Below are 54382 nucleotides of genomic sequence, written 5' to 3' on the forward strand. Positions count from 1 at the left end.
ATCGGACCTCCGAATCCCCTCGGCATCTTCATCCCTCCAGGTAGAGCCAACCAACAACGCTTTCGCCGCAGTCCAGCGTCACCTTTATCCCAAACGGGGTCTGGTAGGCGCTCCCTATGGAGAGCTTCTCCAGGGGGCAGCCGCCAACGACCTTTCCGATGTAGTTCCCGTACTCATCAACGAGCTTGAAAACAGTCCCGCGCGACGTGCCGTACCTCTCAACTGTCACGCGCCCAAGAAGTTTCAGCGCGTCGTCCATAACCTCATCAACATCGATTTCCTCGACAGGAAACTCCCCAAACTCGACGAAGTGCCAGGCTTGAGCTTCCATAATCACCCCTCCTCTTCGTGAAGAGAAAAAGAAAGGCTTCAGATAGGCATCCCAATCCTCTGGGCAAGCCCGTTCATCCACGCCCAAGCGTGCCTGAATGTGTTGGTTATGCCCGCCATGATGCCGCCTTCCTGCATTCCGCCGGCCTGTCCGCGGGCGGCTGCCATACCGCGACCGCCGTGCCCGTGGCTGGCTGCGGTGCCGATAACGCTCTGGTAGTAGTCATCACCTACGACCTGGGGCTCGTAGGTTACGCCGTAGGCCTCAAGCTGGCTCGTAAAGGCCCTGAGGTGGTTCTCACTGCCGGCCATGAGGTTCTCGTAAACCTGTCTGATGTCATCGTTGTCGGTCTGAGCTATCCTCTCCTGGAGGTCAACGATGTCCGTCTCCTCTATCAGCGCGCCGACCTTGAGGGCATCGACGACGCTTCCGCTTCCCATCTCAATCAGCTGGTCGTAGAGGGCCTGCAGGTCGGGGTTGGTGAAGACCCCTATCTCATCGCTGGCCGGGTCGGTGAGGTTGTACTTCTCTATCAAGGCGAGCACTGTGTCGGTGTGCGTCTGCTCGCTCTGGGCTATGTTGTAGAATATCTGAAGGCCGTACATCTCGTAGAACGTTAGGTAGACGTCCCGTGCGAGCTTCTCCTCCTCGCGCATGTAGAGCAGTCCATCTATCTCCTCCTGGGTCAGGTCCGAGTAGTAAGTATCAAGGGTGCTGTTCGCCATCGGGGCGGTCGTCTGGGATGCGTATGGGTTCGGCCCGGGGGTTCCCATGTACGCCGAAACCGCTCCCAGAGACATTCCAATCAACAGGGCCATCAGCCCAATTCCAAACCACATCTTTCTCATGGTTTCAACCTCCTGCATGTGTAAGTTCAATATTACATATGTGCAAGACTTTATAAAGTTTTCGGTTCCAAGAAAAGGGTATGAATGCAAGGGGTGGGAAGAACGGGAACGGAGGAAAATAGAGAAGGTTCACGGCCCGGAGTGGCCGCCGTGCCCGGGAGGGTTCATTCTCTCCTTGATATGAAGCCTTCCGTGAAGGTACTCATTCATCAAGCGCTCCCTGATCTGTTCCATCAAGGTCTGGATGGCGTCCTGGTCTCCATCCCTGATGGCCGCCTTGAGCCTCTCAAGCATGGCCCGGAGTTCGGTCGTGTTAAGCCCTGCCCTCTCCATCACCCAGAGCTGCCTCTCGACGCGGTGGACGTACATCTCCGCCCTCATCAGGGTGTTCTTTTTCATCTCGGCGCTCCACTCCTCAGACGCGATCCGAATCACAAACTCCGCGTGAGCTTTTGCTGCCATCGCCTGACCGTAGGCCCTTCCGTAGTCTCCCCTGTTGTAGGCATCCTCGGCGTTCTCCAGCTCCATCTCGGACATCATTAAAAATCTGCTCACTACGGTGAATCTTCCACCGACGAGGTCTCCCGTGCTTGGAGTGATATTGGATGCCATCTCCTCGGCCAGACTAAGCTTTTTCTCCGCAGTCTTTATCGCTTCAAGCGCGGTTTCGGCGGTGATGTTGACCTCCGTTGAGGTACAGTTGCACTCCCGGAGCTGTTCCCTGATACGAAGCATCGTCCCATTCATGAGTGGCGTTTCCACAAGGGTCAGGTTGGCGCCCCTCACCTGGAGCTTCAGCATGAGCCGGCTGACGTTGGAGGTGTCGTTTACGAAGGCTATCATGGCCTTTCTGCGAACGGCTATCCTGAGCGCGGCCCTTATTGCGGCCCTGTCGTTGCCAGGAACCATTATGACGCTGTTGTTGAATTTGAGTTTGAGTTTGACTTTGGCCTGTTCCATGACCATGAGGTTGGTCTCGTACCTGTTCTGGCCGCCCCAGCGTTCGACCTCGATTCCCAGATCTTGGAGGTCATCAGCGTACTGCTCGACCACCGCGTCAGGGCCGCCGATTATTATCACCTCGTCCGGGGCGTAGCTCATAACCTCGGCAGTAACATTCGAATTATAAACGCCCCATGGGGTGGTCACAACAATGGCCCCCGTCACGTTCGCCAGGTACTCGGCAAGGGCACAGTCTGCCTCATTGTCGCTGACCAGGACCACGGTTACCTGAGTACCATCTGCAGCTACCCTCTCAAAGGACAGGGTGGTCGTCAGGAGCATAAAACCAAAGAGCAATGCAATGCCTTTTTTCCACACCATGGCACTTCACCCCGACATTCTCTATGAGAAAAGCAATATTTAAGCTTTTTTCACGAAATCGTCTGCTTAAATTCATGTTTGTTTATTGAAACGGCATCTTCTGCCTTTTTTCCACTTTTATCGTTAAACAACGTTACCCAACGTTTATCTGCGTTTAAGCTACCAGCTAAGAAAAGATTGGAAAAAACGGGGGCCTGTCCTTAGGATGCTGTGCCAGGAGGGGATGTATCCCCTTTAAACCTCTTCTAGAATCTTCTCCACCTCGCCCGTCTCCTCCATGAGTTCAACCGCCGAGGCGTTTATCCCCTGCATCTCCGTGAGTATCCCGTTTAGGGTTTTGCTGAGCCGGTACATGGAAATGGCCACCACTGCCAGGAGAACGACCCACAGTGCGATGCTTACATTTTTCTCCCGAAAGCCTCGCTCTTTAGAGCGGGGATGTAATAAACCACCCAACGGCCATTAAACCAGCGAAACCCTTAAATGTCCTCCCGTCTAATAAGGGCCTCGGAGAGGCCACTGTAAAACAATCCCATAAGATAAGGGGTTTCACGTTACCCTCCGGCATTGGAGGGTTGACGCTGTTAAGCGTCCTTTCAAAAACCGCCTTTGAGTGGTTAGAAAATCTAAAGGTGGCCTCTAAGACAATAACCCCAATCCGCTCTGCGGTAGGGGTAACGGGCCGGAGACCCGGCCTGCGGGCTGAACCGAAACCGGCAACGGGAGTAAGTAATGGGCCCGCAAACCGAACCGCCCAATGGCGAGGGGTTAACTCGCCGGAACCCTCACCCTTCACGGCGGGGAAGAGGTCAGATACTCAACGTAGCCTGGAGCTTCCGCGTAGATATATTGGGGGAAGTATGGGCCCATCAGCCTTCGCCCCCATCCGATGTCTCCGACGTTGTGTTGGTCGCAGCCTCTTTTGCTCCGAGGAGCCTTTCAATTGCTGCCGCTAGTTCTTCCTTAAACACTTCCCTGTCCAGGCCGTTGCTGGCCTCTATGGCTTCGAGGAGATCGCCTGGCTCTGCATTGATGCCGTAATCTTCCTTCAACACCCTCACCAAGTCTTCTGCGGAGACACCGTAGATTTCCGCCACCTGCTGGAGTGTGTACGTCTTCATCATTGAGCCCGTTATCTCCACGTAGGTGTAGGTAGTGTTGGTGTCGGCGGCTACGTAAACCTCATAATCGGTGCTCCCGCTTGAGTCCTCCGTAAAGTACGACTCGTAAGCCTGGAATCCTCCGGCGATCAGTCCTGCGGCAATCAGAAACGCCACCGCGGGCTTCCATCTGCCCTGTTTGAAGCCCACTTTAAGCATGGTTAGCATGCTTCTGAAGCCTATTATCAGGTGCACCGCTATGAGGCCGATCATGGCAAAGCCCATGTACGTGTGTACGTTCGTCCAGGTGTCCTTATCCAGGCCAAGGAACGTCCATCCTATCGTGTCGGCTATTCTCCCTGAGGGGGCGAGGTAGAGGGCTATTCCCGAGACGGCGAGTATTGTGAACACTGCCGTAAGAACCAGGTCAACTACTCCTCTAAACCATGCCGGAGCCGTCCATCTTGCCATCACCGGCACCTCCCGCGACATTTTATCGCTTGGAGCCTTCCAGAGATTGCGTCAAACCAAATCATACAATCACCCACATATGTATGCTCTAACTTACATATGCTAGTCCAGTTTAAAAAGGTTTCGGATTGAACATACTCCAAAACAGAATTGAGAATGCAACAAGAAGGGCTAGAAAAACGCAAAAGAGGGTGCGGGGGGGATGTCTCATGCCGAGACGTAGTAGTACTCGCCCCTCTCCTTCTGCTCCCTGTCCTTGACGCTTCCCTCTTTGTTGGCCCTCGGTCTTCCGGTGTCCGGGTCGCGCCTGAAGGTTATCCCGACCGAGGCCAGGAAGCGGTTCATGCCCTCCCTCATTCCCATGGGCTGGAGCGCCCTTCCGCTCCTTCCGGGCTCGCCCTCGAAGACTATGAGCCTGTCGCTGAGGTAGTCCACCATCATGACGTCGTGCTCGACTATGAGGGCAGTCTTTTCGTTCTTGGCCATGAGGGAGCGTACCGCCTTTGAGACCGCCAGCCTCTGTTCGACGTCGAGGTGAGCGGAGGGTTCGTCGAGGAGGTACAGGTCAGCATCGCGGATCAGGCAGGCGGTTATCGCGACCCTCTGCAGTTCTCCACCGCTCAGCTCGTTCACCTTCTTGTCGTAGAGATCCGGGATGCCGAGCGGGTTCAGGAGTTCGGTCTTGTAGAAGCTGTTCATCAGCTTTCCCGCGTTTATCTTGCTGAGGAGATCATAAACCGTTCCATCGTAATCCACCTTGATGTACTGCGGCTTGTAGCTGACCGTGAGCGTCCAGTCCACCTCGCCCTCGGTTGGTTTCTCAACGCCGGCGAGCATCTTGACGAATGTGGTCTTACCTATTCCGTTGGGGCCCACTATACCGACCACCTCGCCGACGTAGAGCGTTCCGGGTTCGGCCTCAAGCCTGAAACTTCCGTAGTCCTTCACCAGCCCTGGGTACTCGACAAGTATCTCTCCCTCCCCGCTCTTCCTCTCGCTCTTCTTGGTGAAGCTGACCTCGTAGGGCCTAAACCTGACGTTCTCGTCGCGGAGGTAGCCGCGCAGGAACTCGTTTATGCCGTTGCGCGTTGACTTCGGCTGGGAGAATATACCGTACGCTCCGGGCTTGCCGTAGACGACGTGGATTATGTCGCTCATGTAGTCGAGTATCGCCAGGTCGTGCTCGACGGTCAGGACGGCCTTTCCGGAGTCGGCAAGCTTGCGGATGATCCTGGCAACCCTGAGACGCTGTCTTATGTCCAGGTAGCTCGAAGGCTCGTCGAAGAAGTAGAAGTGGGCCTCCCGGAGCATGGCAGCGGCTATGGCCACGCGCTGAAGCTCACCGCCGGAGAGGTGTTTTATCTCCCTGTCGAGGATGTTCTCCAGTTCAAGCTCCCTGACAACCTCATCGAACTTACCCGCCTCGTCGGCCCTCTTCAGCAGATCCCTGACTTTGCCCCTGACCGCCTTGGGTATCAGGTCAACGTACTGCGGCTTGACGACGGGCCTTATCTCGCCTTTCTTCAGTCTTTCGAAGTAGTTCTGGAGCTCGTTGCCGCGGAATGCCCTTATGACGTTGTCCCAGTCCTCGTTGTCGCCGCAGAGGTTCGGAACGATTTGGCCGGATAAGGCCTTAACGGCCGTCGTCTTACCGGTTCCGTTCGGTCCGAGGATGCCGACCACCATGCCGTCCTTGACAACCGGAAGCCTGTAGAGCACGAAGGCGTTTACCCCATAGCGGTGGACGCAGCCCTCCTCAAGCTCCTCCGGAAGGTTCACTATGGTTATCGCGTTGAACGGGCACTTGTGGACACAGATTCCGCAGCCGGTACAGCTCGCCTCCTGAATCACCGGGCGGTAGCTCTCCTCGTCTATGATTATCGCCTCTCCGCCCATTCGATTGACCGGGCAGACGCGCTCGCACAGGAAGTTGCCGCACTTGTCCGGATTACACCTGTCGTAATCGATGACCGCTATCCTCATCACTCACCACCGGGTTAGGCTGAGGGAGAGGGTTTTAAAGGGTTGCGGGTTGGTTCCACGCCTCCGACACTCCAAGCCGTCCCTCCCGCTATCGCTCAACTTCTTTAAGCCGCATGTTTCGACGGCAGGTACCCGCTACTTTTTTAGCCATCCCATCAAACTTATCCCCATGTCACTCTTCGAGACCCTCAAGCCCCTCAAGTCCGAGATAGCGAGGGTTCACGTTTTTCCTCCCGCGGAGGGCGAGTTCGGTAACTTCCGCTTCAAAAATCCCGAAATAAACTCCCTCCTCGAAGAACTCGGCTTTACCCTCTACCGCCATCAGGTTGAGGCCCTCGAAAGGCTGTACTCCGGGGAGAACATCGTCGTCACGACGCCGACGGCCAGCGGCAAGAGCGAGATATTCCGACTGGCCATCTTCGACTCCTACCTCTCCAACCCCCGCTCAACTTACCTGCTCATATACCCCACGAGGGCCCTCATAAACAACCAGCTCGAAAAGTTCTCCATCCAGAACCTCGTCTTCTACCGCCTCACCGGAAAGCACATGAGCGCGAGAATCCTGACGGGCGATGTCCCGTGGGAGGAGAGGCGGCAACTCCTCCATGAGAAGCCGAGGATTATCTTCACGACCCCGGACATGCTCCACTACAACATCCTGCGCCGCTGGAGGGACTACGAGTGGCTCCTCAGAAACCTCCGCTACCTGGTCGTTGACGAGCTTCACGTTTACAGGGGCGTCTTCGGGAGCAACGCGGCCTACCTCTTCCGCCGCCTCGACTTCAGGCTGAGGCGCCTTGGGGCGAAGCCCCAGATCATAGCGCTCTCGGCAACGCTCAGGAACCCGAGGGAGTTCGCGGAGAAGCTCTTCAGGAGGAGATTCGAGGCGATAAGCCACGCCACCAACCCCTTTCCGAGGAGATATCTCGTCCTCTTCGAGCCGAAGAACCTCGATGAGAGGCAGCTCCTCCGGGCGGCCGTTGAGAGGCTCGCCGGGGAGAATGTTAAGACGCTGGTCTTCTTCGACAGCCGCAGGGGGACTGAAAAGCTCCTTCGCTTCCTCCTCGGTTCAAAGGTTTTCTCGAAGGTGACCACCTATAAGGGAACCCTGCCCAAGAACGTCCGCTGGGAGATAGAGCGGGACTTCAAGGAGGGCAAGCTGCTCGTCCTCCTAACGACCAACGCCCTTGAGCTCGGCATAGACATCGGCGACCTCGATGCCGTCATCAACTACGGTATCCCTCCGGACGGGCTCTTTTCGCTGATTCAGCGCTTCGGCCGGGCCGGGAGAAAGACGGAAAGGGAAGCCCTGAACGCAATAGTCCTCAGGAAGAACGGTCTCGATTACTACTACGGGGAACACTTCGACGAGCTCGTCGGGAGGCTGGAGAAGGGTATAATCGAATACATGCCGGTCAATCTGGAGAACGAGCGCATAGCCGAGAAGCACCTCTACTACCTCCTCACCGAGCTGGGGATAGTCGACTGGGACGAGCTTGACGAGTTTGAGAGGAAGATAGCCGAAAGGCTCGTCATCGAACGGAAGGCAGACCTGAAGAAAAATCCGCTCACGGGAAGGCTTGAAGTCCGCCTGAGAAAGCCGGCCTTCAGCTACTCGTCGCTGAGAACGGCGAGCGACGAGACGTTCTTCCTCGTCAAGGATGAGCCGTGGATAAGGGGCAAGCTGATGGAGAAGTCCTCGCTCAGGGAGTTGCTCAACTTCATCAACTGGCTCAAGCTCAGGGGCTACATCATCGAGGAGGTCGATTCCGACGAGTACCACCGCTCGCTGCTGCCGGGAATGGCATACTTCTCAAGGGGAGAACTCTACATGATAAGGGACGGACTCGCCCTCGGAAAGTTCCACTTCGTCTTCGCAAGGGGGCTTAACCGCTTCTGGGACGTGGAAACCTTCGTGGCCAAGAGGGAGGAAGTCGAGATACTGGAGAGCAGGGAGGAGAAAACCTATCGGGGAGTCGAGATACACCTCGGCCGGCTGAGGGTCAGGCACGTCTACACCGGATTCGCCGTCAAAGGGGCCGACACCGGGAACTACGTCGGTGAGCTGATCAGGTTGAAGGAGGACGGCATCCTGCGCGGCGAGATACATTCCCCGATGACCGGCGAGAGTGTGGATGCGGAGGAGGATTTCTCGATCCTCAACTGGGAGAAGTTCGCGAAGGTCGAGTTCGAGGAACCCTACGTCCGGGAGTTTGAGACGGAGGGAATATGGCTCGTCTTTCCAGATTCGATAAGGGAAGTCACGAGTGAGGAGTTCAGGAAGTTCTTCGATGTGGCCGCCGAGAAGGGCTTTGAAGACCTTGCCTTCACCCTCTACGGCAACCTCGACAGGAGGAAGCTCTTTCCGCTCTACCTCGGGACGACCACCCACGTCATAAGGAAGACCATCGGCGATGCCCTCCAGAGGCTCGGAATCAGCGATGAAGAGCTGGCCTTTGCGATAAAGAAGATGGTCGACAGCAAGGACGGAATTGGCTCGGCGCTCCACGCGATAGAGCACAACATGATAAAAATCGCCCCCATCTTCACCTACGTGGATTCAAGGGAACTCGGCGGCTACAGCTACGCGAGCTTCCCGGGCTTACCCCACGTCGGAAGGCCGGTCGTGTTCATCTACGACGGCAACGAAGGGGGAGCGGGCCTTGCACCGATAATCTACGAGAACGCCGAGCGGCTGATGGAGAAAAGCCTTGAGCACCTCCACTCCTGCTCCTGCCAGGACGGCTGTCCGGTGTGCACGCTCTCCCCGAAGTGCGGCACCTTCAACGAGTTCCTGGACAAATGGGCGGCGATAAGGGTATGGGAAAGGGTTCTGGAAAATAAGGGGGAGAGCCTCAATGGGGGCTAAATTTTTTAACTGCCTCCCTGAGAAGCGGGTCTTCAATCCAATACCTTTTTTCCGATGAACGAACGAAGCCCGCCTTTTCCAGCGTTTCAAGGTATTTGTAGACGTGCTGTACCCTGGTGGGAGCGAGACCGAGGGATTGAAGCCTCCGGTAGATTTCGGCTCCTCGGAGGGCGCTGGGATAAGCCTCGGCCAGGACTCTGAGGACTCCCATATAAACCTCACTGTTGTAGACGTTCAGAAAAGCCTCTATGTCCTTCCGCCATTCCTCAAGCGCATACCTCCTGCTTTTCTCAAGGGCCATTGGGAGCGCTTCTTCCGGGCTTTTTCCATCCCTCACGAAGTTGACGACCGTGATGCCGTAGTGGGAGACGAACCCGGGAACTCCCCCCAGCTCTTCAACGGCCCTTGAGAGCTCCAGCTCGTTCGCCACACTTATTCCGTAACTTCTGAACCCTTCCATGAGGTAGCCCCTTCCCTCCCCGGTGCTCCACCTTGGAAGGGTGAAGATTTCCGCCGAGCGCATGAAGTTGGGCCTTTCGGCGCTTGGATTCAGATATTCAACCAGCATACCCGGCATTGAACCAGTGAAAACGAGGGAGATGTTCGGATAGCTGTCCGTTATCTCCTGCAGGAGACCCCTGAAGTCGAGGTTCTTCAGCCTGGCCAGAACCTGAGCTTCATCGAATATCAAAACGCCCAACCTGGCATTCTGGGAAATGACTCTAACCAGTGTCGAAAAGTCCCTGCTGAACTCTTCGATGCTCGTTTTTCTCACCTCAACACTGAGGCCCCTGAAGGATATTGTATAGCTCTTGCTCGTCGTTATCATCTTCAATGACGTTCTCTTTGGTTCTATATCCGATATTGAAATCGCCCTCGATCCGATGAACCGGGAGAAGTTGAAATAGACGTAGTGGTGTCCCCTCTTTCTCCGCAGCTTCTCCGCCATCACACTGACCACGCTCGTTTTCCCCACCCTTCTCGGGCCGAGGAGAACCGCGGTGTTGCCCCGAAGGGCCGCACTGAGGAGGTCTTCAACGGCCCCTCTGTGGCCCTCACCCCAGAGACATTCCTCCTCCATCACCGGCCTCGTCCGGAAGAAGTTTTTACATACCATGTAATTTACACCCCATGTAAATTACATACCGTGTAAATTTAAAGGTTTCTCACCTGCGGACTCACAGACATGACCCGCAGATAAACTTTTAATCAACAAAGGGAGTACTGAGTAACATGGACATTTTATCCGCCAAAAATCTCGTGAACGAGAATAAGAACCGGGAGGAAATACTGTACAAAATCGCCCGTCGCTTTGCGAAAAAAGAGCGATATTGGGAGCTCATCTCACTTGCAAAGCGTTATGGTTGTCCCGACGATGTTAGAAAGCTGGTTCTGTGGGAGGCAGAGGTTCTTGCGTCCAAGGGGGACGAAACCGCGTTCCGCCTCCTTGAGGCATGTGGTGAAGCCGAACCCAACGTGCTGAGAGAGTACTTTAGAAAAACAGGAGACCATGTGACAACCATTGAGAACATCAATCTGGCGGGAGAGAACACCCGTGAGGCGTTCGGGATAGTAGTAGAAGTACTGCAAGAAAGAAATCCTGTGGAATTCCTCCCTTTCTGCAACCTCCCGGGGAAAAACTATCATAGAGAGATCTGCAAGCTGGCGGTTCTCAGGAGGGCCCTGCTAACCGGAGACCGGGAAGGAATGCTTACCGCCTGCCATGAACTTACCAAGCCCGTGAGGATGAAACTGTTCCGAAGTCTTGGACGGGACATCCTGACATGTGAGGATGCTGTTGAATACCTTCTTGAAGTCAACCGCGAAGGAATCTACTGGAACCAGTGCGTTGAGCTTGCATTGAGGGGCGAGCTTATGGAAGCACTATCGCTGGCAGGAAACTCCGAAAAGTTGCTTGCCGAGATAGTTAAGGATTATCTCATCTCAGGATTCATCAAAAAGCCGCATGAGCTCCTCAAGGCAATCAGGAGTGAGGGGTTTAAAAGGGGGCTCCTGCATCTTCTCCAGACCTTTGCGAGACGGGAACTCAAACTTAGACCTGTCTATCTTGTTTACATGTGGCGAGAATGAACGTGGAAGAGCTCATAAGGTTAGAAAGGCTCGAAGAAGCCAAGGAGATTCTCCAGAGCATCGACCGAGGGAAGCTTAACGACTTGGGGCTCTGGACTACACCTATGATGTCGTGAACCTCGGCTCGCTCTCTTGGAGTGCGGCGAGCTTGATGGGGACTGATAACTGTCCTGTCGCTCATAGACGACCTCGAAGACATCTCATGGGGCATTAGCAGTGTTTTTGATGAATACCTTATGGACTTCACTCTTGAACGCGCCTGCGACGCCTGTGAGAGGATTCACATGACCCCAGAGCCGGAGGAAATGTTGAGGTCTTACTGGGGATTTGGGAGTATCTAGATGATCCCGATGAGAAAAGTCCTGGAGAGGATGGGGGGCTAAAGATTCCCCTCAAACGAACTCATGAAGAGCCTCCTGAGCCGGATCCTTCCCCTCGTCCTCTCCGTCAAGAGCTCCATCAGCCCCTCGGCTTCGCCTTTTCTCGTTTCGACGGTAAACGTCACCAGCTCGCCGTAATCCTCTCCAACGACCCTCCCTCCGGAATTCTCAACGGTCTCCCTGACGAGATGAAAGAGGCTGTAGGGGAATGTGACCTGGAAGCGCTCCGTCTCGTAAACTTCGACGATACCCGCGTTCTCTATGGCCAGGCTCGCCGCATCGCTGTAGGCTTTGACCAAACCGCCGTAACCAAGTTTTATGCCGCCGAAGTAGCGGGTAACGACAACTACAACGTTGCTCAGCCCCCTGTTCTGGATAACCTTGAGAACTGGCTTCCCCGCGCTGCCCTTCGGCTCGCCGTCGTCATCGTAGCGGACTGCGAAGTTCTTCCCGTCGTTGATGAGGTAGGCGGAAACGTTGTGAGTTGCATCGCTGTGGTGGGCCTTGATTTTCGCGATGAATGCTTTGGCCCCTTCCTCCGTCTTCGCTGGCGAGGCGTAGCCTATGAACACTGACTTCTTGATCACCAGCTCAGCGGTTCCGATGCCCTTCAAAGTTCTGTAGTCCATAGCTCACCCTCTCAGGGTCGCTATGAGCTTTTTCTCATCGAGGAGCATGCCGATAGCATCCTTAACGTCCTGCACCACCACGTCGCTGGCGAGGAGGGCATCTATGCTCGCTCCCTCCGGCCCTATCACGCAGAAAGCCAGCTCCGCCCCTTCGAGCATGGCCACGTCGTTGTTGCCATTGCCAACCGCTATGTACGGTTCGTAGCCCCTCGCGATTTCGGCCTTCTCGGCACCGCTCGAAACCCTCTCTACCCTCACGGGGAGTCCTTTAAACTCCTCCTCAAGCGTTCCAAAGGTGTCCGCGCTCAGAACGACGACCGTGTACCTGTCCGCAAGCCTTTTGAGGAGATGCTTTACCTCCTCCCCAACTTTTCCGCTTTCTCCAAGTGTGCCGTTGAGGTCGAAAAGAACGGCTTGGGCCCGTATTTCTCCGTAGTTCGGTATTCGCATGGTCTCACCACCCCTTATTCGAGTGTAAGGTTTTTAAGGGTTGGAGTCGAAGGCGGTAGTGTGTTTAAGAATGGGGAATTAAAGGCTTGACTACTTGGGGGTAAAAGTTATGAACCTGCTCCAGCGTCGCCTTCAGGACCCGGAGGTGCTCGTACGGCTCAACGCGTTCTTCCTCAGCTACTTTGGGTGGATCGCCTTCGGAGTGCTGTACGGAGTTATCGGCCGCTGGAGCGTTGATGTGACCTCGGAGTTCCTGAGGCTCCCCCTCACGTCCAGAGAATTCGTCGTGGGCCTCGTTGAGTTCACAAAGGGCATCCCCCCACTGTACTCACTCTTTACGGTTGTCTACTATCTCGGGTTCTCCGGCTCCATAGCCCTCATAGTTGTCTATCTGCTCATCTACAAGAAGGACCTCATGGCCTCGGACGAGCTGTTCATCCGCTATCTGATGGCCTACGCCGCTGCAGGAGCGGTGTACCTCGTCTTTCATATCTACGCCCCCCACATAGTCTACAACCTGCCGGGATACAACTCGTCGAACACTCTCCTGACGAGACAGGAGTTCGTCCTTCCGTCCCTCCACAACACCATCATAACGATAAACATCGCCACCATCTGGAGGTACAGAAAAGAACTCGGAGGCAAGCTTCTTGTACTGGTGAACACCCTCATACCCTTTGCCACGGTTTTCCTAGGCCACCACTGGGTCTACGACGTTCTGGCGGGCATAGCGCTCGGCGCTTTCATAGCCAAAGCCACGGAAGGAAGGACAACCAGGATCCCCGAGACCCTCTACAACCTGGAGATCGCCTCCCTGCGGAAGGTAACGGTGGTGAACTTCCTCATTGCGGTTCTCGTCCTTATAGTCGCCGCCAACCCCGACAGGTGGCTGGAGATTATAAACGGACTCCTTCCGGGCCCCTGAGAAAAACTTATAAACTCCCCGCTGGTCTTTAACATCGGGTGCCGGGGTAGCCTAGCTCGGCAGGGCGGCGGACTCGTAATCCGCAGGTCGCGGGTTCAAATCCCGCTCCCGGCTCCACAACAAACTTTTGCATGGCAAAAGTTTGATCAAAAGTCGGTGATTCCTTTTGAAAAGTGTGTGCTGGAGTGGATTTCTTTGAAAATTTCTTTTTGGGCAGGATACGGATTCATTCAACGGGAGTGTTTAAGTGAGGTTCAAGAGTCTTTAGCGCTCCTTTGGAGCGCGGTTCAAGTAGAACCCATCTGGAAAAAGCTTTATCTTAAAGAATCCAACCTTATAAATGCCAATTAAAATTGAAATCCTTTTTCATAAGGAACATTACCATGAATCACGGATTTTTGGTGAAGCTTTTCCTAAAAGCTTCGGCATTGACGGAAAAATGGCGTGCGATTCTAGGAATGCTTGTGTTCTAAGTGGTTTACGCCCCTTTGATGAGTTGCCTCGTTGAATGGTCTTTAATGAAGAATCTCACCACAGAAACAGCCCGCCCTTCACTTGGAGGGAGACTGAAACGGCGTCTTTTGACTCGGGGATTATCACCATGTACATCGGACCTGCCTTGGGGAACCGCCAGATTTTGTCAACCCGGGTGGCACCGTCGACCTTGAACAGACACAGCGCCCCATCTCCGGACTTCAAGATTCTGAAGCCCACATCGTCAGTGATGCACAGGGTCACTGGCTCGTCTGATTTAATGGAGAACCTCATAACGCTCCATTCGTGGCCCTCCACCCTGTACGCGTAGTACCCCCCCGCGGGTATCACGATGTTCTCCTGGAACTTGTACGAAACTCCCAACAGGGTTGCGGCCAGAAGGATAGCCCCAACGATTAGAACCGCGAATCCAAACGCCTCTATCCTCTTCACAGTGAGGGGCCCCATCGTTACTGCCGCCACCCGAATCCCTCATTGTAATCTTGTTATCGTACTATTTAAACCTTGTGACCTTAGGTTTTAATTTTGTTCTTTTTTGTCACATATGTCCCCACAATCTGGAACCTACCCACCATTTTGGACAAAATCCAATATATGAGAATCCTTCCCCCCGCTCCTCGCCGCCGCAGGACTCCGAAGGGACCCGCGACTTTCCGAGGATTTTTTAAGATGAAGATATGAGAAGGAAGTATGAGGCAGGAAACCCTCGGGACGCTCTTTGCCCTCATCGGAGCCTTCATCTATGGCCTTGAGCCGGTCGTGATAAGGGCCAACCCGTCGAATCCCATAAGCTTCGCCGCCCTTTCGGCCCTCGTGGCCTCGGCCCTTCTGTGGACCAGCGTTATCATCTCCAGAGGGCTGGAAGAAATCCGGAGGAATCCCGGGGATTTAAGGAGGACTTTCCTGGTGGGTCTCTTTGGCACGGCCCTCGCCTACCTGGCGTATTCCTTTGGGGCGCGGATGAGCACGGCGATAAACGCGGCACTGATAACGCGGAGCGAGGTGCTCTTCTCGTTCATCCTTTCGTGGCTCTTCCTCGGCGAGAGAATAACACAGAGGCTGGTTGGCTGCTCCACCGCCATACTGCTTGGATTGACCGTGGTCATACTTCAGGGACACTCGGTGGAGCTACACATCGGCGATTTCCTTCTCCTCCTCGTTCCGCTCTTCTGGCAGCTGGGTCACGTGATAGCCAAGAGGCTGCGGTACAGCCCGCCCACGATAGCAGCCCTGAGAAACACCTTTGGGTTTCTCCTGCTCTTTCCCCTAGCCATCGTCACAGGCCTGGAGTTCTCCCGCTTTGTTATCGCCGAAGGTCTGGTGATAGCCGTTGGCCAGCTGGTCTGGTACCGTTCGATAAAGCTCATCAACCTCTCCAAGGCGACAGCAATAATAACGCCTGCACCAGCCGTTGCAATCGGGCTGGGCGTTCTGCTGGGCGAGAGCTTTACGGCCTACCATGCGGTGGGTTTTCTCCTCATAACCCTGGGAACCCTGGGCGCGGTGAGGGTAGAAAGCAGGCTCAGAACCTGAGCAGCACCCTGATGAAGCGAAAAACATCCCCCGGGCCGAAGCGTCCCTCCCGGGAGGGGTCGTATATCATGCTCACGGGTACCTCCCTTATCCTCGCCCCCATCCTCGCCGCCTTCAGGAGCATCTCTGTCTCGACCTCGTAGCGGTCGCTCTCTATTTCCGGCAGAAACTCCCTCCGGAAGGCCCGGAAACCGCTCTGGGTGTCGTAGACGTACTGCCGCAGTTTGAGGCGGATGAGGCGCGTCGTTATTATGTTGCTGAGCCTTCTGTGGAGCGGTCTCTTTCCGGCTTCCTCGACCTTCCTCGCCCCTATCACAACGTCGGCATCTCCCCGGATTATGGGTTCAACGAGCTTTCCGATGTCCTCCGGTTTGTGCTGGCCATCGGCGTCGATGAAAACTATCACGTCCCCCGAAGCCCCCTCAACACCCTTTCTCATCGCACAGCCCTTGCCGCAGTTCTTCTCAAGCCTGATGGCCCTTATCCTGCCGTCCTTCTCGGAAAACGCCCTGGCCACCCCGTACGTCCCGTCGCTTGAGCCGTCGTCCACGACGATGACCTCATCAACAAAATCGGGAATCCTTTCGAGAACCTTCGGGAGCCTCTGGGCTTCGTTGTACGCAGGTATGATGACGCTGATTCTTTTGCCCCCCAGCATTCACTCCTCCTCCAGCCTTTCGAGGGCCTTCTGGGCTTTTCTTCGGAAGTCGTCCTTGTCGAGAAACTCCCAGTAGTGCTCCCTCCCGGGAAACTCTCCGTTTTTTACTTCCTCCCGATAGTTTTCGAGGGCCAGGCGTATCATCCCCGCAATGTCGGCGTATCTCTTTACGAAGGGAGGCGAATTCTCGTAGATTCCAAGGAGGTCGTGCCAGACAAGAACCTGTCCATCAACGTATGGCCCCGCACCGATTCCTATCGTCGGAATCGAGACCTCCTCGGTTACAAGCTTTGCAACGTCCGCCAGCGTAAATTCCAGGACTACGGCGAAGGCACCGGCCCTCTCAAGTGCCTTGGCATCGCGGAGGATTTCCTCGATTTCCTCCTCGGTCTCACCCATCAGCCGGTAACCGCCGAGTCTCAAATAGCGCTGCGGAGTTAGTCCAGTGTGCCCCATCACCGGAATCCCCATGCGAACCAGCTTCCTCACGAGCTTTCTGTGGTCGTAACCGCCCTCAATCTTAACCGCGTCCGCCCCGGCCTGAATGAGCCTGATAGCGTTTCTGACGCCGTCGTCGGTATCCACCTCATAGCTGCCGAAGGGCATGTCCGCCAGCACGAGCGCCCTCTGAACTGCCCTTGCGACCGCCCTGGTGTGGAAGACCATCTGTTCCATGGTGACGTTCAGCGTGTTTCCCTCACCGTAGACTACCATCCCCAGAGAATCTCCGATGAAGATTATGTCCATCCCGGCCCTATCGGCTATGAGCGCCGAGGGGTAATCGTAAGCGGTTATCATGGCTATCTTTTCCCTACCTTTCATCTCGATTATCTTCCGAGGCGTTACTTCCCTCATGCCACCACCGGCTTCATTTCGACGGCGGTCTAATTAACGGTTTCGATAGGGTTATATACCAACGTCGGTAATTACCTACAGGTGGTGGCATGGGCAAGGTAAAAACGAGCGTTTACGTCGATGAGGAGCTGTGGAAGGAATTTAAGGAACTGGCCGTCCGGGAAGGGAGTGAGGTTAGCAAACTGCTGGAGGAGGCACTGATGAACTACCTCATAAACGAAGTCCTGAGGGACGTTGACGACTCGGAGGTTCCCCTTTGGTTCGAGCCCCTCAATGTGGGGGGAGAGAGCAGCGAAAAGCTCCTGAGGGAGATGAGGGATGACCGCGAGAAGCGTTTACTTGGACAGTAGCGCAATCCTGAAGAGATACCTGAACGAAGAAGGCAGTAACGTCGTGAGGGAGGCCTTCAGGGACGCCTACAGGGGCGAGGTGAGGCTGGCCTTCAGCTTCTGGAACATCGGGGAGGTAATGGGGATACTCGACAAGAAGAGGAGAAGAGGCCAGCTCAGCGAGGAGGAATTTAACTTCCTGAAGAAGGGCTTCCTGGCCGAGGTAAAGCGGTTCACGAGGCTGGGTGTCCTGGAGGTCGTTCCCGTCCATTCCCTGCTCCTCGCCGATGCGTGGGAGCTGATTGAAAGGCATCACCTGTATCAGGCCGACGCCCTGCAGATAGTGTCCGCCAAGCACGTGGAGGCCGAGAGCTTCTACACCGCAGATAAGAGGCTTCACGAGGTAGCTCTTAAAGAGGGTTTAAACTCAATACTCCTCGTGAGGTGAGTGAAATGAGAGCCTGGGAGCACTACGAGCATACGGCGGATGTGGGCATCCGCGGCTACGGTGAGAGCCTTGAGGAAGCCTTCGAGGCCGTTGCGCTCGCCCTCTTTGATGTGATGGTTGAGGTTAGAAAGGTCGAGAGCAAAGAATGCCGCGAGGTTGAGGTCGAGGAGGAAGATTTGGAGGCGCTCCTCTACTCGTTCCTTGAGGAGCTTCTCGTGCTCCACGACACGGAGGGACTCGTGTTCGGCGACGTGAAGGTTGAGATAGAGAAGACCAAGAACGGTTACAAACTAAGGGCGAAGGCCTGCGGCGAGGTTCTGAGCGAGAAGCACGAGCCGAAGGAAGAGGTGAAGGCGATAACCTACCACGACATGAAGATTGAGAAACTGCCGGACGGACGCTGGATGGCGCAGCTGGTGCCGGACATCTGAGGTGGTTCCATGAGCGCGAGGGACAGGATTAGGGAGACCAACCCCGGCTTTTACGAGCGCTATTCGATGCTTGAAGATACCGACGAGTTCTGGGAGTTCATAATCCGGCCCCTGCGGCAGAGCATCAGGGTGAACACCCTCAAGGCTCCGCTTGATGTGGTCGTTGAAAGGCTTGAGGAGGAGTTTGAGCTGGAACCGGTTCCTTGGGTTCGCGAGGGCTTCTTCATCAACGTCGACAATCTCGCGAAGGTTCCGGAGCACGGCCTCGGCCTCATTTTTGGCCAGGAAGCGAGCTCCATGATTCCGCCCGTGGTGCTTGATCCGAAGCCCGGCGAGCTGGTTCTCGATGTTGCAGCAGCCCCGGGCTCGAAGACAGGTCAGATAGCCCAGTATATGGAAAACAAGGGTTGCATAATAGCCAACGACCCGAAGCTCAGCAGGGCCAACGTCCTCATAGCGAACCTCAACCGGATGGGTGTCCTCATAGCAAGGGTGACGACGAAGGACGGCGTTTATTTTGCCCGTTTTGAGAAGGCCTTCGACAGGGTCCTCCTCGACGCGCCGTGCTCTTCCGTGGGGATGATAAGGAAGAGCCCGAAGTTCCTGGAGAGCTGGCGCCTGAGGGGCGTCATCAAGTACATGAAGGTTCAGAAGAGGCTCATCCTGGCGGCATATCAGGCCCTCAGGCCCGGCGGAACGCTGGTTTATTCGACCTGCACGATAGACCCTCTGGAGAACGAGGAGGTCGTCGATTACCTGCTCCGGAAGACGGACGCGAGGCTGGAGAGGATAAACCTGCCGGTGAAGACCAGCGAGCCGGTCCTTGAGTGGGAGGGCAAAACCTACTCTGAGGAGCTGAGAAAGGCCCTGAGGATACATCCCAGCGACAACGACACCGAGGCGTTTTTCATCGCGAAGATAGCCAAGCCGGGGGGAGGGGCATGAGCGACAACCCGAGGAACGAGATAGGAAAAACGAGCGACGCCGAGCTCGTCAAAAGGCTCCTCATCGAGAACTACGGCTATGCTCCGGAGCTTGCCTATGAGATACGCGGGAGGTATCACAAGGTCTACGCGTGGAAGCCCTGCTCCCTTGAAATCAGGGGGCCCGACAGAAACGGTGTGTACTTCGGCAGGGTGGAGAGCGACGGGATAAGGCTGAGCATCGAAGGCTCCTTCCTCGTTGGGCCGAAGGCCACGAAGAACGTCGTCGAGCTGGACGACGAGAGGGCGAGGCGCTACTTGGCCGGGGAGAGCGTTGAGATTGGGGACGACTCCCTTCACGGATGGGTGATAGTCAAGTGGCGCTCCTACTACCTCGGCTCGGCCAAGGCCAAGGAGGGCAGGCTCATAAACTACGTGCCGAAGGAGAGGAGACTGAAGCTCGGAGACCCCGCGAAAGCTTAAAATAACGTTAGGGTAATCTAAACCGGAGGTGGGAGGATGGTGCCGCTGAAGAGGATAGATAAAATACGCTGGGAGATTCCCAAGTTCGACAAGCGCATGAGGGTTCCGGGCAGGATTTACGCTGACGACCAGCTCATCGAGAAGATGCGCGGGGACAGAACGCTGGAGCAGGCCGCCAACGTTGCGATGCTCCCCGGCATCTACAAGTACTCCATAGTCATGCCAGACGGCCACCAGGGCTACGGCTTCCCTATTGGCGGAGTGGCGGCTTTTGACGTTAAGGAGGGCGTAATAAGCCCCGGAGGCGTGGGTTATGATGTGAATTGCGGCGTCAGGCTCATCAGAACGAACCTCACCGAGAAGGAAGTGAGGCCCAGGATAAAGGAGCTAGTTGACACGCTCTTCAAGAACGTCCCGAGCGGGCTTGGAAGCAAGGGAAGGGTGAGGCTCCACTGGACGCAGCTCGATGACGTCTTAGCTGACGGCGCCAAGTGGGCGGTTGACAACGGCTACGGCTGGAAGGAGGACCTTGAGCACCTTGAGGAAGGCGGAAGGATGGAGGGTGCCGACCCGAATGCCGTCAGCCAGAAGGCGAAGCAGAGGGGAGCGCCACAGCTTGGCTCCCTCGGCTCCGGGAACCACTTCCTTGAGGTCCAGGTCGTCGATAAGGTCTTCGACGAGAAGATAGCAGAAGCATACGGTCTCTTCGAGGGGCAGGTCGTTGTCATGGTTCACACTGGTTCGCGTGGCCTTGGCCACCAGGTGGCGAGCGACTACCTGCGCGTGATGGAGAAGGCTAACAGGAAGTACGGGATTCCCTGGCCCGACAGGGAGCTCGTCAGCGTCCCCTTCGGGAGCGAGGAGGGACGGAGGTATTTCTCTGCGATGAAGGCCGCCGCCAACTTCGCCTGGGCCAACAGGCAGATGATAACCCACTGGGTCAGGGAGAGCTTTGAGGAGGTATTCAAGAGAAAGGCTGAAGACATGGAGATGAGCATCGTCTACGATGTGGCCCACAACATAGCGAAGGTCGAGGAGCACGAGGTCGACGGAAAGAAGGTTACCGTCGTCGTCCACAGGAAGGGAGCGACGAGGGCATTCCCCGCCGGCCATCCGGACGTGCCGAAGGCCTACCGCGACGTCGGCCAGCCGGTTCTGATTCCTGGCTCGATGGGAACCGCCAGCTACGTTCTCGCTGGAGCGGAGGGTTCGATGAGGGAAACCTTCGGTTCGAGCTGCCACGGTGCCGGCAGGCTGCTCAGCAGGAAAGCTGCCACCAGGCAGTACCGCGGCGACCGGCTCAGGAACGAGCTCCTACAGAGGGGAATCTACGTCCGTGCGGCATCGCTCCGCGTTGTGGCTGAGGAGGCTCCAGGGGCCTACAAGAGTGTTGACAACGTCGTCAACGTCGTCCATCAGGCAGGCGTGGCCAACCTCGTCGCGAGGATGCGTCCGATGGGTGTCGCCAAGGGGTGATTTCGATTTTCCGATTCTTTTAGAAATAGAAGAATGAAAAGTCAGTTGATGTCGCTGGTCATGAACCGGACGTAGGCAAAGGCGAAGGGCAGGAAGAGCATGACAAGGAGCATTGCCAGGTTGTTGAAGCCGTAGGTGAAGGAATCGCCCAGCGGAAGGTAGTAGTTAAGGAATCTGTCGCCCCCGAAGATGTACTGGACGAGCTGGACGTAGTGGTGTGCGGGGTTAATGAGGTGAAGCCTCGACATCCACGTGTTCACCGTTTCCTGCCAGACCTCGTGGGCACCCGTTCCCCACGGCGGCTCTGGCCCGGCGAGCTTGGGTGCAACTATCCCCACCACGATGCCGTAGAAGACGGTGAGGAATATCGCCAGGCCGATCGCAGCGAGCATCGAAGTCTCCGGCTTTTTAAAGAGTGTTGAGAAAAGGACGCCGATTGAAAGGAAAGTCAGCGTGTACAGGATGGTCACCAGAATCGCCAAGAACCCTCTGAAGAGTGAGTCGCCGTCCATAGGAATCCCCAGTATGAGCATCACGGCGATGATGGCAATGTAGACCACGAGGTTGGCCAGAACCACCAGAACTCCCATCCCGAGGAACTTGCCGTTGATGACCTCGTCCCTGTACACTGGGTGACCTAGGAGAACCTTCGCCGTTCCGGTTTCTACTTCCCGGTTTATGGCGTCCGACCCCAGGGCGGCCCCGAGGACGGCCCCGATGATGGTGATTATCATCATGTTTATCATGAAGAGCATCGAAAGGGGGGTCATGTACACCTCACCGCCGGCCCCCCAGAGGCTGAACTCGTTGGATTCAACGCCCGGGACGCCCATCCGAATCAGGTAGTCCTTTATGCCGTAGACCGCGAGGCCAAAAATGAGGAGGTAGAGGCCCATGATGACGATGAACCTTTTGCTCTTCACTGCGGTGTAGAGTTCCTTGAGGGCTATGTTCCAGGCGGGGTTCATCTCCTGCCGACCCTCCTCATCAGCCATATCACGATTCCAAAGACGACTACCAGCAAAACGATGCCGATGTAAGCGCTGCTTGAGCCCTGCGTGACCCTGACCGTTATCACTGTTTCGGCCTTTGCCTGGTCGCCGGCGGCCTTCACGGTTACGGTGTAGGTTCCCGCGGGAGCGGACTTTGGAACCTTTATCCTAAGCTCAACGCTTTGGCCGTGGCTTATCCAGACGTTGCCGCCCTGGGGAATCTCCCCCATCCGCGGGATGTTGTCAGGAACGACCTCAACGTCCCAGCCGTTCGGTGCCTGGGTCGAGAACTTAACGTTCGTGACGGTTCCAGTGGCGTCGACCCATATCGAGGTGGCCGTTGAGCCTCCAGCCCTAACGCTCAGTGTAGGATAGTCCGGGTTGAGGGAGAGGCTGGCGGGGTTCTCCACCCTTACCGTCAGCGGGATTTCAACCCGCGTCTCTTTCCCCTCGATGAGGATCCTGGCGTTTATCTCACCCGATGCTGCATTGAACGGCGCTACGACCACGACGTAAGCGCTCACCCGTTTTCCGGGTTCAGCCTTCAGGATTCCAACCGGAACCGCACCGTTAGCATCCTGACTGACGACGTAGCTCCACCGATTCTCAAGGCCCTCGACCCTTATCCTGTACTCATCCTCGTTGGAGCCGAGGTTTGTTATCTCCACCTCGGTGCTGGCGCTCCCCCCGGCCTGGAGGGTGAGGACATCGTGCTGGGCCTCTGCCTCAAAGTAGTACGGCGCCCTCATGAGGGTTACCTTGAGGGTCTTCTCCTCGCCGTCCCCCAGTTTCACCCTTTCCTCCTTTGGAACGGCTCCCGGGGCACCGGCGGCAAGCCTGTACTCACCCGCCGGGAGTTCAACCGTCATGCTGCCCACCGCCGACGTTGTAACGTTCTTTCCACCGACGCTTACCCATCCCTTCACGGGGTTTCCACCCTCATCGGTCAGGATTACCGTCAGCTTCGCCGGCTGGCCGAGGTAGGTTTTGTATACATGAACCGTTAGCCCGTGCTCCCGCCCGTTGACCATGAAGCTCAACCGGTGGTCGCCGAGGGTAGCGTTCCTGGGTATCTCGATGAGCAGGGTGGCGCCGAAGGTTCCCGAAACTGTAAAGCTCCTGAGCCTGTACCGCCCGTCCGTCAGGTACATCGTCCATCCTGCGGGGACGTCCTTTGGCCGGAAGTCCACGGCGCCGCTTCCCGTGAATGTTACGGGAACCGCAAGTTTCTGCCCCGCCTCTGCGTCCAAGCTTAGGTACGGAACCGAGACATCAACGGCGGCGGCTTCTATCCGAACGCTCCCCTGGAAATCCCCTATGGAGAATCTGATGGTTCCACTGCCCGCAGGCTCAACGTGAAGGCTGACCGTTTCCGAGCCCTTTGGAGGAAGAGTTATCTCCTCGACCTCAACCCCCCCGTACAGAAAGTTCGCCCTCCACCCTTCCGGCATGGACGTAACTTTGAGGCTCAAGCGGAGCTCCGAATTCAAGGCGCTGGTTATCGTTATCGGCACGTCAACGGGTCCGGAGGCCCTTATCCTTCCGTAGGGGCAGAACACCGAGTACTCCATGCTGACCGTCTCCGAGGCGGGTTCCGCGGCATACACCTTTATCCTCTTCCCGTCGTACTCCACGGCTATCAGATCAACGACGGCACTTCCGTTAACCTCCAGGGTTCTTGAAACACCGTTCACCGAGACGTCAATGGTCTCGTCGCCCACCCCTGTAACGAGGACAACATTCCCGCCGAAAACAGCCTTGGCTCCGACTTCGGGCTTTAGAGACGTAATGAAATCGGGCTTCACAGAAACCACGATAAAACCGCCCCTTTCAGTGTAGCTCCCGATGAATATCCGGAGATCATCCCTCTTAACCTCAGTTCCAAAGGTAAAGGGTGCTATGTCCAGTACCGTATCTCCCCTCTTCACCACAAGGTAGGGGCTCCCATTGGCCGCCTGGGTCAGGGTTACGGTGTATCCGTCGACTCTAACGGTCTGCCCGGTTGAAATCCTCCCCTGAAACACTGTCACGTAGGGCTGAGCCGCAACGAGTGAAGACAGAAAAACCAGCGAAAGAAAAACCCCCAGAAGTTTTCTCATTCCCCATCCCTCCCGTAAATGGTTCGGAGGAAAACGTCCTCCAGGCTGGGTTCTTCAACATCGAGCCTCAGGATTGTGAGGCCTTTTTCGGAGAGGTACCTGGAGAGGTCTTCCCTTATGTCGGTTCTAGCGAATATTATCGCCCTGTTAGGTTGAATCACCTCAACCCTCGTTACCTCGGGATGCTCTATCTCAGGAAGGGGCTCCTTGGTTTCAACCTTTATCTCGTAGCCCTCAAGCTCCATGAACTGCCTCTTTATCTCTTCAAGGGTTCCGACAGCCTTCAGCTTCCCTTTCACGATTATCCCGACCCTGTCACTGAGCTCCTCGACCTCGCTGAGCACATGGGAAGAGAAGAAGACGGTCCTGCCCTCGGCCTTCGCCTCCCTGATGATCCTTTTGACGAGGTGGGCTCCCTCAGGATCGAGACCGCTCGTCGGCTCGTCGAGGATTAGAAGTTCGGGGTCGTTTACGAGGGTCTGGGCTATCAGAAGCCTCTGCTTCATACCCTTGGAGAACGTCTTCGCCTTCCGGTAGCGGACCTCCCAGAGACCTACCATCTTCAGAAGTTCCGTTATCCGCTTCTCCCGCTCCGCGTTTGACATCCTGTAGAAGTTGGCGAAGAACTCAAGGTTTTTCCACGCGGTGAGCTCGCCGTACACTGTGGCGTTCTCGGGGAGAAAACCAATCCTCTCTTTAACGGTTATGGGTTCTTTAAAAACATCGCATCCCAAGAGCTTTACGGTGCCTTGATCAGGTATTACTATGCCCAGCATGCTGAGTATCGTTGTGGTCTTCCCGGCGCCGTTGGGGCCGAGAAAGCCGAAGACTTCCCTCCCACGCACTTTCAGGTTTAAATCGTCGACGGCTTTAAAGTTGCCGTACCTCTTGACGAGGTTCTCAATCTCTATGGAGTACATACCATCACCCCAAATCAACCCTTATGAACTTCGCGTACGCCACAACAAGGGACAGGAGGGACATGACAGATAGCATAACTATGTTCCCCCACACGAGGCCGAGGCTCTCTGCAATAGGCCTCTCCTCGACGATGCTGCCCTCATAAGCAAGAGCGGATATTATTTCGCTTATTTTTGGTTTTCCCCCGAAGATCATCCTGATTATCTCCTGATAATGATAGTTTGGAGAGATATAAAGGATTCTCTCCGCCGTTATTGTCAGCTTGGTCAGCCATGCCTGATATGCTGGGTCTTTAAGTAGCATCTCCTGAAGTTGATCTTCAGTTAGATTTGCAGCATTCTCCGGGATATTGGGGACTGGAGGCAAGCCAGCCAGTGCAAATGCCACGACTCCGGCGATTATTGAGAGCAGAAAGCCAAAGAAGACAAAGAGGAAAATCGACATGACTAATGCATTCCGTGATTTTCTGATAAAGGTTGAGACCAAGAGTCCCAGGCTCAGGAAGACCAGTCCATAGAGCATACTGAAGGGCAGAGTCGCCAAAAACTTTATCAGATCCTCCTTGGCCACGGAAATCCCAAAAATTAGTGCAAAAGCCACCGTTAAAACGTAAAACAATGATAATGCAGTACCCAGTATCAACAGACTGCCCACGAGTTTGCCGAAGAGTATCTCATCCCGGTACACGGGTCTTGAGATCACAAGCTTTAAAGTTCCATTTTCTATCTCCTCCGCTATTGTGGTTCCTCCAAGAAGAACTCCAAGCAGGGCTATTGAGTAGTTGAACGCATTGGAGAAACCTGTGAGGAAAAGCATCTGAAAGGGCGTCCGGTATAACTCTCCATTCATCCCGAGTCTTTTTGAGTTGTAAACCATCACCAGTGAGAGTACGATGAAAAGCGCCATTGTTATGTGGAATTTTTTTGTTTTAATTCCTATCTCGAAATCCTTCATCGCTATGTTCATGACCGCCCTTCCCATGTCCGTCACCCGTTGCTGGACACGCCGACAATGTTTAATAATATTACTCTGATGCCACTGTCATTTAACCTATAACAAATTTCAAAAACAAGAACAGGTGACGGTAATATTGACGAAAACTTTAAATAGTACTCAGATCTCGGAGAAGCTCTTGGATGATAGGGGTGTGGAAGAAGGCTTTAGGTTATAGTAATGGTATTGATGGCAATTGGAATGGTAGTCGGAGGAGCAGTCTGGGGTAGCAATCTGACTTATCGCATAACCAAGAGGTATACGAACCCAGAAAAGGCTGAAATTGTGGGAGGTGCTGTAGGAACTGCCGCCGGATGGTTAGGAGGAAAGGCTATTGACCATGCAAGTAAGTGGGCAGGAGAAAGAGTGGGAGCATGGGCAGCGGCAAGAATTGGTGCAGAAGTAGGAGGGAGAGTAGGAACTATATTTGGAGGCCTTGTAGGCCTAGCGGTAGGGTTAGCTGTGGGTGCCGCGATTGGATACTAATGAGGTGAGTCTAAAATGGATGCTTTAAGGAGGCTTGCTTGGTCTCTTGTTCCTTTTTTTATGTTGATGCTAGTTGTGAGGTTAACGGAAGACGTTGTTTTTGGTATTGTGGCAGGCTTCACTCTTGGAGCCTTCTTGACAGCTATCAAACCTTCATGGAGGAACATTATAGTGGCTATGGGGCTCATATTGGGACTTTTTATAGGTTACTCGCTCCTACCAAAGTTCTGGCCATGAGGGATAAAAATGGTGAATCTTAAGTCTGCTTTTTCCTTTTGTCTGTCCACCCTTATGTTTACAACTGGTATCGTTCTTGGCTTTTTCTCAGCGCTCAGGCATGACTATTCCGCTTATTTTGGTTTTGATCCTTTTGATAATTCCAATCCGGGCTTTTTGTTCTTCTTCAAACACAACATTAAAGTTGCCCTCATGCTCTGGAGTGGAGCAATAACATTCGGAGCCACAACACTCTTGAACTTAACATTCAACGGTATGATTTTAGGTTCAGCCGTTAAAACTACTACAGAGCAGATAGGTTTAATAAAAACTCTACTCCTGCTTCTCCCTCATGGTGTTCTTGAGATCCCCGGAATGATAATAGCTGAGCCGCTGGTTTTAAAATCCCTTACGCACTGTTGAGGTTCGCTTTGGGCAGGAAGGAAGAGATTATTACGGAAGAGGATGCTAAAGAATTCTTTAAGCTCGTTTTTATCTCGATAGTTTTAATTTTCATTGCTGCTTTGATTGAGAGCACAATAACACTTAAAATAGCCAAAAGTGGGGTGATGGAGGTGTGAAGGAAGACCCTCGTACTTCGGCCTGATGCTGATGGCTGTGGGGCGATAGCCGGGGAGATGAGGGCGCAGTAATTTGACTTACCCCCCGAAAAGAAATACACAGACCCGGAAAAGGCAGCGTTGCTGGACACGCCGACAATGTTTAATAATATTACTCCAATACCACTGTCATTTAACCTATAACAAATTTCAAAAACAAGAACAGGTGACGGTAATATTGACGAAAACTTTAAATAGTACTCAGACCCCCGAGAAATTCTCGGGTGATGGAGGTGTGGAGGAAGGCCCTCGCACTCAGTTTGGTGCTGATGGCCGTAGTAATGGCAGTTGAAGGGGCAGCAACGGAAAACAGGGTTGACTGGACCGTTGGCACGGCCTCTGCTACAGTGGCAATATACGGGGAAGGAAAGTACGATTTGATTCATGGGGCTTATTTGTGGTACAAGACGAAGGATTGGAAGCAGGCTTTTTATGGATCCATAACGGGCGGGGCAACGTTAAAGGTATCTAAAGAGGCCGGAAAGACTTTGGCCAAATACGCCACGAAAAGAATAATACAGAGAGCCGGCATCCGGATGGCCGTAAAGTTTGCTGCAAGGGCAATCCCGGTTGTTGGTGTGGGTCTTGCAATGTAAGGGGGTGTTCCAAATGAATATCAGGGAAGATCTGCAGGATTTCCTCCTGGCAGTTGTGATGCCCCTGATAATAATGGGCACATTGACCGCTGTGACAGTAGCATACACTCAAATAATCCCAGTCAGGTCAGTGACCGATTTCCTTGAGGCAACTTTCGTATTCAGCCTGATGTATGGTATACTGCTTTATTCGTATACAGTAATAACAGAAGCCAAACGGGAAATTAAGAATATTGAAAGACACTTTGAAAAACTCGAAGAGAATTCAAATTATGTTCAGTCATAACCCTGCAGGGGCAAAGACCATGAGGCACACTATGATTCTTTCATTTTTGTTGTTTACCATGGGGTTTGTTCTTGGAGTTTCTCTGTCATCCCATTACAGTACCACAGACTACGCAAATCCCGAATCAATTTTGGGGCTTTTAGACCAAGAATTCAATATGAACCGTGTTACGTTTGCCAATATCTTCGTTAACAATCTTAAAGTTGTCCTATTGCTTTCTTTTGGCGGTGCTCTGACTTTCGGTGGATTAACCCTCTTGAATTTAGTCGCCAATGGGGTGAATCTGGGAACACTATTTTACGATTTCCTTATCATCAGAGACATCAAAACATTCCTCATTTTGCTGCTCCCCCATGGTATTTTTGAAATACCTGCCATCGTCGTTGCAGGAGCGGCAGGCTTTAAGATTCCCTATGAACTGTTGAGGTTTGTCTTGGGCCGGAAGGGAGAGATTATCAGCGAAGAAGACGCCAAAGAGTTCTTTAAACTCGTCGCGATTTCAGTGATCATGATTCTCATCGCCGCCCTAATCGAGAGCACTGTAACGCTTAAAATCGCCGAAGGTTTGGGCTGAGTTCGTGGTGCAGTCCACACCCTCATGGGAACGGCACCCTTTTAGGGTTCAATGAGAAGACGTGAGGGGTGATTCCATGGAGCTAACACACGTGGATGAAAAGGGTGTTAAGATGGTGGAAGTCGGACACAAGGGGGAGGTATTCAGGAGGGCCGTGGCAAAGGGGCGCATCAGGCTCAGGTCGGAGACGATAGAACTGATAAAGGCGGGCAAGACAAAGAAGGGCAACGTCATCGCGGCGGCACAGATAGCGGGTATTCTGGCGGTGAAAAAGACGCCGGAGCTGATTCCCCTCTGTCACCCGATACCGCTGACGGGAGTTGATATAACATTCGAGTTTGGGGAGGACTACATAGAGGCCACCTGCGAGGTTCGCGCCCATTACAAGACCGGCGTCGAAATGGAGGCCTTAACCGGCGTCACCGTCGCCCTGCTGACGATATGGGACATGGTCAAGGCCGTGGAGAAGGACGAGAAGGGCCAGTATCCTTTCACCAGGATTGAAGACGTCCACGTCGTGGAGAAGGTGAAGGCTCACTCCCGGCAGTAGCCGATGACGAAGTACTCGACGGCGCTTGCCAGGTCATTGAGAACAAAGCCGAGGAAGAAGAGGAGAAACGTTCCGAGGGGGTATTCCTCGAAATACTTCCAAATCAGCCACCACACAAGCCCCCAAACGACAACGCGGGGCACCTCGATGAGAAGCATGGCCTTCTTCGATACCTCCCTGATGAGAAGGCGCTTCAGACCGTTATCGTCCCTGACGAGGTAGTCCGAGTCGGAGCTTTTCAGGCCCGGGACCTTCCCCTCACCCCGTGCCAAGAAAACCCTGCCCCTCTTCAGGCGAATCACGTAGATCCAGTTCCCGTAGCTGGATGAAAGAAAAGACTCAACGGAAAGCTCGGGATCGAGGTCTTTTCCAACCTCCGAAACGTGAAAACCCGCCCGTCTGAACCCATCGAGAACTTTCCCCTCGTCGAGTTGATGAGCCTTGATCACCCTGACGCGGTAGCTGGGGTTCAGCAGTTTCCCAACCAGCATGGTACTCAGGCCGTTAGTATTGGCGAATAGATTTAAACCTATCGGCCTCAAAAAATATTTCAGGGGAAAGGGAGAAACGTTATCGGTGATGCCCGTGAACATACTCCTGTTTGGACCCCCCGGAAGCGGAAAGAGCACCCACGCCAGAAGGATAGTCGAACGCTACGGTCTGAACTATATCTCCTCAGGCGATATAATCAGGGAGGAAATAAGAAGAAAAAGCACGATCGGCATTGAGATGGAGGGGTACCTATCAAGAGGTGAGCTGATTCCCGACACCATCGTTAACACTCTGATAATCTCAAAGCTCAGGAGACAGAGAGAAAACTTCATTCTGGACGGGTATCCACGAACCCCCGAACAGGTGATAACCTTGGAGAACTACCTGTACGACCACGGCATTAAACTCGACCTCGCAATGGAGATATTCATCGACCTCGAAACCAGCGTCGAAAGAATCTCTGGAAGGAGAATATGTCCCAACTGCGGTACGGTCTATCACATCAAATTCAATCCCCCCAAGCGGGGAGAGAGGTGCGATGTCTGCGGTGCTCTTCTAATTCAAAGAAAAGACGACATGCCGGACATTGTCGAGCGCAGATACAACATCTACATGAAGAACATGGAACCGATAATAAAGTTCTACAGGGGAAAGGGAATATACGTGAGAGTGGACGGAAGTGGCTTCATAGAGGAAGTGTGGAAGAGAATACAGCCGCTCCTGGATTACATCAGGAGCCGGGAGAGTCCTTTCCAAGGAGTTCCATGAGTTCTCTTACCTCCTTTCTTTTAGCAAGCTCCTCAACGTCCTTTTCTATCTTCCCCATCCTCTTCATCACCATGGAAATGACTTTATCTTCGGGACCAATGATTCTAACCTCGACGGGAAGGAGTTTCTTGGTCAATGTTTTCATGTAGAGCCTTGTTTTCCTGGATAGCTGCTCACAGAGGTTTTCTTTCTCATTTTCCGGAAGGATGTCCCCGGTTCTAAGGACAACCCGTATCCTGGGTATCCTCTCCCCCGTAACGTTGATGGCCATGAAAGAAAAATCAACGTTCCATTCCCTCAGGGTTATCATGAGCCCCTTCCCAAGGCGTTCAAGGACGTCCTTCATATCATCGGGGCCGCTGACTATGAGCTTGGCGGCCCTCTCAGGGTGTCCCTCCTGAGGATGCTCATCCACTACCCTAAAGCCGGATATTGCGAATTTGACTCCGTATACCTTTCCGAAGGTTTCCGTGGCGTCGGAGGCAAGTTTCTCAAGGAGACCGTAGACGAAGGGGTCGGCATCCATAGAAAGGAACCTCTGGAGCCCCCTCACCTTTAGAAAGAATATGAGGTTCAGAACCCTGCCCTCTGGCTGGACGAAGACGATAAGCTCCTCCAGCGAGGCCCCGAAGGCCTCAACGGCCTCCTTAATTCTCCCCGCGAACAGTTTGTCAATGATTGGGTAGTACTCCGGCGGATTGACGGTCAGCAATTCCAACACTCCGCTACTAAATACGACGAAATCACTTTAAGGGTTTTCCATACAGAGGTACCCGGTGGTTCCATGAGGATCAAATTCTACGCCACGTTTAGAGAGCTGGTCGGAAGGAAGGAGGTGGAGGTTCACGGTGTAAAAACCGTGCGCGAGCTCATTGAGTATCTCTCGGAACACTACAGCCCGGAGATTAGAAAGCAACTCCTTGAAACGGGGCGCGTTGACGAGGGAAAGCCCGTTGACGGCATGATACTGGTCAACGGCCACAACGTTCTCCACCTGAACGGGCTGGACACGGAGCTCCGAGAGGACGACGAAGTGCACATATTCCCACCCGCGGGGGGAGGATGATGGCGGTTGCAGAGCTGTGCCTGTTCCCACTGGGGACGGAAACGCCGAGCGTGGGGAGGTACCTGGAGCCCGTGCTGGAGGTCATCAGGGCGAGCGGCCTCAAGTACAAGCTCTGCCCGATGGGTACGGTCGTTGAGGGCTCGGTGGAGGAAATCCTCGACCTTGTGAAGGCCTGTCACGAGGCCATATTCAGAGCAGGAGCCGAGAGGGTCGTTATAAGTCTGAGGATAGACGACAGAACCGACAAGCCCCTGACGATAGAGGGCAAGATGAGGGTTTGAGATGGCCGAGTACTTCGACAGGATAGCCTGCAGGTACGACGAGTGGTACAGAACGAAGACGGGTAGCTACGTTGACAGAATCGAGAAGTGGCTCGTCTTCTCAATGCTGCGGTCAAAGTCTGGAAGGGCGCTCGACCTGGGCTGTGGAACGGGCGACTACACCCTTGAGCTGAAGAGGAGAGGCTTCGACGTGATTGGACTGGACGCCAGCGAGGGCATGCTCAAAGTGGCACGGAAGAAGGGCGTGGAATGTATAAAAGGGGACGCCTACAGCCTGCCGTTTCCGGACGGGAGCTTTGATCTGGTTTTGAGCGTCACGATGTTCGAGTTCATCCACGAGCCTGAGAGGGTAGTGGCCGAGATAAACCGCGTCCTGAAACCGGGCGGCGAGGTTCTCATAGCCACTATGAACGGACGGAGCGCGTGGTTCCTCTTCAAAAGGCTGAAGAGCCTGTTCGTGGAGACCGCTTACAGATACGCCCGCTTTTACACTCCCGCCGAGCTTGAGAGCCTGCTCAGGAACGCGGGATTCGTTGACGTGGAGAGCGCCGGGGTGATATACTTCCCGTCCTTCTGGCCCTTCCTCGGTCTGGCCGAGGGGCTTGACCGGAAGTTCCACAGGCACTGCAGGAGCCTGGCCGCCTTCATAGCCGTCCGGGGAGTGAAGCCTTGAAGAGGATAAGGCTGATAACCCGGGAGGAGGCGTGGAAGCGGGCCGGGAGGATAAAACGGGAGTACGAGGCCATATACGGCATTGAATTTGAACTTGAGTCGGCGTTTATCCCCCTGGATGACATCGTACCGACCCAGGCTGCACTGAGCGAGGTTAAGCTCCTTGTGGTTCTCCAGGAGATAAAGCACGGCTACGACGCGCCGGTCATAGCCGTACCCTACGGAAATAAGTACTACCTCATAGACGGCCACCACAGGGCATTTGCTCTGAAAAAACTTGGCTTTGAGAGCGTTGAGGCGATTCTAATCCGGCCCAGGGAGAGGCTCGTGCCGGGCGTCATCAAAACGGCAGAAAAAGAGGGATTAAAAAGGCTTGAAAATCTGAAAATAGTGAGGGATTAACCCTCCCACACCACGTACTCCTTCTTTGTGATGAAGATTGGCTCCACCCTCTTCTTGACCACGACAACCTTGTCCTTACCGTACTTCTGGTAGAGCTTCTGGATGTAGCCCTCAAAGACTCCCTCGGGCATTGATGCCTGGGCGGTTATCTCGTTGTCCCCCGCGGCAACGTGTATTCCACTCTTGACCGGCACGTACGTTATGATGTCCTGGTGCGGGTCGAGGTAGAACTTCTCCTGGTAGATGTCCTTACCGTTGGGTGCGACGTAGTAGACGATGCTCGCCCTGAGGTACAGGTCGACCGTACGCTCCTCCCTGAACGCGGCGGTGAGCTTCAGCTCCCCGTTTCGTCCTTCGCCGAGGACGTAGATTGGGTTGACATCATTTCCGTTGACGTAGACCGGGCCGTTGAGCACACCCACCGGGCCGTCCTGAACCAGCACGAAGCGATACCTGGTGGCGTTGGGTACCGTCAGGTTTACATCGAGCGGGGTCTCGTTGAGGTGGTTCATGTTGATGCCCTCGGCCAGTATCTCCCTCTTTACAAGCACGCTGCCGTTGTACGCCTCGAAGATGAGAGTGGCGTTCTTGACGTCCCTTCCGAAGGCGGATATCCACAGCCTCAGCTTCTGATCTCCGAGCGGGAGCTTTCCACCGCCAAGTGTACTGTACACCGGTGCCCACGTTCCGTTATTGAATCTCTCTATCCTGTAAACCGCGAAGGGTCTGAATTCATAGGTCGAAACGCCGCCCTTGTTGTGAACCAGTTTAAAGTTTGCAAAGAGTTTCTGGGCTCCATCTGTTTCAAATGAGAACGGTATCTGGAACGCCAGCCTCACAAAGTTGCTAAAGGCTATCTTCTGATAGGCAAGGATACCATAGCCCTGGAAGACATATAGAACGTAGGGTATATCCCCCTTCCCACGCACAATCATTCCCCTGGCCAGGTCTATTGTGAAAACCGGCTGGTAGGCGTACTTTCCAGTGTTTATGTACACCACGGTCTTTCCACTCTCGTTGGCATACTGTATGTACTGGGCCGGAATGACCTGGAACATCGGGTTCTTCCGGTATTCACCATAGGTTATTGCACCACCGAGGTAGCTTATGGCGTTGAACTTGTAGATGTCCTGCTGCCAGACTATGAGGTAGTTCAGCTCCCAGGCCTCAAAATCCTGCTCGCTCTCACCACCGTAGTGGGAGAAGAAGTCAGCCACGATGTAGCGTCTGTCGTAGGCGTGACCACCGTCCGTCGCGGAACGCCTGTGGCTGAGCAGGCTGGACTCAATCCAGTAGCCGTAGTCCCACCAGCTAGTGGCACTGTCGAGGGGATTGCTGTTCTCCCCGAGCCATTTAAGAGTGTCCATCCAGTCCGCGGGAACGGAGCCCTTAGCTCTGGCGGTGTTCTTGGCGATGTCCTCCATATGCTGGGCACCGATGAGGGGCAGCGGCAGGAAGAGAAGCACCAAGAGAACGGCGTAGAGCGCCTTGGTCGTCACGCTCTCCTTCATGTTTTCAACAAAGAGGAAGGCCTCACCTATGGCAACTCCCGCCAGCAGGAGTATTGCTCCCGAAGCCTGGAACATGAAGCGAACCGCAAGCAGGAGCAGGTAGAGGGAGCCGGCGTAGTAGGCCACGAGGAATATCTCCTTGTGACCGGTCAGGTCGTTTTTGGCGAGCTTCCTCACGAACCTCGCGGCGACTATGATGAACCCCACTATGGAGAGGATGAAGATTATGGCGTCATTGGTCTTGATGCTGTAGTAGGCCTTTATGGTGTTCCAGTCGGTTTTTGCAAGCTCTGCGACCGTCTGGTAGAGCGGGTTTGACTGGGTGGCACCGCCGAGGAACTTTAGGAGGTCTCTTCCGAAGTAGCCGTAGAATGCCAGAACTCCCAGGACTGCGATAACCGCAACAGTGCCAAATCTGTGCTTCTTATCCGAATAGTTGAGACCGGCCCGTTCCCCGTAGAGCATTATGCCCGCGAGGACACCGAGAGCGACGAGCCCCTCGATGGAGAAGATTATGAAGCTTCTTATCCCTATAAGGCCCGTGCGGGAAAATGCAAGCCCAATGAGGAGTGAGAGGCCGTAGATTGGATAGAAGTCCCTCACAAATCTCTTCAGGGCGTCCATCATACCGAAAATAAAGAACACCACTGTCGTGACACCCGCGAAGAGCAGCATAATCCCAAGACCAAACTGGCTTCCAGTCCACGCCGCCATGTACAGGACGCTCAGCAGCAGGAACAGGACTCCGGAGAGTATCTTCTTCAGGTTCCACTCCCTCTCATCGAGGTAGACCATGAGGATGAACACCGCGTAGAGGAAGAACATCATGAACGGCCCTTCACCACGGTTGTTGCCGGAGTATGTCTTGCTGAAGTTGGCGTAGGAAAACATCATGAACGCTGCCGCCCAGAGGCCCGCCCAGTTGGAGTGAAGCTTTCGTCCGAGGAGATACACCCCTATGATGGTCATCGCTCCGACGAAGGGCGGCCAGAGCTTGAACGCTCCCAGCTGATCGTAGCCGAATACCGAGACGATTTTGTAGAACATAGCCTGGATTGTGTACAGACCAAGATAGCCGCCCGTTTTTATTCCCGTTGGGGGCTCTGCGTAGGCGAAGTACTTGGGAATCCACTCGTGAATGGCTATCTTATACATCTCGTAGTGGAAGAAGGTATCCGGGTCGAGGAAGGTCTTGTAGTTGGACGTGACGTTCCTTATCCTGAAGCCCACGTAGGCCAGTATGAGGACTATCAGCGGGAGACCGTAGGCCTTGAACTTCTGGTAGTACTCCGGAAGGGAAGTTTTTTCCCCCTTCTTCTTTCGTTTCTCCTTAACTTTCGTTTTTACCATCCAAACCACCTCATTCAACGGTAACTGACTTGGCCAGATTCCTCGGCTTGTCGGGGTCGTTGCCCCGTAAGACCGCAAGGTGATACGCAAGTATCTGGAGGGGAACAACGTAAACTATCGGCGTGAGGAGTTCATCCATCCCGGGCATTTCAATGAAAACGTCCGAGACCCTCATCAACGCTGTTTGATCCCCAACGCTTATTATGTACGCCCCCCTGGCTCTGGACTCCTCGATGTTCGAGAGGACCTTGTCGAATGTCTTTCCGCTCGGGGCTATGGCCACCACCGGGACTCCATCCTCAAGAAGTGCCAGGGGCCCGTGCTTCAGTTCTCCGGCGCTCAGACCCTCAGCGTGTATGTAACTTATTTCCTTGAGCTTGAGCGCCCCCTCAAGGGCGGTTGGGACGCTTATCCCCCTGCCGATGTAGAAGAAGTCCCTCTTGTTTTTAAGCCCCTCGGCCAGCTCTCTCAGCGATGTCTCATGCTTAAGAACGCTCTCCACGAGTTCAGGAACGGCTTTGAGTCCCATCTCCAGTTCCTCAAGGTATCCCTGATCGGCGGTTCCAAGAACCCTCGCTAGCTCGATGGCGAGCATGGTGAGAACAGTGAGCTGGGTTGTGTACGTCTTGGTCGCGGCGACGCCGATCTCCGGGCCGGCGTGGGTGTATAGGGTGAGGTCAGCTATTCTGGTCGCCATGCTCCCAACAACGTTGACTATCGCGAGAACCTTTGCCCCCCGCTTCTTGGCCAGCTTCATGGCCGCGAGGGTATCGGCGGTTTCTCCGCTCTGGGTTATGGCTATAACCAGGGTGTTCTCGTCTATAAGATCCTCAAGCTCGTAGCGGAACTCGCTCGCATCCTCAACTATGGGAACCCTCCTGGCCAGTCTCTGGAAGAGGTACTTGCCCACCAAACCAGCGTGATACGAGGTTCCCATCGCCACAATGAATATCCTGTCGTATTTGGCTATCTCCTCCGCCACCGAGCGTATAGTTCCGGCGTTGCCGTGTATGGCGTCCCTTATGGCCCCGGGCTGTTCGTGTATCTCCTTGAGCATGAAGTGAGGGTAACCTCCCTTCTCAGCCATCTCAAGGGTCCATCCTATCTCATGGACGGGTTTTTCGACGGCCTCTCCCGTGTCAAGGTTCTTGACGATCCACGAGTCCCTCGTGAGGACCGCGTACTCCCTGTCGTCCAGAAACACGACGCGGTTCGTGTACTCAAGGAAGGCCGGGACGTCGCTGGCGGCGAAGTTCTCCCCGTCCCCAACTCCAAGGACGAGGGGGCTCTCGTTTCTCACGAAGTACAACCTGTCCGGCTCTTCGGCGTATATTATGCCGAGCGCAAAGGAACCTTTGAGCCGGAGGAGTGCCCTCCTCATGGCATCCTCAAAGCTCCCCCCGGATTTAAGCTCCTCTTCGATGAGATGTGCTATAACTTCGGTGTCCGTGTCGCTGTCAAAGCGATGGCCCCGTTTGAGGAGTTCCTCCCGAAGCTCGCGGTAGTTCTCGATTATACCGTTGTGAACGAGGGCAATCTTACCTGTGCAGTCCCTTTGGGGATGAGCGTTAACGTCGTTCGGAATCCCGTGGGTGGCCCAGCGGGTGTGTCCGATTCCCCTTTTGCCGGGCATTTTGAGAAAGCCGAGCTTTTCAGCGAGTTCGTCTATCCTTCCGGCACCCTTCCTTATGTGAAGCCGTCCGCTCTCAGCGGTGACGATTCCGGCCGAATCGTACCCCCTATATTCGAGCCTTTTCAGGCCTTTAACGATAACCTCGCAGGCCGGCCTGTCCCCGATGTATCCGATTATACCGCACATTACCTTCCACCCGCCTCGCTTACTCTTTCCCTAAATAAATGCCGGAAGTTAAAAGCGTTTCTCAATTCCGGTTTTTGGGTGGGTTCATATAGCCTCTGGTTCAACCCTCTATGGGAGGAAAAGCCTTTATACCCTGCAGTCTATCTAATCTGGGTGTGCTGATGAACAGAAAGCTCGACGAGTTCCTTGAGGCGGCCTCACAGAAGACCCCAGGGGACACGGAGGACGGCGGGGAGAGAGGAAAAAGGAAACGCCTGAAATCAACCAGCCTGGAGTCTTTTCTCCCGGAGGAGCACGTGAATTACTTCAAGCGGCTCCGCATAGGGTCAAAGAAGATAAGGAACGCCAAAATAGAGGAGCTATAGGCCCTCCGCTATTATCGCCTTCGTTCCGAACTGAAAGACGAATGCCCTTCTATCGCCCCGCAGATTCGCTTCTATCCTCTTCCGAACCTTCCAGTACTCTCCCTCCGGCACGCTTATCCTGAGAGTCGCCCTTCCAAAGCCCTCCTTTCTGAGAAAGTCGTTTATCCTGACCGGATGGAAGGGCAGGACGCCTACAACGGCATAGGTTCTCTTGAGGTAGGGACTTCTGATTTCCTCGTTGCCGGTCGCCAGAACGCGCCGCTTCTCCCGGAGGAGCATCTTTGCATCCGCATCCAATACATGGAACAGCTCGTTTATCAAATCGGCATAATCAACGCTCTGGGGAATCTCGTAGAGGTACCGGCCCGGCTTTTCCGCCCACTCAACTATCCTCTCCAGATTCGGGTCGCTCTCAAGCCTCACCCCCGCCGGCAGGATAACGGCGCTCCTCTCGGCCTTCACTAGGGGTTCAGTGTAGAAGGTCAGCCTGTTGAGTGCGCCGAAGAGGTCGATGTACTCGAACTCCCCCCTCCAGGGAACCCTCTCGCGCCTCATCTGGGGCGGCAGGTCAAAGATGAACGCATCCGTTTTGGATTTGTACGCCCGGTACACCTCCAGCGGGCTTGGCAGGAGGTCTTCCAGCCTTCTCTCGGGCATCTCAGGAGGTCTCGCGGGGTCGGAGAATACCACCTCGGCGTCTACCCTCTCGATTGTATCCCCGTCGAGTGAATCGGCGTTTATGAACTCGATGTTGTGGGCACCGTAGCGCTCGGCGTTCCTCCGTGCGAACTCCACCTTCAGGGGGTCGATGTCGATTCCATAAGCTTTCTCGACCTTCATCGCGTAGAAGATCAGCTGAATTCCGATTCCGCAGGAGACGTCGGCTATGCTCGTGACTCCGAATTCTCCCAGGCGCTCGGCGCGATACCTGGCCACGACCTCGTGGGTGGCGTAGCGGAGGCCTTCCAGATCCATCCAGAGGTCGCTCCGGGAGAACTTGTCCTTTGCCCTTATCCTGGCCCTCGCTATCTCCGCTATCAGCTTCCAGTCATCACCGAGCTTGGCGCGGAGCTTCCTCTCGTCGAGGCCCCTCCGTATCATGTCCACCGCGAGTTGAACCTGCTCCTCGGTTATCATCATGTTCCAACCTTGGGGAGAGGCTTAAAAACGTTGCCGCGCTAATCTACCCGGTGATAAAATGGACCGGATAAAGGTTCTCTTCATCTTGGTTTCGGCGGTTATATTAATCGGTTCATTCTGGTATCTCTACGATTTCGCCTCCCGCTCCGACCTCAGGGACTACATCGGAGACGAAGTCTGGTACGTGCCCGCGAGCAGGAACGTTCTCCACAGGCTGGATGTTACTCTTCACTACGTGAACGAAACGACTAACGCGGCCGGAATAAACGTCATCTTCTCAAACACGAGCGTTCGGGTAAAATACCAGTACGATGTCGAAAGGATAGCCCTCCGTTACAATGCAACCCATGAGATGGAGTACCTCAAGTTTCCGGGAGTTTACTTTGAGATACCGGTGGACAACGTGGAGGGCTTCCTCAACGCCCTGTCCGGAGAAATACCGGCGGATGCCTACTACGTCGTTCCGGGCTACAGGTATCCCGATAAGGAGAACATCCAGAACTACCTCAACACCGAGCACCCCTTCCTTGGGAAGGACCTTATAATGCTCGGCATGCTTGCTGAAGATAAACCGATAAACTGGCGCCTGCCCGGGATAGTTGCCTTCGTCCTGATAGGCATCCTCGTGGTCATTGCCACGTACAGAGTAAGCGGCAGCTACCTCGCGGCGTTCATAGCCCTCCTCTTCGCCGTTGCTGACCCAACCCTTGAGGCAACCGCCGTAACGGCCATGCTGGACATACACGTGGCCCTCTTCGTGGCACTGTTCACGGCGCTGATGATCTACGAGAAAAGGGAAGCCGCGGGATTCGCCGTTGGCCTGGCGGCCGCCGCCAAGCTCAGCGGCGCCTTCGCTTATCCAATCTTATTGACACAAGCCCTGAGAAAGGAACAGAAATTCGGGAGATTCCTCCTCTCGACCGTTATCCTGCCGGGAATTGGATTTCTCATCTCCAACGTGCCCGGCATAATGGTGGTGGGTTTCAGGACGTGGTTAAACGACTTTTTGAGCAGCTTCCGCTGGCACCTCTCGAACAAGGGGGGCCATCCCGCGGCATCGCCTGTTTGGGAGTGGTTCGTAAACCACAAGGCCTTCCCATTCCACTACCGGCCCGATATCTACGCCCAGACAGACCCGTTCCTGCTCCTCAGCATGGTTCTGTTCATACTGGCCCTTCCCTGGCTCCACAGGCGGAGAGGAAAGCTGGTGGTCCCCTTCGGCATCTTCTGGATCACGGTTGGCTTCTTCGTCCTTCAGTACGCCCTGGGGGGAACGACCCAGTTCAGCTTCTACGCGACGGTTCTCGTCCCGCCGGCCGCCATCGTCATGGGGGCTGCGCTGAGGGAACTCCTGCGCTGGGAGGCCTTCACCGAATCCCTCTGGCTGTACCTGGAGTGGCTGTTTGAGATAAAAGACAGGATAAGGCTGAGGCTGGGGAGATGATGACTCAAAAAACTTAAATACTAAGGCTGTTTAGTACTAATCATGATTAGTCCATTTGTTGACCGGGAGAGGGAGATGGGAATACTCGAAAGAGAATGGGAGAGAGCTCCCTCCTTCGTCGTGATTTATGGCAGAAGAAGGGTTGGGAAGACGAGACTGCTGGTGGAATTCTCACGTGGAAGAAAGGCTTTCTTCCATACTTTTACTGAAGGCACAAAAGAGAGTCAAATACGGGTTATCAGGGAAGAACTCGCCAAGTTTTATGGGGACGATATCTTCCTGAGCTTCAACGATTGGTATCCCCTATTCAAGTACCTTGCATCCAAAATCAAGGAAAAAACCCTCGTAGTGCTCGACGAGTTTACGTATGCCATTAAAAGCGACAAGAGTATCTTGGGTGCCCTCCAGAGGGCATGGGACCACGAACTCAGCAGGAGACCCGTTATGCTCGTTCTCTCCGGTTCGCTGATGGGAATGATGGTTGATGACGTGCTCAGCTACTCTTCACCCCTCTACGGCAGGCGAACCGCTGGATTCATGCTCAGACCTCTGAACCTGTTCAACTCCATGGGGTTCTTTGATAACTTCCAGCGCGGTCTCCTGAGCTACATGCTCATTGGTGGTGTCCCGGCATACCTTTCAATAGCAGCCCGCTATTCTGACGTCAACCAGCTCGTTGAGAACGAATTTTTATCCCCCGACGGCTTTTTCTACGATGAGCCGTACATCATTCTTTCCCAGGAGCTAAGGGAGCTGAAGTTCTACTCCTCAATACTTGCCGCTATAGCTGAAGGTCGAGAGAGACCGAGTGAGATAGCCACCTACGTAGGCGTCGAAGGGCGGAGGATATACCCATATCTTGAAACGCTGATACGCCTCGGCTTCGTTGAACGCCAGCTCCCCGTTGCGAGAAAAGAAAAACGGGGGCTTTACAGGATTAAAGACCCAATGCTCCTCACGTGGTTTTCCATAGTCCGCCCCAACAGAACGGAGATAGAGCTTGGAATTCTTAGCCCGAAGAACGTCAAGGAGAGCCTCCAGAGGGTCTTTTCAAGGCGGTTTGAAGAAGTCTCAAAGGAGTTTCTCATAGAACTGAATCAGGCTGACTGGCTTCCATTCCGCTTCACCAAGATCGGAAGGTGGTGGCACAAGAATGAGGAGATTGACTTACTCGCTCTTAACGAGCAGGAGAAAAAGGCTCTGTTCGTTGAGGTTAAGTGGAAGAAGCTCAGAGAAAGGGAAGCACGGGGAATTCTGAAGGACTTGAAGAGGAAGGCCGAGTTAGTTGATCTGGATGGTTGGGAGAAGAGTTACGGGTTGATAGCGAGGAAAATTAAAGGGATTGAAGGGTTAAGGGCTGAAGGCTATCCCGCCTGGGACTTGGTGGACTTTGGGGTTATCTCAAAAACTCGTCAAGCCTAACCTGCCCTTTCTTCTTTGATTTCCTAGCCTCTATCTCTGCCCTCAGCTTCTCCTCTATCTTCTTCAGCGTCTTCCAGCTCCGTCGGACTATCGGCGGAAAGCGACCGTGTTCGCGGTAGTAGTTCTCCAAGAACACCCTTGTCCTCGGGTCGCTGGGATAGCCGCTCCCAATCTCGCCGTACTCCTCCTTCAGCTTTTCTATCGCCCTGTCGCGGGTCACCTTCGCTATTATCGAGGCCGCCGAGACCGGCACGAACTTGTCGTCGGCCCTGTGCTCCGCCACTATCTCGGCCTCGAACTTCAGCCCCTTCCGGATGTCTTCGCCGAAGCGGGCCTCCTTCACGTCGGCGGCGTCGATGTATATCACGTCGGGCTTCACCCTGAGCGAGTTGAGGGCCTTAACGAAGTTCTCCACCTCGAACTCGTTTAGGGTTCCCACGCGGGAGTCTATCTCCTCCGGCCATAATTCAAGAATTACATAATCATCTAAAAGTGCAATTATCTCATCGAAGAGCTTCTCACGTTTCTTAGGCGTCAGCTTTTTTGAATCTCTAACTCCAAGCTCTTCCAGCTTGGGGACGTTTTTTTCATCCACCACAACGGCCGCTATTGCCATGGGCCCTATCACCGGCCCCCTTCCAGCCTCGTCAATTCCAGCGAGCTTCAATCTTTCACCTCCTGAAGAGAAGGGCGCCGTAGATGACGCCCAGCATTATCGTTGCCAGACCGCTCGGAGGTATGTCCGTGAAGTACGCGAGGATTACCGAGGAGAGCTGTATCCCCAGGGTCAGAAAGAGACTGACCCCTATGACCTTCCGGAGGTTGCTCCTCACCATAAGGGCTATCGCCCCGGGGAGGACTGCGACCACCTGGAGCGTTATCAGACCAACGGTCTGGACTATCAGCGCTCCAATCGCGCCGACGAGGACGTAGAGAATCATCAGGTACGCACGGGCGTTGCCGCCGTAGCTCTCCAGCCCCTCGGGGTCAAAGCTCAGGTAGAGGAAGTCGCGGTAGAGAAAGAGCATGACGAAGAAGAGGAGCGCTCCCCCGAACACGAGGACGGTGAGGTCGTTGAGGGTTATCAGAAATATCTCGCCAGTGAGGTACGAGATTATGCTCTCGCTGAGCGGAAAGTAGGGCTTTCCCGCCATGACCTTGTACAGAACGCCGAATCCCAGAACGGTGAGTCCCGCCACGAAGCTCGCCACTATCCCAACGGCGGAATCCGGAGAGAAGCCGCGCTTCTCAAGGTGGGCTATGATGAGCACAACGGCGACCGTGACGATGAGGGCGACGAGCATCACCAGTGAGAGGTTGTCGAGCAGGAGGCCGAATATCATCCCCAGAACCGCACCGAGAAGAAGGGCGTGGAAAATGGCATGCGTCAGGAACGCCAGCCCCTTGGTGTTGATGAGCGGACTGAGCATTCCGAGGAGGACGCTGACCATAACGCTGGCCAGGAGTGCCCGTATCAGATACTCCGGAATCATCTGCCCCCACCCCCGTGCCCGTGGAGGTGAGTGTCTCCGGTGATGCAGAACAGCTTGTCCTCAACCGGCACGACCCTCGCCAGGGGGCCGTAGACGGACTTGATTACGCTGTCCCTAAGGACCTCCTCGGGTTTGCCGAAGGCGATCAGGCGCTTGTTGAGGAGCATCACCCTGTCCCCGACCTCCAGCAGGGGGTTTATGTCGTGGGTGGTTATCACCATGGTTATGCCCCTCTCCTTTTTTATCTTGCCGAGAACCGCGGCCACCTCGGCCCTGGCACTGGGATCGAGGGCGGACAGCGGCTCGTCCAGAATGAGAATCTCCGGGTCGCTGATGAGTGCCCGGGCGAGCAGAACGCGCTGCTTCTGGCCGCCGCTGAGTTCGCGGAATAGTCTGCCTGCGGAATCGGCGAGACCCACGAAGTTGAGAACCTCCTCGGCTTTCCCAAGGATATCCTGGGATATTTTGAAGTGAACGAAGCCCCTCCTGTAGAGGCCGCCCATGGCGACGACCTCAAGGGCGGTGAGCGGGACCCTTTCGTTCAGGTTGTGGCTCTGGGGCACGTAGCCTATAAGCTCCCTCGCCTCGCAGGGCGGCCTGTCAAAAACCCTGAGCTCACCGGAGTACTCCCTGTGGAAGCAGGCTATCGTCTTGATGAGGGTCGTCTTTCCCGCACCGTTGGGGCCGAGCAGGAGTAGAGTCTCACCACTCTCTATCTCGAACGTGACGCCCTCCACCGCTGGCACTCCGTCGTAGGTTATGGTTAGGTTCTCTGCGGTTATCGCGGACATGGGCATCCCAGTTCAATTTAAGCGGTGCGTTTTTAAACTTTCATGTGCACATAATGGACAGAGATGTGTAGTCACCCCGGGGTGGTGCAAAAATTTTAAAAGTACAGACCTGTACTCTCATTAGAAAATTTTTGCAAGGCTCAGGTTTATAAGGGCCGGAGCCTACTCGCTGGAGGTGATTATCATGGCGTACCACAGAGGTGGAAGAAGCGGAAAGAAAAAGAACCGTCAGGTTCAGGGTGATGAGGTCATCAGGGTTCCCCTTCCAAGGAACGGGCAGCTCTTCGGAGTGATAGAACAGGCCCTAGGCTCGGGATGGATGGACGTCCGCTGCGAGGACGGCAAGCTTAGGAGATGCAGAATCCCGGGCAAGCTGAAGAGGCGCATGTGGATGCGCGTTGGCGATGTGGTCATCGTTCAGCCCTGGCCGGTTCAGACCGACGAGAGGGGCGACATCGTCTACCGCTACACCAGAACCCAGGTTGACTGGCTCCTCAGGAAGGGCAAGATAAGCCAGGACTTCCTTACCGGCGGAGATATGCTCTTCTGAGCGTAATCCCGAGTGATGGCGATGCGCGAGGAGCTCATCGAGCGGGAGATCGAGGGGATGCTCGGCCTCCGGGAGAGGCGCGAGAAGGACAGCGAGCTCTACAAGATAGCCAACGAAGTCTTTGACAGGACGACGAAGGAAACCCTCGCCTATCTGCACAGGAGGGGTAAAATAGAAGCCCTCCACGGTGTAATAAGCACGGGGAAGGAGGCCAACGTCTTCGCCGGCGTGGACGCCGAGGGTGAAAGGGTGGCCGTTAAGATATACCGCACCTACACTACAGAATTCCGCAGGATATGGGAGTACCTCGCCGCCGATCCCAGAATCGGCTACCTGCCGAAGGATATGCGCAAGCTTGTCTTCGTGTGGACGAGGAGAGAATTTAAAAACCTCCAGCGGGCGATTAAATACGCGGTTCGGGTTCCCGAGCCGGTAATCTTCCGCAACAACGTCCTGGTGATGGAGTTCGTGGGCGATGAAATGCCCGCCCCAAGGCTCAAGGATGTGGAGCGCGAGCTTGAGAAGAGGGACTTCGAGGAGCTCTACGACTTCACGATGCGGGTCATCGAGAGGCTCTGGAAGCGCGGCGACATGGTTCACGGCGACCTCAGCGAGTACAACATCCTGCTCCACGACGGGCCGGTGGTTATAGACTGGTCCCAGGCGACCGTGAGGAGAAACCGCATGAGCCTGGAACTGCTCAAGCGTGACCTGCGCAACGTTATCAATTACTTCGGTAGGAAAGGCGTCGATGTTGATGATTTCGATGACAAGTTCCGTGAGCTGGTTGGGGTTTAGAGGGTGAGACTATGGACGAGTTCGAGAGGCTCCTTAAGAAGTACGAGCGCCTTGACAAGGACGGTCGGCCGCTGAGGGAGGAGCACGAGGAGGAAATAACCTACACGGCCGAGGGTGAGCAGGAGGAGTTCGTAAGGATTCCAAAGGACAGGGTGGCGGTCGTTATAGGGAAGAAGGGGCAGACCAAGAGGGAAATAGAGAGGAGAACCAAGACCAAGATAGAGATAGACAGCGAAACCGGGGAAGTTTTCATAACCGCAACCAAGGAGACCGACGACCCGCTTGCCGTCTGGAAGGCGAGGGACGTTGTGATGGCAATCGGGAGAGGATTCTCCCCGGAGAGGGCCTTCCGGCTCTTCAACGAGGGCGAGGTCCTTGAGGTCGTCAACCTCACCGATGTCCTCATCGGCAACGACAAGAACGCCCTTCCACGCGTTAGGGGAAGGATAATCGGCAGGAAGGGCAGAACCCGTGAGATAATTGAGGAAATGAGCGGGGCAGACGTGAGCGTCTACGGCAAGACCGTCGCGATAATCGGCAATCCGATTCAGGTTGAGGTCGCCAAGACCGCCATAGAGAAGCTCGCCAAGGGCTCCCCGCACGGTGTTGTCTACAAGTACCTTGAGCGCAGGAAGAAGGACCTTGAAATGGAGAGTATGAGCTATTACGAGGCCCTTGGCGAAGAAGTTGAGAAGAACGAGGAGGAATGAAGATGGCCGAAGCAAGTCAGCTGTTTAAGGAATTCAAAATTCAGAGCGTCAGTGAGTTCTTCAGACGAAACGCGGCCATGCTTGGCTACACGGGCAAGATACGCTCCCTCACAACAGTTGTTCACGAAGCCGTTACTAACTCCCTCGATGCCTGCGAGGAAGCTGGGATAGCCCCATACATCCGCGTTGAGATAGAGGAGCTCGGAAGGGAGCACTACAAGGTAATCGTCGAGGACAACGGTCCGGGAATACCCGAGAAGTACATAACCCACGTTTTTGGTAAGATGCTCGCCGGTACCAAGGCCCACAGGAACATACAGAGCCGCGGTCAGCAGGGTATAGGTATAAGCGGTGCCGTCATGTTCGCCCAGATAACGAGCGGAAAGGCAACGCGCGTCATCACTTCAACCGGCGGCGATAAAACCATCGAGGCCTGGGTTAAGATCGACGTTGACAAGAACGAGGGTAAAATCGTCAAGAAGGAGAAGCACCCAAATCCCAAGGGCTGGCGCGGGACGAGGATAGAGCTTGAGGTGAAAAACGTCCGCTACATACGCTCAAAGCAGGGCGTCTACTGGTACCTCAAGCTCACCGCCATAGCCAATCCACATGCCCACATCGAGCTCATAGAGCCGGACGGGAAGCTCATAGTCTTCCCGAGGTCGAGCGAAGAGGTGCCGAAGCCGCCGGTCGAGATGAAGCCCCACCCGAGGGGAGTCCTCACAGATGACGTTTACAGGATGGCCAAGAAGACCCGGAGAAACACGGTGAAGCGCTTTCTCGTCGGCGAGTTCTCAAGGATAAGCGACAAGAAGATAGACGAACTGATAGAGTACATCGCGGCGCTGAGGCTGATAAAGACCGAGGGGGACAAGAACGTCCAGGAGCAGCTCTACGAGAGGCTCATGAAGGGTGAGGTTAAAGCCGTTCTCCGCTCCTTCAGGGGATACACGAAAGTCGTCAAGCAGGTTGCCAAGATTATGGAGAAGCCGCCCGAGAAGCTCACCTGGCACGAGGCGGAGGAGATAGTCGAGGCCTTCAAATACATGAAGTTCTTAGCCCCGCCAACCCACGGGCTGAGGCCAATCGGCGAGGAGAACATCGAGAAGGGTCTCAGGGGAATCCTCAAGCCGGAGTTTGTGACGGCAGTGACGAGGCCGCCGAAGGTTTACTCAGGCGGTATCCCCTTCCAGGTTGAGGTCGGCCTCGCCTACGGCGGTGAGATTCCAGCGGGCTTTGAGCTTCTCCGCTACGCCAACAGGGTTCCACTCCTCTTTGATGCAGGCTCCTGTGTGACGACCCTCGCCGCGCGCTCCATCGACTGGAAGCGCTACAAGGTTGACGACCTCGACCGTGCGCCGGTGGTGCTCATGATAAACGTCATCAGCGTCCACGTGCCCTACACCGGCACCGGAAAGCAGAGCATCGCCAACGTCGAAGAGATTCAGAACGAGATAAGGCTGGCCATAATGGACGCGGCAAGAAAGCTCCAAACCTACCTGAGCGGCAAGCACAGGAAGCTCTATCAGGTTAAGAGGAAGAAGACCTTCGAGAAGTACGTACCGGAGATAGCGAGAGCCCTGAGCATTCTGACCGGAGAGGAGGAGGACGCGGTCAAGACCTACTTCCTGACCTTCATAGAGGGCCACTTTAAGGCCAAAGAGAGTGAGCTTGGCGAGGTGAGCGAGAATGCCTAAATCCAAGGTCGTCAGGCGGGAGAAGCCCAGGGAGCGCTTTTCCTATGACCCGACCAAAGTGCTCTCCAAGCTGGAGGAGTACGGAAGGAGAATCCTGGAGGACATAAAGAGCGGAAAGAACCCCTACTTCGACATCCCCATGCGCGGTCTCAACAACGTCTACTTCGATGAGAAGAGGCGCGTCATCAGGATGGGCGATAAACTCTCTAGGAGATACTTCCTCAACGTTGCCCACGCGAGAAAGTTCATGCAGACTCTCCTTATCATGGCCTATGTGAAGCGCCTCGTCAGCGAGGGCAAGCACGCGAGCCTTCGTGAGGCATACTACGCCAACAAGCACACCATTCCCGGAACGAAGGAGAACACCTTTGAAGACCAGCGCGAGAGCGACCCAATCATCGAAGACCTTGAGAGGATGCTCGGCGTTCTGCGTGAGGAGATGCACCTGACGGCCGACAGGCGCGGCTACATCTACGGCGACATAGTCATCCGCGACGGCGAGGACGAGTTCAACACGAGCAAGCTCGGTATGGGCGGCTGGGCCGTCCCTGGAACCGTCGAGCACCTCCAGTTCCCGGAGATAAACGTTGACTACGCCCTCGTAGTCGAGACCGCCGCTATGGCCGACAGGCTGATTGAGGAAAAGTTCCCGAAGAAGGAGAAGGCCCTCATCATAGCGACGCAGGGTCAGGCGTCCCGTGGAGTTAGAAGGCTCATCCACAGGCTCCACTACGAGGAGGGACTGCCGATTATAGTCTTCACCGATGGAGACCCCTACGGTTGGTACATCTACTCCACCATAAAGCAGGGCTCCATCAACCTCGCCTACCTCAGCGACAAGCTGGCGACGCCGGAGGCGCGCTTCGTCGGCATGACGATGGACGACATAGAGCGCTATGGGCTGAAGAACGTTACCGAAAAGCTCAAGGGAATCCCGCCCAACAAGAAGGGCGGCCCAACCGGCGACTACAAGAGAATCCTGGAGGAAATGGAGTACCCCTGGTTCCAGAACAAGGAGTGGCAGAGGCAGCTCAAGATGGCCGTTAAGATGGGGGTCAGGATAGAGCAGCAGGCCCTCGCCAACAAGAGCCTTGAGTTCGTGGCCAAGAGGTACCTCCCGGAAAAGATAAACAGCGGTGATCTGTTGCCATGACGACCACCGAGGAGCTGGTGGCCCAGGTAAACAAGATACTGGACGATATTGGAATAGACATGGACGGGTTATTCGAGACTTTCGACGTCCCGTCCATCTCTTACCGCCTCAGAGAAAACCTTTCCATCCTCCAGGAGCTTGAGGAAGACCTCTCAAGGCGCGTGGGCGAGGCCACACCGTCCGTCAGGGGGGTAGGCAAGCGCGAGCGCGACCCGCACATCCAGTGGATTTACAAGAAGAAGCGCAACAGGGTTCTCGCCCTCGAAAGGCTCCGCGCGGCGATAACCGCCCACAAAATGGCCCTGGCCCTCATATCGGCCAACTACACTTTCTTCCTCGGACGGAAGCCGGTAACCATCAAGGAGCTCACGAGGGAGAACGTCGAGGACGTTGAGGCCGTTCCGAGGAACGTTCAGATAGGCAGGATAGAGGTGCTGCCCCACCTCGCCTACTCCGGCGACGTTCTGAGGCTCCTCGCCAGGGAGAACATAGCCGTCAGGGAGTCCTTCAAGTTCATAAAGGGAAAGCTCCGCGAGAAAGGAACCGTAAGAACGCGCGGCCTGCGCATAGAGGTCGAATACTGGGAGAACAACCGCCTGAAAAAGGCCCGCCTTGACCTTCCCGCAGATGCGGACATAGAGGGCGAGCTGAGAAAGCGCTACGGAAGGCGCTTCCGCTGGCGCGTGCTGAGCTTCGTCAAGACCAAGGGGGTGCTCATAAACAACCACTACACCGTTGACAACCTCTCGCTGGCATACTCCGTTCTCGATCCAGAAAAGGGCGCCGAAAAGCTTGGCCTCGACCTCTTCCGCTACTACTTCCTCACCTCCGAGAACGAGAGGGAAACACTCGGCCTCTACCCCAACATAAAGCTCTGCATAGACTGCCACTACTCGATATTCGACCTCCCATTCCGGGGCGATCCGAACTTTAGGACAGGCCATGGGAGCATGTTCATCATAAGGAAGTGCGAGATGGAGAGCGCCCTCGTTGGGAAGAGGAAGGACATAACGACCATTCCCAACTACCTGCTCGGTGCGGTTCTCCTCTACGGGATGAGCGAGTACAGCGAGGATAAAGTCGCCGAACTCCTCGGCGTTCCAAGGAACGAGCTTGAGGAGGCCATCCGGAAGTTCGTGATCTCCGGTCTCCACAAGACCCTTTTCGCCGAGGCGAAGAAGTTTGAGAAGTTTATGCCCAAGAGCGATAAGGCCAAGCAGTTTTTGGCCCTCCTCCAGGGGTGAGTTTATGAGGGTGGAGGTTAAGGCGCGGAACAATTCCGAGCTTATACGGAAGCTCGGCGAGGTTCTGAACGAGGAGGTTACCGAGGTCTACATAAACCTCCGCCCGACTAAGGAGATACTCGTGAGAATCCTTGAGCGCGCCCCCAACGTCAGGCGCATAAGCTGTCCCCCGAGCCTCTACCCCAAGGTCTCCAAAAAGGCCATCAACGCCCTCGCCCAGATGGGCATAGAACTCGTTCCCGAGGGCTACCCCCGCGGAAGGCCCCGGAAATACGATGAGAACACCATTCGGGAGGTTCAAGGCCTCCTGATGAACGGCGTCCCTCCCAAGGAGATAAGCGCCAGGATGGGCATCCCGCTCCGAACGGTTTACTACATGATAGAGCAACTGGGTGTCAGGTCATGGAGAAAATAAAGGGCCTGTACCTGGCTCTCTTCTCCGCTTTCCTCGCCGTTTCCATGCTCCTGGGCGGGACGGTTGTCCATGGCGGGACGACGGTCTTCAACTTTGAGTGGGTGTTCTTCTTCGCGAACCTTTTCCTCTTCGCGGCCGCCGGCTACGTTCTGAAGATGCTCCTCGAAGGAAAGTTTGAGATGGGAACCCAAAGAACCAAGAGGGGCAACGTTCTCACGGGCACAATAACGCTCCTGGCGATTTTAGTTGCCATTAAACTGCTCTTCGAGAGGAGGCAGGAGAGCCTCGTGAACGGGGGAAAGGTGGGGGAAACCCTCTCCGGGGTCTGGTACAACGTCACCTCCGGCGACTTCGTCGTTACCCTCCGCGAGCTTCCTGGGATATTCTACGTCATCCCCCTCCTCGTCTTCGTTCTGCTCCTTCTCACCGTGAGGAGGCGGAAGAGGCACGTCACACCGTTCGAGGTCAGGTTCGAGCCGGAGATGACCTACGACTCCATAGAGGGCACCTCCGCCGAGAGGGTCATAAAGATGTACAAGAACGTTGTCGCAGGCCTCGTGATGAAGGGCTATCCATATCAGAAGAGCTGGACCCACTGGGAGCACGAGGCGAAGCTGCGGGAAATCTTCCCCGACCTGGAAGACCTCGACGTCCTCACGAGGATGTTCGAGAAGGCCAAGTACGCGGAGAGGCTCGGAGAGGATGACGTTAAACTTGCACGAGAGAGCTACGAGAGGCTTATGACGTTTCTGAGGTAGGTTTAAAAAGCGGTCGAATTAGAAGCCCCTAAACACAAGATGAAAGGTGATGCTCATGCTCGTTGAGACCCAGGAAGAGACCCCGGAGATAAGGGAGCGCCTTCACCGCGTCGGAATCACCAACCTGCGCACCGTGGCGAGAATAAACTGGAAGGGAAGGGTGTACACCTTCCTGCCCGTCTTCGAGATAACCATCGATGTCCCCGAGGAGAAGAAGGGAATACACATGAGCAGGCTCGTGGAGAGCATAACCGAGGCCATGAGCGAGGCGGTCGAGGAAGAGGTCATGCAGGCCCACGCCTCCCTTGAGGAGCTTGGAAGGTGCGTTATACGCCGCCTTGAGGGCAAGCATCCGCACAGGCGCGCCGAGGTCTGGATAAGGACCCACCTCATAATACCCCGCCAGACCCCCGCGAGCGGAAAGACCACCTACGAGCCCTACGACGTCGAGGTGGGAGTGATAAAAAACGAGGACGGCTCCTTTGGAAAGGTCCTCCGCGTCAAGGTGATTGGGAACACGGCCTGCCCGCACGCGATGGCGAACAACGATGGGAAGACCCACATCCAGAGGGCGATAGGTGAGCTTGAGGTAAGGACGGCCTTCGACGAGGAGATAGCCCTTGAGGATATGATAGACGTCGTCGAAAGCTCCTTCAGCCACCCAACGTACACGCTGCTCAAGACGATAGATGAGAACGCCGTCGTCCGGGGAATGCACGGCAACCCAAAGTTCGTCGAGGACGTCGCAAGGGAGATATTCGCCAAGGCCAAGGAGCGCTTTAAGGGAAAAATCCACGTGAGGGTCATAAGCAACGAAAGCATCCACAAGCACGACGTTATCGCGGAGACGTGGAGCTGAACCCAAAATTTATTTATCTTCATCTCCAGATTTTTGGTGGTGAGAACGGGCGTGACTTTTCTCTTCTCCAAGCCTCGCCCTTTAGGGCGGGGAGGAGGTCAGGCTCGCGGATTTGATGCATCGCATCAGCGAAATAGAAAGATTTCTCCGGGAGCTTGTAGATGCGGTGTTCCACGACACCCAAACCCTTAAGTAGTTTGAACGCGCTCCCGCGCCGCCGCTTCTCAACCGGGAAAAGCTTTATAACCGCACCTTTTAAGTGAGAGGTGAACAAGCTCATCAGGTTAGAAGGTGGTGTAAATGGGAAGAAGGGAAGAGATGGTTGCGAAGATTAAAGAGCTCATGACCCAGCCCGAGAGGATTAGGAACATGGGTATCGCCGCTCACATTGACCACGGTAAGACGACGCTGAGCGACAACCTGCTCGCCGGTGCGGGAATGATAAGCGAGGAGCTGGCCGGAAAGCAGCTCGTCCTCGACTTCGACGAGCAGGAGCAGGCGAGGGGAATCACCATCAACGCGGCCAACGTTTCGATGGTTCACAACTACGAGGGCCAGGACTACCTCATCAACCTCATCGACACCCCGGGTCACGTCGACTTCGGTGGTGACGTTACGAGAGCCATGCGCGCCATCGACGGTGCGATTATAGTTGTGGACGCCGTTGAGGGAGTCATGCCCCAGACCGAGACCGTTCTCAGGCAGGCCCTGAGGGAGTACGTTAAGCCAGTTCTCTTCATCAACAAGGTTGACCGTCTCATCAAGGAGCTCAAGCTCGGCCCGAACGAGATACTCAACCGCTTCGCCAAGATCATCACCGACGTGAACAGGCTCATCAAGAAGTACGCCCCGGACGAGTTCAAGGGCCAGTGGATGGTCAAGGTCGAGGACGGTAGCGTCGCCTTCGGTTCAGCCTACTACAACTGGGCCCTCAGCGTCCCGTACATGAAGAAGACCGGCGTTTCCTTCAAGGACATCGTTGAGCTCACCAACGCCGGCGACCTCAAGACCCTCAGGAAGAAGGCCCCGCTCCACGTTGTCGTTCTCGATATGGTCGTCAAGCACCTGCCTAACCCGCTTGAGGCCCAGAAGTACAGGATTCCGCACCTCTGGAGGGGCGAGGTCGAGAGCGAGGTCGGCCAGGCCATGGTCAAGTGCGACCCGAAGGGCAAGATGGTCATGGTCGTCACCAAAATCATCCTCGACAAGCACGCCGGTGAGGTTTCAACCGGCCGTGTCTGGAGCGGTACCGTGAAGACCGGCCAGGAGGTCTACCTCATCAACGCCAAGAGGAAGGCCAGGATCCAGCAGGTCGGTATCTACATGGGTCCCGAGAGGGTCAACATGGAGGCCGTTCCGGCAGGCAACATCGTCGCCGTCACCGGACTGCGCGATGCAATGGCTGGTGAGACTGTCGCTCAGGAGCAGATAGAGCCGTTCGAGGCCCTCCACTACACCAGCGAGCCGGTCGTTACCGTCGCCATTGAAGCCAAGAACGTTAAGGACCTTCCGAAGCTCATCGAGGCGCTCAGGCAGCTCGCCAAGGAGGACCCGACGCTCCACGTCAAGATCGACGAGGAGACCGGCCAGCACCTCCTCAGCGGTATGGGTGAGCTCCACCTTGAGGTCAAGCTCGTCAAGCTCAAGGAGGACTGGAAGCTCGACGTTGACGTCAGCCCGCCGATCGTCGTTTACCGCGAGAGCGTCAGCAAGATGAGCCCGATAGTCGAAGGAAAGAGCCCGAACAAGCACAACAGGTTCTACATCACCGTGGAGCCGCTTCCGGACGAGATATACCAGGCCATCCGCGAGGGCCTC

General features: G+C 55.0%; 62 protein-coding genes and 1 tRNA gene (2 of these 63 cut by a window edge). 37 read left to right on the forward strand and 26 right to left on the reverse strand.

Going from position 1 to position 54382, the window contains the following annotated elements; genetic code table 11:
• The 7 genes from E3E51_RS06270 to E3E51_RS06295 form a co-directional block, all read right to left on the reverse strand.
• A protein-coding gene (locus E3E51_RS06270) for a hypothetical protein (protein ID WP_167912188.1) crosses the window boundary here: on the reverse strand, window positions 1–32 show its 5' portion. It extends 151 nt beyond the left edge of the window; 32 of the gene's 183 nt are visible here — the first part of the coding sequence; its start codon is at window positions 30–32; the stop codon falls past the left edge of the window.
• Window positions 29–331, reverse strand: a complete 303-nt coding sequence (locus E3E51_RS06275; protein ID WP_167912276.1) for a hypothetical protein — start codon at window positions 329–331, stop codon at window positions 29–31. Before E3E51_RS06275 ends, E3E51_RS06270 begins: the two co-directional genes overlap by 4 nt.
• 38 nt (window positions 332–369) lie before the next feature.
• The gene (locus E3E51_RS06280; protein ID WP_167912277.1) at window positions 370–1179 is read right to left on the reverse strand and encodes a DUF2202 domain-containing protein; all 810 of its coding nucleotides are present in this window, start codon (window positions 1177–1179) and stop codon (window positions 370–372) included.
• 129 nt (window positions 1180–1308) lie between these two features.
• Complete coding sequence (locus tag E3E51_RS06285) at window positions 1309–2502, reverse strand: hypothetical protein (RefSeq protein ID WP_167912278.1); 1194 nt, start codon at window positions 2500–2502, stop codon at window positions 1309–1311.
• A gap of 234 nt (window positions 2503–2736) precedes the next feature.
• The gene (locus tag E3E51_RS13265) at window positions 2737–2868 is read right to left on the reverse strand and encodes a hypothetical protein (RefSeq protein ID WP_277346767.1); all 132 of its coding nucleotides are present in this window, start codon (window positions 2866–2868) and stop codon (window positions 2737–2739) included.
• Window positions 2869–3371: 503 nt separating this feature from the next.
• Window positions 3372–4073, reverse strand: coding sequence for a DUF4405 domain-containing protein (locus E3E51_RS06290; protein ID WP_167912279.1), 702 nt, complete (start codon window positions 4071–4073; stop codon window positions 3372–3374).
• 207 nt (window positions 4074–4280) lie between these two features.
• On the reverse strand, window positions 4281–6056 hold the full coding sequence (locus E3E51_RS06295; RefSeq protein WP_167912280.1) for a ribosome biogenesis/translation initiation ATPase RLI: 1776 nt from the start codon (window positions 6054–6056) through the stop codon (window positions 4281–4283).
• Between the two features lie 169 nt (window positions 6057–6225).
• Between E3E51_RS06295 and E3E51_RS06300 the strand changes: the two genes are divergently transcribed.
• Window positions 6226–8925, forward strand: coding sequence for a DEAD/DEAH box helicase (locus E3E51_RS06300; RefSeq protein WP_167912281.1), 2700 nt, complete (start codon window positions 6226–6228; stop codon window positions 8923–8925).
• Here the strand turns inward: E3E51_RS06300 and E3E51_RS06305 are convergent.
• Window positions 8912–10042, reverse strand: coding sequence for an ATP-binding protein (locus E3E51_RS06305; RefSeq protein WP_167912282.1), 1131 nt, complete (start codon window positions 10040–10042; stop codon window positions 8912–8914). The genes E3E51_RS06300 and E3E51_RS06305 overlap by 14 nt on opposite strands.
• Before the next feature lie 116 nt (window positions 10043–10158).
• Between E3E51_RS06305 and E3E51_RS06310 the strand changes: the two genes are divergently transcribed.
• Complete coding sequence (locus tag E3E51_RS06310) at window positions 10159–11016, forward strand: hypothetical protein (RefSeq protein WP_167912283.1); 858 nt, start codon at window positions 10159–10161, stop codon at window positions 11014–11016.
• Window positions 11017–11395: 379 nt separating this feature from the next.
• Here E3E51_RS06310 and E3E51_RS06315 read toward each other — a convergent pair whose 3' ends face one another.
• Entirely contained in the window at window positions 11396–12025 is a 630-nt protein-coding gene (locus E3E51_RS06315) for a YigZ family protein (protein ID WP_167912284.1), read from the reverse strand.
• A 3-nt stretch (window positions 12026–12028) separates the two neighbouring features.
• Window positions 12029–12475 carry an HAD family hydrolase gene (locus E3E51_RS06320; RefSeq protein ID WP_167912285.1) on the reverse strand — a complete coding sequence of 149 codons (447 nt, stop codon included), beginning with the start codon at window positions 12473–12475 and terminating at the stop codon, window positions 12029–12031.
• A gap of 109 nt (window positions 12476–12584) precedes the next feature.
• Here E3E51_RS06320 and E3E51_RS06325 point away from each other — a divergent pair, with 109 nt between their 5' ends.
• Window positions 12585–13400, forward strand: coding sequence for a phosphatase PAP2 family protein (locus E3E51_RS06325; protein WP_167912286.1), 816 nt, complete (start codon window positions 12585–12587; stop codon window positions 13398–13400).
• 40 nt (window positions 13401–13440) lie between these two features.
• Window positions 13441–13517, forward strand: a tRNA-Thr gene (locus E3E51_RS06330).
• Between the two features lie 411 nt (window positions 13518–13928).
• Here E3E51_RS06330 and E3E51_RS06335 read toward each other — a convergent pair.
• On the reverse strand, window positions 13929–14357 hold the full coding sequence (locus tag E3E51_RS06335) for a hypothetical protein (RefSeq protein ID WP_346765951.1): 429 nt from the start codon (window positions 14355–14357) through the stop codon (window positions 13929–13931).
• Between the two features lie 228 nt (window positions 14358–14585).
• Here E3E51_RS06335 and E3E51_RS06340 point away from each other — a divergent pair, with 228 nt between their 5' ends.
• On the forward strand, window positions 14586–15428 hold the full coding sequence (locus tag E3E51_RS06340) for a DMT family transporter (RefSeq protein ID WP_167912287.1): 843 nt from the start codon (window positions 14586–14588) through the stop codon (window positions 15426–15428).
• Here E3E51_RS06340 and E3E51_RS06345 read toward each other — a convergent pair.
• The gene (locus E3E51_RS06345) at window positions 15418–16086 is read right to left on the reverse strand and encodes a glycosyltransferase family 2 protein (protein WP_167912288.1); all 669 of its coding nucleotides are present in this window, start codon (window positions 16084–16086) and stop codon (window positions 15418–15420) included. The genes E3E51_RS06340 and E3E51_RS06345 overlap by 11 nt on opposite strands.
• A complete protein-coding gene (gene panB / locus E3E51_RS06350; protein WP_167912289.1) occupies window positions 16087–16941 on the reverse strand; it encodes a 3-methyl-2-oxobutanoate hydroxymethyltransferase in 855 nt (284 codons plus the stop codon).
• A gap of 89 nt (window positions 16942–17030) precedes the next feature.
• Between panB and E3E51_RS06355 the strand changes: the two genes are divergently transcribed.
• The 6 genes from E3E51_RS06355 to E3E51_RS06380 are packed head-to-tail and all read left to right on the forward strand — an operon-like array spanning window position 17031 to window position 21031.
• Entirely contained in the window at window positions 17031–17291 is a 261-nt protein-coding gene (locus E3E51_RS06355) for a ribbon-helix-helix protein, CopG family (RefSeq protein WP_167912290.1), read from the forward strand.
• Entirely contained in the window at window positions 17260–17718 is a 459-nt protein-coding gene (locus tag E3E51_RS06360) for a type II toxin-antitoxin system VapC family toxin (RefSeq protein WP_167912291.1), read from the forward strand. Before E3E51_RS06355 ends, E3E51_RS06360 begins: the two co-directional genes overlap by 32 nt.
• Before the next feature lie 5 nt (window positions 17719–17723).
• Complete coding sequence (locus tag E3E51_RS06365; RefSeq protein ID WP_167912292.1) at window positions 17724–18149, forward strand: archease; 426 nt, start codon at window positions 17724–17726, stop codon at window positions 18147–18149.
• A gap of 9 nt (window positions 18150–18158) precedes the next feature.
• On the forward strand, window positions 18159–19094 hold the full coding sequence (locus E3E51_RS06370; RefSeq protein WP_167912293.1) for a tRNA (cytosine(49)-C(5))-methyltransferase: 936 nt from the start codon (window positions 18159–18161) through the stop codon (window positions 19092–19094).
• The gene (locus E3E51_RS06375) at window positions 19091–19555 is read left to right on the forward strand and encodes a hypothetical protein (protein ID WP_167912294.1); all 465 of its coding nucleotides are present in this window, start codon (window positions 19091–19093) and stop codon (window positions 19553–19555) included. The genes E3E51_RS06370 and E3E51_RS06375 overlap by 4 nt, the downstream gene beginning before the upstream one ends.
• Before the next feature lie 36 nt (window positions 19556–19591).
• Window positions 19592–21031 carry an RtcB family protein gene (locus tag E3E51_RS06380; RefSeq protein WP_167912295.1) on the forward strand — a complete coding sequence of 480 codons (1440 nt, stop codon included), beginning with the start codon at window positions 19592–19594 and terminating at the stop codon, window positions 21029–21031.
• A gap of 41 nt (window positions 21032–21072) precedes the next feature.
• On the opposite strand, the gene E3E51_RS06385 is transcribed toward E3E51_RS06380, so the two are convergent.
• From E3E51_RS06385 to E3E51_RS06400, 4 genes are read right to left on the reverse strand one after another with little or no spacing between them, the layout of a single operon-like run.
• Window positions 21073–22026 carry an ABC transporter permease gene (locus E3E51_RS06385; RefSeq protein ID WP_240924269.1) on the reverse strand — a complete coding sequence of 318 codons (954 nt, stop codon included), beginning with the start codon at window positions 22024–22026 and terminating at the stop codon, window positions 21073–21075.
• Window positions 21996–24122 carry an NEW3 domain-containing protein gene (locus E3E51_RS06390; protein ID WP_167912296.1) on the reverse strand — a complete coding sequence of 709 codons (2127 nt, stop codon included), beginning with the start codon at window positions 24120–24122 and terminating at the stop codon, window positions 21996–21998. Before E3E51_RS06390 ends, E3E51_RS06385 begins: the two co-directional genes overlap by 31 nt.
• Window positions 24119–25042, reverse strand: a complete 924-nt coding sequence (locus tag E3E51_RS06395) for an ABC transporter ATP-binding protein (protein WP_167912297.1) — start codon at window positions 25040–25042, stop codon at window positions 24119–24121. The genes E3E51_RS06390 and E3E51_RS06395 overlap by 4 nt, the downstream gene beginning before the upstream one ends.
• Window positions 25043–25046: 4 nt before the next feature.
• Window positions 25047–26024, reverse strand: a complete 978-nt coding sequence (locus E3E51_RS06400; protein WP_167912298.1) for an ABC transporter permease — start codon at window positions 26022–26024, stop codon at window positions 25047–25049.
• A 192-nt stretch (window positions 26025–26216) separates the two neighbouring features.
• Here E3E51_RS06400 and E3E51_RS06405 point away from each other — a divergent pair, with 192 nt between their 5' ends.
• The 8 genes from E3E51_RS06405 (at window position 26217) to moaC (ending at window position 29364) form a co-directional block, all read left to right on the forward strand.
• Entirely contained in the window at window positions 26217–26522 is a 306-nt protein-coding gene (locus tag E3E51_RS06405; protein WP_167912299.1) for a hypothetical protein, read from the forward strand.
• A gap of 15 nt (window positions 26523–26537) precedes the next feature.
• Window positions 26538–26759, forward strand: a complete 222-nt coding sequence (locus E3E51_RS06410; protein ID WP_167912300.1) for a hypothetical protein — start codon at window positions 26538–26540, stop codon at window positions 26757–26759.
• Window positions 26760–26768: 9 nt separating this feature from the next.
• The gene (locus E3E51_RS13270) at window positions 26769–27161 is read left to right on the forward strand and encodes a stage II sporulation protein M (RefSeq protein ID WP_277346768.1); all 393 of its coding nucleotides are present in this window, start codon (window positions 26769–26771) and stop codon (window positions 27159–27161) included.
• Window positions 27162–27169: 8 nt separating this feature from the next.
• Window positions 27170–27319, forward strand: coding sequence for a hypothetical protein (locus tag E3E51_RS13275; RefSeq protein ID WP_277346769.1), 150 nt, complete (start codon window positions 27170–27172; stop codon window positions 27317–27319).
• Between the two features lie 266 nt (window positions 27320–27585).
• The gene (locus tag E3E51_RS06420; RefSeq protein WP_167912301.1) at window positions 27586–27954 is read left to right on the forward strand and encodes a hypothetical protein; all 369 of its coding nucleotides are present in this window, start codon (window positions 27586–27588) and stop codon (window positions 27952–27954) included.
• 13 nt (window positions 27955–27967) lie between these two features.
• Window positions 27968–28240 (forward strand): hypothetical protein, encoded by a 273-nt coding sequence (locus E3E51_RS06425; protein ID WP_167912302.1) that lies wholly within the window; start codon window positions 27968–27970, stop codon window positions 28238–28240.
• A 19-nt stretch (window positions 28241–28259) separates the two neighbouring features.
• Entirely contained in the window at window positions 28260–28814 is a 555-nt protein-coding gene (locus E3E51_RS06430; protein WP_167912303.1) for a stage II sporulation protein M, read from the forward strand.
• A gap of 76 nt (window positions 28815–28890) precedes the next feature.
• Window positions 28891–29364 (forward strand): cyclic pyranopterin monophosphate synthase MoaC, encoded by a 474-nt coding sequence (moaC, locus tag E3E51_RS06435; RefSeq protein WP_167912304.1) that lies wholly within the window; start codon window positions 28891–28893, stop codon window positions 29362–29364.
• Here the strand turns inward: moaC and E3E51_RS06440 are convergent.
• Complete coding sequence (locus E3E51_RS06440; protein ID WP_167912305.1) at window positions 29349–29855, reverse strand: hypothetical protein; 507 nt, start codon at window positions 29853–29855, stop codon at window positions 29349–29351. The genes moaC and E3E51_RS06440 overlap by 16 nt on opposite strands.
• A gap of 94 nt (window positions 29856–29949) precedes the next feature.
• Here E3E51_RS06440 and E3E51_RS06445 point away from each other — a divergent pair, with 94 nt between their 5' ends.
• Window positions 29950–30624, forward strand: a complete 675-nt coding sequence (locus E3E51_RS06445) for an adenylate kinase (RefSeq protein WP_167912429.1) — start codon at window positions 29950–29952, stop codon at window positions 30622–30624.
• Here the strand turns inward: E3E51_RS06445 and E3E51_RS06450 are convergent.
• Window positions 30587–31342 carry a hypothetical protein gene (locus tag E3E51_RS06450; RefSeq protein WP_167912306.1) on the reverse strand — a complete coding sequence of 252 codons (756 nt, stop codon included), beginning with the start codon at window positions 31340–31342 and terminating at the stop codon, window positions 30587–30589. The two genes, E3E51_RS06445 and E3E51_RS06450, sit on opposite strands and share 38 nt — an antisense overlap.
• 66 nt (window positions 31343–31408) lie before the next feature.
• Here E3E51_RS06450 and E3E51_RS06455 point away from each other — a divergent pair, with 66 nt between their 5' ends.
• Genes E3E51_RS06455 through E3E51_RS06470 form a run of 4 tightly spaced genes read left to right on the forward strand, consistent with a single transcriptional unit; the run spans window position 31409 to window position 33045 of the window.
• Window positions 31409–31690: a ubiquitin-like small modifier protein 1 gene (locus E3E51_RS06455; RefSeq protein WP_167912307.1), complete on the forward strand. Its 282-nt coding sequence runs from the start codon at window positions 31409–31411 to the stop codon at window positions 31688–31690.
• On the forward strand, window positions 31690–31971 hold the full coding sequence (locus E3E51_RS06460; protein WP_167912308.1) for an MTH1187 family thiamine-binding protein: 282 nt from the start codon (window positions 31690–31692) through the stop codon (window positions 31969–31971). Before E3E51_RS06455 ends, E3E51_RS06460 begins: the two co-directional genes overlap by 1 nt.
• Window position 31972: 1 nt before the next feature.
• Window positions 31973–32644 (forward strand): methyltransferase domain-containing protein, encoded by a 672-nt coding sequence (locus E3E51_RS06465; RefSeq protein WP_167912309.1) that lies wholly within the window; start codon window positions 31973–31975, stop codon window positions 32642–32644.
• Window positions 32641–33045 carry a ParB/RepB/Spo0J family partition protein gene (locus tag E3E51_RS06470; RefSeq protein ID WP_167912310.1) on the forward strand — a complete coding sequence of 135 codons (405 nt, stop codon included), beginning with the start codon at window positions 32641–32643 and terminating at the stop codon, window positions 33043–33045. The genes E3E51_RS06465 and E3E51_RS06470 overlap by 4 nt, the downstream gene beginning before the upstream one ends.
• On the opposite strand, the gene E3E51_RS06475 is transcribed toward E3E51_RS06470, so the two are convergent.
• Both E3E51_RS06475 and glmS read right to left on the reverse strand, forming a co-directional pair.
• Window positions 33042–35906 (reverse strand): peptide transporter, encoded by a 2865-nt coding sequence (locus E3E51_RS06475; RefSeq protein ID WP_167912311.1) that lies wholly within the window; start codon window positions 35904–35906, stop codon window positions 33042–33044. The two genes, E3E51_RS06470 and E3E51_RS06475, sit on opposite strands and share 4 nt — an antisense overlap.
• A 10-nt stretch (window positions 35907–35916) precedes the next feature.
• Entirely contained in the window at window positions 35917–37725 is a 1809-nt protein-coding gene (gene glmS / locus E3E51_RS06480) for a glutamine--fructose-6-phosphate transaminase (isomerizing) (RefSeq protein ID WP_167912312.1), read from the reverse strand.
• Between the two features lie 161 nt (window positions 37726–37886).
• Here glmS and E3E51_RS06485 point away from each other — a divergent pair, with 161 nt between their 5' ends.
• The gene (locus tag E3E51_RS06485; protein WP_167912430.1) at window positions 37887–38090 is read left to right on the forward strand and encodes a PCNA-inhibitor; all 204 of its coding nucleotides are present in this window, start codon (window positions 37887–37889) and stop codon (window positions 38088–38090) included.
• Here the strand turns inward: E3E51_RS06485 and E3E51_RS06490 are convergent.
• Window positions 38085–39230, reverse strand: coding sequence for a methyltransferase domain-containing protein (locus tag E3E51_RS06490; protein ID WP_167912313.1), 1146 nt, complete (start codon window positions 39228–39230; stop codon window positions 38085–38087). The genes E3E51_RS06485 and E3E51_RS06490 overlap by 6 nt on opposite strands.
• A gap of 58 nt (window positions 39231–39288) precedes the next feature.
• Between E3E51_RS06490 and E3E51_RS06495 the strand changes: the two genes are divergently transcribed.
• Complete coding sequence (locus E3E51_RS06495; RefSeq protein ID WP_167912314.1) at window positions 39289–40674, forward strand: dolichyl-phosphate-mannose--protein mannosyltransferase; 1386 nt, start codon at window positions 39289–39291, stop codon at window positions 40672–40674.
• A 42-nt stretch (window positions 40675–40716) separates the two neighbouring features.
• Entirely contained in the window at window positions 40717–42096 is a 1380-nt protein-coding gene (locus tag E3E51_RS06500; protein ID WP_167912315.1) for an ATP-binding protein, read from the forward strand.
• Here the strand turns inward: E3E51_RS06500 and rnhB are convergent.
• Genes rnhB through E3E51_RS06515 form a run of 3 tightly spaced genes read right to left on the reverse strand, consistent with a single transcriptional unit; the run spans window position 42071 to window position 44380 of the window.
• Window positions 42071–42763: a ribonuclease HII gene (rnhB, locus tag E3E51_RS06505; RefSeq protein WP_167912316.1), complete on the reverse strand. Its 693-nt coding sequence runs from the start codon at window positions 42761–42763 to the stop codon at window positions 42071–42073. The two genes, E3E51_RS06500 and rnhB, sit on opposite strands and share 26 nt — an antisense overlap.
• Before the next feature lie 4 nt (window positions 42764–42767).
• Complete coding sequence (locus tag E3E51_RS06510) at window positions 42768–43589, reverse strand: metal ABC transporter permease (RefSeq protein ID WP_167912317.1); 822 nt, start codon at window positions 43587–43589, stop codon at window positions 42768–42770.
• Complete coding sequence (locus tag E3E51_RS06515) at window positions 43586–44380, reverse strand: metal ABC transporter ATP-binding protein (protein WP_167912431.1); 795 nt, start codon at window positions 44378–44380, stop codon at window positions 43586–43588. Before E3E51_RS06515 ends, E3E51_RS06510 begins: the two co-directional genes overlap by 4 nt.
• A 184-nt stretch (window positions 44381–44564) precedes the next feature.
• Here E3E51_RS06515 and eif1A point away from each other — a divergent pair, with 184 nt between their 5' ends.
• Genes eif1A through E3E51_RS06560 form a run of 9 tightly spaced genes read left to right on the forward strand, consistent with a single transcriptional unit; the run spans window position 44565 to window position 52564 of the window.
• A complete protein-coding gene (gene eif1A, locus E3E51_RS06520; protein WP_088866167.1) occupies window positions 44565–44930 on the forward strand; it encodes a translation initiation factor eIF-1A in 366 nt (121 codons plus the stop codon).
• A gap of 21 nt (window positions 44931–44951) precedes the next feature.
• Window positions 44952–45728 carry a serine protein kinase RIO gene (locus E3E51_RS06525; RefSeq protein ID WP_167912432.1) on the forward strand — a complete coding sequence of 259 codons (777 nt, stop codon included), beginning with the start codon at window positions 44952–44954 and terminating at the stop codon, window positions 45726–45728.
• Between the two features lie 11 nt (window positions 45729–45739).
• Window positions 45740–46438 (forward strand): KH domain-containing protein, encoded by a 699-nt coding sequence (locus E3E51_RS06530; RefSeq protein WP_167912318.1) that lies wholly within the window; start codon window positions 45740–45742, stop codon window positions 46436–46438.
• 2 nt (window positions 46439–46440) lie between these two features.
• Window positions 46441–48135, forward strand: a complete 1695-nt coding sequence (gene top6B / locus E3E51_RS06535) for a DNA topoisomerase VI subunit B (protein WP_167912433.1) — start codon at window positions 46441–46443, stop codon at window positions 48133–48135.
• Window positions 48128–49288, forward strand: coding sequence for a DNA topoisomerase IV subunit A (locus tag E3E51_RS06540; protein ID WP_167912319.1), 1161 nt, complete (start codon window positions 48128–48130; stop codon window positions 49286–49288). The genes top6B and E3E51_RS06540 overlap by 8 nt, the downstream gene beginning before the upstream one ends.
• On the forward strand, window positions 49285–50532 hold the full coding sequence (locus tag E3E51_RS06545; RefSeq protein WP_167912320.1) for a DUF530 family protein: 1248 nt from the start codon (window positions 49285–49287) through the stop codon (window positions 50530–50532). The genes E3E51_RS06540 and E3E51_RS06545 overlap by 4 nt, the downstream gene beginning before the upstream one ends.
• Before the next feature lie 4 nt (window positions 50533–50536).
• Window positions 50537–50947 (forward strand): DUF1699 family protein, encoded by a 411-nt coding sequence (locus tag E3E51_RS06550; RefSeq protein ID WP_167912321.1) that lies wholly within the window; start codon window positions 50537–50539, stop codon window positions 50945–50947.
• Complete coding sequence (locus tag E3E51_RS06555; protein ID WP_240924270.1) at window positions 50935–51705, forward strand: DUF4129 domain-containing protein; 771 nt, start codon at window positions 50935–50937, stop codon at window positions 51703–51705. The genes E3E51_RS06550 and E3E51_RS06555 overlap by 13 nt, the downstream gene beginning before the upstream one ends.
• 55 nt (window positions 51706–51760) lie before the next feature.
• Window positions 51761–52564, forward strand: a complete 804-nt coding sequence (locus E3E51_RS06560) for a GTP cyclohydrolase IV (RefSeq protein WP_167912435.1) — start codon at window positions 51761–51763, stop codon at window positions 52562–52564.
• 19 nt (window positions 52565–52583) lie between these two features.
• On the opposite strand, the gene E3E51_RS06565 is transcribed toward E3E51_RS06560, so the two are convergent.
• Window positions 52584–52844 (reverse strand): hypothetical protein, encoded by a 261-nt coding sequence (locus E3E51_RS06565; protein ID WP_167912322.1) that lies wholly within the window; start codon window positions 52842–52844, stop codon window positions 52584–52586.
• Window positions 52845–52864: 20 nt separating this feature from the next.
• Between E3E51_RS06565 and E3E51_RS06570 the strand changes: the two genes are divergently transcribed.
• On the forward strand, window positions 52865–54382 hold the 5' portion of the coding sequence (locus tag E3E51_RS06570) for an elongation factor EF-2 (protein WP_167912323.1). Its footprint extends 681 nt past the window's final position; the window shows 1518 of its 2199 coding nt (coding positions 1–1518); it begins with the start codon at window positions 52865–52867; the stop codon falls past the right edge of the window.

The organism is Thermococcus sp. 21S7, from assembly GCF_012027615.1.
GTDB lineage: Archaea > Methanobacteriota_B > Thermococci > Thermococcales > Thermococcaceae > Thermococcus.

What these genes read in the sequence shown, in the direction of transcription:
- E3E51_RS06410 (WP_167912300.1), top strand. Translation starts at nt 26,538, where the DNA reads ATGGATGCTTTAAGGAGGCTTGCTTGGTCTCTTGTTCCTTTTTTTATG.
- E3E51_RS06345 (WP_167912288.1), bottom strand. Translation starts at nt 16,086, where the DNA reads ATGCTGGGGGGCAAAAGAATCAGCGTCATCATACCTGCGTACAACGAA.
- E3E51_RS06355 (WP_167912290.1), top strand. Translation starts at nt 17,031, where the DNA reads ATGGGCAAGGTAAAAACGAGCGTTTACGTCGATGAGGAGCTGTGGAAG.
- E3E51_RS06530 (WP_167912318.1), top strand. Translation starts at nt 45,740, where the DNA reads ATGGACGAGTTCGAGAGGCTCCTTAAGAAGTACGAGCGCCTTGACAAG.
- E3E51_RS06290 (WP_167912279.1), bottom strand. Translation starts at nt 4,073, where the DNA reads ATGGCAAGATGGACGGCTCCGGCATGGTTTAGAGGAGTAGTTGACCTG.
- E3E51_RS06385 (WP_240924269.1), bottom strand. Translation starts at nt 22,026, where the DNA reads ATGGCTGATGAGGAGGGTCGGCAGGAGATGAACCCCGCCTGGAACATA.
- E3E51_RS06495 (WP_167912314.1), top strand. Translation starts at nt 39,289, where the DNA reads ATGGACCGGATAAAGGTTCTCTTCATCTTGGTTTCGGCGGTTATATTA.
- E3E51_RS06565 (WP_167912322.1), bottom strand. Translation starts at nt 52,844, where the DNA reads ATGAGCTTGTTCACCTCTCACTTAAAAGGTGCGGTTATAAAGCTTTTC.
- top6B (WP_167912433.1), top strand. Translation starts at nt 46,441, where the DNA reads ATGGCCGAAGCAAGTCAGCTGTTTAAGGAATTCAAAATTCAGAGCGTC.
- E3E51_RS06510 (WP_167912317.1), bottom strand. Translation starts at nt 43,589, where the DNA reads ATGATTCCGGAGTATCTGATACGGGCACTCCTGGCCAGCGTTATGGTC.
- E3E51_RS06475 (WP_167912311.1), bottom strand. Translation starts at nt 35,906, where the DNA reads ATGGTAAAAACGAAAGTTAAGGAGAAACGAAAGAAGAAGGGGGAAAAA.
- E3E51_RS06545 (WP_167912320.1), top strand. Translation starts at nt 49,285, where the DNA reads ATGACGACCACCGAGGAGCTGGTGGCCCAGGTAAACAAGATACTGGAC.
- E3E51_RS06315 (WP_167912284.1), bottom strand. Translation starts at nt 12,025, where the DNA reads ATGGACTACAGAACTTTGAAGGGCATCGGAACCGCTGAGCTGGTGATC.
- E3E51_RS06400 (WP_167912298.1), bottom strand. Translation starts at nt 26,024, where the DNA reads ATGGGAAGGGCGGTCATGAACATAGCGATGAAGGATTTCGAGATAGGA.
- E3E51_RS06550 (WP_167912321.1), top strand. Translation starts at nt 50,537, where the DNA reads ATGAGGGTGGAGGTTAAGGCGCGGAACAATTCCGAGCTTATACGGAAG.
- E3E51_RS06390 (WP_167912296.1), bottom strand. Translation starts at nt 24,122, where the DNA reads ATGAGAAAACTTCTGGGGGTTTTTCTTTCGCTGGTTTTTCTGTCTTCA.
- E3E51_RS06285 (WP_167912278.1), bottom strand. Translation starts at nt 2,502, where the DNA reads ATGGTGTGGAAAAAAGGCATTGCATTGCTCTTTGGTTTTATGCTCCTG.
- glmS (WP_167912312.1), bottom strand. Translation starts at nt 37,725, where the DNA reads ATGTGCGGTATAATCGGATACATCGGGGACAGGCCGGCCTGCGAGGTT.
- E3E51_RS06405 (WP_167912299.1), top strand. Translation starts at nt 26,217, where the DNA reads ATGGTATTGATGGCAATTGGAATGGTAGTCGGAGGAGCAGTCTGGGGT.
- E3E51_RS06515 (WP_167912431.1), bottom strand. Translation starts at nt 44,380, where the DNA reads ATGTCCGCGATAACCGCAGAGAACCTAACCATAACCTACGACGGAGTG.
- E3E51_RS06370 (WP_167912293.1), top strand. Translation starts at nt 18,159, where the DNA reads ATGAGCGCGAGGGACAGGATTAGGGAGACCAACCCCGGCTTTTACGAG.
- E3E51_RS13270 (WP_277346768.1), top strand. Translation starts at nt 26,769, where the DNA reads ATGGTGAATCTTAAGTCTGCTTTTTCCTTTTGTCTGTCCACCCTTATG.
- E3E51_RS06300 (WP_167912281.1), top strand. Translation starts at nt 6,226, where the DNA reads ATGTCACTCTTCGAGACCCTCAAGCCCCTCAAGTCCGAGATAGCGAGG.
- E3E51_RS06540 (WP_167912319.1), top strand. Translation starts at nt 48,128, where the DNA reads ATGCCTAAATCCAAGGTCGTCAGGCGGGAGAAGCCCAGGGAGCGCTTT.
- E3E51_RS06460 (WP_167912308.1), top strand. Translation starts at nt 31,690, where the DNA reads ATGGCGGTTGCAGAGCTGTGCCTGTTCCCACTGGGGACGGAAACGCCG.
- E3E51_RS06430 (WP_167912303.1), top strand. Translation starts at nt 28,260, where the DNA reads ATGAGGCACACTATGATTCTTTCATTTTTGTTGTTTACCATGGGGTTT.
- E3E51_RS06560 (WP_167912435.1), top strand. Translation starts at nt 51,761, where the DNA reads ATGCTCGTTGAGACCCAGGAAGAGACCCCGGAGATAAGGGAGCGCCTT.
- E3E51_RS06420 (WP_167912301.1), top strand. Translation starts at nt 27,586, where the DNA reads ATGGAGGTGTGGAGGAAGGCCCTCGCACTCAGTTTGGTGCTGATGGCC.
- E3E51_RS06395 (WP_167912297.1), bottom strand. Translation starts at nt 25,042, where the DNA reads ATGTACTCCATAGAGATTGAGAACCTCGTCAAGAGGTACGGCAACTTT.
- E3E51_RS06295 (WP_167912280.1), bottom strand. Translation starts at nt 6,056, where the DNA reads ATGAGGATAGCGGTCATCGATTACGACAGGTGTAATCCGGACAAGTGC.
- E3E51_RS06485 (WP_167912430.1), top strand. Translation starts at nt 37,887, where the DNA reads ATGAACAGAAAGCTCGACGAGTTCCTTGAGGCGGCCTCACAGAAGACC.
- E3E51_RS06280 (WP_167912277.1), bottom strand. Translation starts at nt 1,179, where the DNA reads ATGAGAAAGATGTGGTTTGGAATTGGGCTGATGGCCCTGTTGATTGGA.
- E3E51_RS06455 (WP_167912307.1), top strand. Translation starts at nt 31,409, where the DNA reads ATGAGGATCAAATTCTACGCCACGTTTAGAGAGCTGGTCGGAAGGAAG.
- E3E51_RS06375 (WP_167912294.1), top strand. Translation starts at nt 19,091, where the DNA reads ATGAGCGACAACCCGAGGAACGAGATAGGAAAAACGAGCGACGCCGAG.
- E3E51_RS06325 (WP_167912286.1), top strand. Translation starts at nt 12,585, where the DNA reads ATGAACCTGCTCCAGCGTCGCCTTCAGGACCCGGAGGTGCTCGTACGG.
- E3E51_RS06305 (WP_167912282.1), bottom strand. Translation starts at nt 10,042, where the DNA reads ATGGTATGTAAAAACTTCTTCCGGACGAGGCCGGTGATGGAGGAGGAA.
- E3E51_RS06440 (WP_167912305.1), bottom strand. Translation starts at nt 29,855, where the DNA reads ATGCTGGTTGGGAAACTGCTGAACCCCAGCTACCGCGTCAGGGTGATC.
- E3E51_RS06465 (WP_167912309.1), top strand. Translation starts at nt 31,973, where the DNA reads ATGGCCGAGTACTTCGACAGGATAGCCTGCAGGTACGACGAGTGGTAC.
- E3E51_RS06365 (WP_167912292.1), top strand. Translation starts at nt 17,724, where the DNA reads ATGAGAGCCTGGGAGCACTACGAGCATACGGCGGATGTGGGCATCCGC.
- E3E51_RS06380 (WP_167912295.1), top strand. Translation starts at nt 19,592, where the DNA reads ATGGTGCCGCTGAAGAGGATAGATAAAATACGCTGGGAGATTCCCAAG.
- E3E51_RS06425 (WP_167912302.1), top strand. Translation starts at nt 27,968, where the DNA reads ATGAATATCAGGGAAGATCTGCAGGATTTCCTCCTGGCAGTTGTGATG.
- E3E51_RS06310 (WP_167912283.1), top strand. Translation starts at nt 10,159, where the DNA reads ATGGACATTTTATCCGCCAAAAATCTCGTGAACGAGAATAAGAACCGG.
- E3E51_RS06500 (WP_167912315.1), top strand. Translation starts at nt 40,717, where the DNA reads ATGATTAGTCCATTTGTTGACCGGGAGAGGGAGATGGGAATACTCGAA.
- panB (WP_167912289.1), bottom strand. Translation starts at nt 16,941, where the DNA reads ATGAGGGAAGTAACGCCTCGGAAGATAATCGAGATGAAAGGTAGGGAA.
- E3E51_RS06490 (WP_167912313.1), bottom strand. Translation starts at nt 39,230, where the DNA reads ATGATGATAACCGAGGAGCAGGTTCAACTCGCGGTGGACATGATACGG.
- E3E51_RS06320 (WP_167912285.1), bottom strand. Translation starts at nt 12,475, where the DNA reads ATGCGAATACCGAACTACGGAGAAATACGGGCCCAAGCCGTTCTTTTC.
- moaC (WP_167912304.1), top strand. Translation starts at nt 28,891, where the DNA reads ATGGAGCTAACACACGTGGATGAAAAGGGTGTTAAGATGGTGGAAGTC.
- E3E51_RS06275 (WP_167912276.1), bottom strand. Translation starts at nt 331, where the DNA reads ATGGAAGCTCAAGCCTGGCACTTCGTCGAGTTTGGGGAGTTTCCTGTC.
- eif1A (WP_088866167.1), top strand. Translation starts at nt 44,565, where the DNA reads ATGGCGTACCACAGAGGTGGAAGAAGCGGAAAGAAAAAGAACCGTCAG.
- E3E51_RS06360 (WP_167912291.1), top strand. Translation starts at nt 17,260, where the DNA reads ATGACCGCGAGAAGCGTTTACTTGGACAGTAGCGCAATCCTGAAGAGA.
- E3E51_RS06555 (WP_240924270.1), top strand. Translation starts at nt 50,935, where the DNA reads ATGGAGAAAATAAAGGGCCTGTACCTGGCTCTCTTCTCCGCTTTCCTC.
- E3E51_RS06340 (WP_167912287.1), top strand. Translation starts at nt 14,586, where the DNA reads ATGAGGCAGGAAACCCTCGGGACGCTCTTTGCCCTCATCGGAGCCTTC.
- E3E51_RS06525 (WP_167912432.1), top strand. Translation starts at nt 44,952, where the DNA reads ATGCGCGAGGAGCTCATCGAGCGGGAGATCGAGGGGATGCTCGGCCTC.